Source organism: Bacteroidales bacterium (assembly GCA_035342335.1).
Taxonomy (GTDB): domain Bacteria; phylum Bacteroidota; class Bacteroidia; order Bacteroidales; family JAGONC01; genus JAGONC01.
This window is the reverse complement of record DAOQWY010000025.1, coordinates 1-44,858: the sequence shown is the minus strand read 5'-3', so window position 1 is coordinate 44,858 and position 44,858 is coordinate 1. Positions and strand designations below refer to the sequence as shown.

Below are 44,858 nucleotides of genomic sequence, written 5' to 3'. Positions count from 1 at the left end.
CGCTGGGCGTGTCGTTCGTCTGCGCCGTGCCGCTCACCGGCGTATCCTCATCCGTCGTATTTATATCATCCACCGCCACAGGCTGGTCATCCACCGGATCGATCGTGATGGTCACCGTCGCCTCATCGCAGTCACCGTCCACGTCACACACCTGGTAGGTGAACACATCCGTACCGTTGTAGTTAGGATCCGGCGTGTAGGTATAACTCCCGTCGGGGTTCATCGTCACCTCCCCGTGAAGAGCTCCCCCGTCTTCGCCTACCAGCGTCCAGACGTTCCCGCCATCACCGCTGGGCGTGTCGTTCGTCTGCGCCGTGCCGCTCACCGGCGTATCCTCATCCGTGGCATTGACATCATCGTTCGCTATCGGCCAATCATTAACCTCCACCGACTCTTCCAGATCATCGCCAACCGTCGTCGGGTCAGGTTGGTCGCTGGTGGCAGCAGTCGTCGTGTTGGTTATGGTGTTCCCTCCCTGCCCCACATTAACCGTCCCTTCAATGGTTAGCGTAGCACTGGCAGATAAGGCTAAGTTGCCAACAGTCCAAACACCGTTACCTGAATTATAGGTTCCTTGCGTTACAGTCCCATTATTTACCGTCGGAGTCAGACCATCTGGGATAAGATCAGTCAGGGTAACATTATTGGCCTGGGCAGGACCGTTGTTGGTTACAGTAATGGTAAAAGTGACAATGTCCCCTTCATTCGGAGTCGGATCTCCACTGGCCAGCGTTTTAAGGGTTACCAGATCCGCCTGTGATGTAATCTCCACACGGTAATCCTCCACTTCCCCTGTCGGCGCAAAGCCGGTGTACGTCAGGTTGGGCTTTGTTGACCAGCGGAAACGAGCAAAGGTGTAACCGGTAACGGCATCTGCAGGGACGCTGACATTAAACTGGATCGTACCCGTCGCGGGACTGCCATCGCCGGTACCGTTGTCCATTACATCTGCAGCAATGTGTTCGCCGTCATCCGCCCAGTTGTTATTCGCGTTCCAGTCGATCCAGGCACTTAATTTTCCACCGGCTCCGTTGACCACAACCGTTATGGTCTGCGTCTGGCCGGGAATTAAATACGTGGGAAAAGTCACGCCATCTTCATCATCGGGAATTGTTCCAAGACCGTCATCGCCATCAATACCACTGAAACCGGCATTGGCCGAAGGCTGACCGTCGGATTCCCCGTCAACGGTGGTGCCTATGCTGAAATTGGGCACGATCCCATGGTTGGCACCGTCGTTAATGAGTAGTGTAGGATAAATGATCGTTGCCAGATTGTCGGGCGCGTCCCCGAAATCACACTGCAACAGCTGAAACTGCCTGTTGCTGGCCTCGCTGATGCCACATTCGTTCTCAACCTGCACACTCAGCGTGTACAGCGTGTTGGGAGCCGCATCCGACCAGTCAATGGAAACAATATGATCGTTGGGAGGGGTACCCGGAGTGAGAACCGGGCCATCAGGAGATATGGACCAGTAATAGGCAATGGCTTCCGGATCCCGGTAGACCTCAACCGTGTAATTCGTTTCATAGACATAAACCGTGTCGGGAACGATCTCGGCCCCAAAGCCGTCACTGAACTCGGAGGTGGAAAAACAGGTGCCATCCACCAAGGTGGCGGTGGTGGTAATGTACGAGCCGAACGTGACTCCTTTCGGCAAAGAAACATCAAACAAAGCATTGCCGCTGCCATCTGTTGTCACGGTCGTTGTCCCCAGGTAGGTCTGTCCTTCGCCGTTGCCTGTCGGATCCAGCCCGGGATTGGAAAAGAATTCGATGACGATGTTGGAGTTGCTATTGGTGTTGATCGTCCCTGTAACGTTTGTATAACTCGAAATATTCGAAACAACCGTTGTCAGCACCGGGAAATTCTGGAATCCGTTCACACCGCTGTCCGGATCAACGAGATCATTTTCGGTCACCCCTCCCGGTTCATAATTTCCATAGGAATGGTCGTCCAGGTCAATGCCCAGCATGCCGTTGTTGAAGATGGAGTTGCCGGAGATCCTGTTGCAGATGCTGGTAGGATCCTCATCCCTTAAATTGATCCCGGCCCAGCCGTTGTTTACGATTACGTTACCTTCGCCGGGACTGGTCCCTCCGATGGTATTATAAGAAATAGCATCCCGGAGTGAAATGCCGCTGTGAACGTTTCCCAGGTTTTCGGTACCAGTGGCCCCCGTGCCAATAAAATTGCCGATGATGGTATTGTAAGTAAAATTGTCAACATCGGAGAAGATCCCACACCGGCCGAGATCTCCTGTTATGTCGGTTCCGTTGGCCGAGATGATGTTACGGGAACAGGCCGTGGTACCGCCGATCAGACAGTAATCGTTAAATTCGTATAGATAGATGCCATTGTCTCCGTTCCCCAAGGGGAGTGTTCCGCTTTTTTCGGTACCTATATAATTCCCTTGTATGGTGATATAATCAACTCCATCATCGATATATATACCATTGCCAAGGTTCCCGGAAATCACGTTGCGTTTGTCGGGTGAAGTCCCTCCAATGGTGATATGGGAAGAGTTGGTCTTAATTTCGATCCCTTCCCACTGGCCTCCTGCAGCAAGGGTGCCGGTAATATCCGTACCGATGTAGTTGCCCTCGATGCTTGAATTTGTGACCCCATAGGTGGCAATTCCTCCGTAAAACCAGTTGTTTATGACCAGGCCCCTGATCACGCAATTTTCAAGCAGGGGATTGATTCCCCCTCCGTTATCCAGGGTGAACCCCCGTTTCATCTCGGAACACTGGAGGCCGCTGATCTCAATTTTAAGCTGTGCATCCGTGTTGTCGGGCATGCAGGTGGTATTTGGCTGAGCGCCGGGCTGTGTGTACCCATCGATTACCACCGGGTCGGTAATAATGGGCAATCCTGAATAAGGCTGTATGCTCCAGTAATCCCTTGAAGCCACATACCCCGCATCGGAGGCGGGGATGTTAAAATGGATGTAATCCAGTCCCGGATGGGCGTTGGCGTCGAGGATCGCCTGCCGGAGTGAACCGGGTACCATATTGGATTCGTCGTCATAGCAGTTTGTGACGACATGAATATTTGCAGCTGCGCCAAACATATAATAATCGCTGAATTCAGAGGTGTTGTTGGACACATCGGTGGCAGTGGCCGTTACATACCAGCCATCCGGGATCAGCCCTGGAGCCGTGAAGTTGAAGGGACCTGCATTCCCGGAACCATCGGTGGTCACGGATGTGCTTCCCAGGTACACCTTACCCTGGCCGTAACTTTGATAGTCATCATCATTGAAATAGATATTCGGGCTCCAGTAAAAATCAATAGTGAAACTGGCACTGGGGGTGCTGTTTAGAGTAGCAGTTATATCCGTGTTGAGCCCAGAATGAGTGATCCCGGTAATGACCGGAAAGTTCTGAAGACGGTTAGCTCCGTTATCGGAATCATTGATGTCATTTTCCGACCTTCCTCCCCCCAATGAAATTCCCAGGCCCTGGTTGTCGAAAATGCTGTTGCCGGCTATAAGATTATTGTAACCATTGCCTGAATCATACCATAAATAAACACCATGATCCTGGTTTCCTGCAATGATGTTGCCATCGCCTACAGCTCTTCCGCCAATGGTGATATTGTTCGAGTAATCCAGGTCTATCCCGCCGTAGGCATTGCCCAAAACCGGGTTGCCAAGGATATCCGTTCCGATTTTATTACCACGGATCATGACATAATTACTTCCTAATAATACGATACCAAAACCGTCTGTCATTCCGGATATCAGGTTGTCCGGACCGATGGTCGAATTGGAAAGGTGATCAAAATAAAGTCCTTCTTTATCTGAAGGATATCCGGCCGGAATAAGTGAGCTCATGCCTGAGATATCCGTCCCCACTTTATTCCCGGTCATCGTAAGGCCGCTGCAGTATTCTCCATACATTTGCTGATACCGGTTTCCGCTGATCAGGTTATCGCTGATCGTCACCGTTGTGCAGGTATTCATCTGAATACCCTTGTCATTCACGGAGCCAAATCCTGCAAGCGTTCCCGTTCTGTCGGCTCCGATGATATTCCCCCTTATGCTGATACTGGTACAAGGTGTTGCTGACGGGACGTTGTCACCGTAATTGAATGTAATATTGTCACCGCAGTTGGCGATCACGTTTCGTTCCTGAAGAGTGGTTCCTCCAATCAGGACCTGGGACGTATTGTTAAGATCAATGGCGCGGTTGCAGGCAAAATCTTCATTACCGCCCTGTCCTGTACAATTCCACCCGATGATGTTCCCCTGGATGGTCAGGTTTTGGCATCCATTCAATGGCGTTCCGTCGTCATCTGCTAAGATAGCTTCCTGGTAGGTGCCGGCGATGACATTCCCGCTGCCGGTCCCTGCTCCGCCGATGAGGGTTGTACCGCAGGCTTCAAGATAAATTCCGTTTCCATAGTTTGTGCTGTTATCCGCCCATAATCCTGCAGCATTCAACCCGATATGACAGGTTTGAACCGTGTTGTTTTCAGAACCGACAAATGAGATGCAATATTGATTCATGCGGTTCACGGCTAAACCCCGGATTGTGCAACCATCGGACGTGATCCAAAAGCCGTCCTTGTTCCAGTCCATCGGATCCGATACATCCAAACCCCGTATCTCAATCTTGATCGTATGCGGCGTGCCGGCCATCAGGTTGCCGGCCGAAGCGCCCGGCTGCGTCAGTCCGTCAATAGTTACGGCATCGGTGATCTCCGGGAGATTATCTTCCAGGGTGATAATCCAGACACCACCAGTATAATTCGGATCTGAGCCCGGGATATTGAAAAAAATGTTATCGGCGCCTGCATTGCCGTTAGCATTCAGGATGGCCTGCCCGAGCGAGCCCGGACCGCTGTCGCTGGTCGTAGTGACTTGAAAGTCGTCAGCCATGGCCGGAAAGTACATTAAGATACCGCAGGTCATCAAACTTAGTAAAGCCTTTTTCATACGTTTCCTGATTTGTATGTTTAACTCACACCCTTTGCAAACAGCAGCCGGTTGTGAACATTTTCCAATCCTATTTTATATCGTTTGCTCATCCAGATGGATGATATTTTTTATTCGGGTTTGAACACCGGTTTAGGCAATATATTCTGTATCTCAATGGCCAGGCAGGCAGTTTTGCCGGGACAGCCTGCAAAGCTCACCTCCACGCAAACATTACCGCTGGTGCTCCCTGCATTCATGGTGATGGTCGTCGTACCCTGACCCACCGTGATCGTTGATCCCAGGGGCACGGTCCAGGTATAGCCAGTCGCTCCCGTCACTGGCGGAATTGAGAATGTGTAACCCTCATCAGCAGCACAATAGACCGTCTGTCCGGCCTCAATGGGGCCCGGTGTTCCCAGACCGGTCACCTGTGTGGTCGCCGTGCTTGTATTGTTAGCGGAATTCCCTTCGGCGGTAGTACTTGCAACTGTTGAGGTGTTGGACAGCGTTCCGTCAGGTGTGTCGCAGCTGACGGTTCCGCGGATCATGAAACTGAAGCTGCTGCCGGAAGCCAGCGAACCGTAGGAGTAAGATCCCTGCCATATATCCCAGCTGGTTCCTCCATCAAGGCTGATCTGCGGACTAAGCACAGATGCTGGAACAACATCAGCAACGGTAACTGACTGCGCCTGAGAAGGACCATAGTTGGTCACCGTTAAGGCATACGTCAATGCGCCTCCTGCAGTGACCGGATCCGGTAAGTCGGTCTTGACAATGGCCAGGTCAGCGCAGTCATCCACAGTGACATTGAAGGAGCACGTAACAGCATTACCTGCAGCATCAGTCACCTGGAACGTATTGATCGTGGTTCCCGGAAGGAATGTGCTGCCACTGGGCAGACCGGCGATCTGCTCTGTGGTGGCTCCGGGACAGTTGTCGGTACCTACGGGAGCCGTATAATTGACCACTGCACCGCATACACCCGGATCATTCGGAACATTCATATCAGCCGGACAGGTGATCGCAGGATCCTCATTGTCGTTTACGGTCACCGTAAAACTGCACGACGCTGCTTGTCCGCAGCCATCTGTAATGGTCCAGATGACGGTCGTCGTTCCTTTGCTAAAAACATATCCTGCCAGTGTACCGGTTCCGTTCAGGTTGTTGACCACACTCAAGATACCGCAATTGTCGGTAGCTGTTAACGGATTGAATTCCGTTCCGGACGCTGTATAGATGCAGGCTCCCGGATTTGTGCTGCGGACCTGGTCGGCCGGACAGGTGATCTGCGGAAATATACCGTCAATGATGACGATAGTCTGCGTGCCGGTGCTTGAATTCCCGCACTGATCCGTAACAGTAAAGGTTCTCAGGATGGTTCCGGTGCCGTTGCAGCCGGGCCCGGTTTGCCACTGATCGGAATAGGTCCAGTTCTGGTTGGTGCCCCCGCAATTGCCGACAATATTCGAAGGCTGACCGGTATTGGATGGATCTGTCGATTGCTCACAGGAAATGGTCACAGCAGGAGGTGCATCGAATGTGGCCGGCGTATCATCGTAAACCGTAATGACCTGCTGGCAGGTGGCTGCATTCCCGCAGGCATCGGTTGCCCGGTAGGTACGGGTAAGGGTGTACCGGTTAGCGCACGTCTGGTCGGAAATTTCATCAATCACCCAGTTCACGATCACCGTGCCTCCGCAATTATCGGTAGCCGTCACAGCGGAAGTATTGACATCAGGAATATCCCGGGTACATTCCACCGAAACATCAGAAGGACAGCTGATCGTTGGTGGGGTGTTATCATAAACTGTAATGACCTGCGTGCAGGAAGATGAATTAGTGCTGCCATCCGTGGCTGTCCAGATGCGATTGATGGTGTAATTGTTCTGACAACTGCCTGCCACCGTCTGGTCGGTATGGGAAATGGTTATCGCCCCGGCAGCCGTGCAGTTATCGGTGGCAGTGGCGGTACCCGTGCTGGTTGGGCTTGTTGAAGCTTCACAGCTCACTGAAATAGTTGCCGGACAGATTATGGAAGGCGGGGTCTGGTCAATAACAGGGATCGGCCCTGAGATTGAAGTGTTATTATCCAAATTGGGATCAGGTGTCGATGAGGTAACGTGGGCAGTGTTCGTTATCGGTTCACAATTGGTAACATCAACATTGGCCCTGACCTTGATCCCGGTAGTCATATTAAAGGCAAGATCACCCAATATAAAAGTATTATCGGCAGGCCAGTTGGTCCAGGTAGTCCCATTATCAGTGGAATACTGGACAGTATTTAAACCGGTTGGAAGTGCATCCGTTGAGATTACGGCTACCGCATTGCTTGGACCGAGATTCCTGATTTCTATATCCCAGGTTATGGTCCCGCCGGCAACCACGGGAGAGGTCGTAACGGTTTTTATTATCCTCAGATCGGCAGAAACAGTAACAGGAGTCGAAGTGCTGGATGAATTGTTACCGGGAACTGGATCGGGTACATCGTTGCTGTTCACACTGGCAGTATTCGGTACGTTCGTGGTGACCCCCGGCAGTACGGTTCCTCTGATTAAAATCGTCACCGAAGAACCGTGATTTAATGATGCTACGGGATAAGAGCCACTCCATACTATCCAGGTGGACCCACCATCGTCAGAGTATTCTGCATTTGAAATATATGAGGAATTGATGTTATCGGTGATGGTTACATTGGTCGCATCAAAGTTGTTGTCATTGTTTGTAGCCGTTATGGAATAGCTTATCTGGGTCCCGGCAGTGACAGAAGCAGGGTCGGTCTTAACAATGGACAGATCAGCTTCCTTGTTTAACGTCGTACTGACGGATGCTGTATTGTTATCAATATCCGGATCAGGTGTAGTGGATGAAACAGAGGCAGTATTTATCAGTGGTGAAACAGCCAGGTCGGTGACCATTCCCTGAAGTTGAAACGTATAAGTGGAATTGACTGTCAACGTTCCGATATTCAACGGGCTGGTCCAGGGGTTCCAGTTGGTACCGCCGTCCGTAGAGTATTCAGGATTAGAGATATAGATTGTATTTATAACATCGGCTACAGATACGGATAAGGCATCGCTGGGGCCGTTGTTGACAACTGTAATAGTATAATTTATTAAATGATTCTTTTTTACCGGGGAAGTGTTGCAGATTTTAGTGATCGCCATATCGGCTGAAGTTGTCACCGGCGAAGTGACCGTACTGGAATTATTGCTGGTGTTGTTATCGTTTGTCGAATTTACGGTTGCTGTATTGACTAAATTACCTGTTAAACTGCTTGGCACCGTTCCTTTTAAATAAATAACTGTAGTACCGCCGGCATTTAAAGTACCAATTATGTGTGGGCTGATCCATGGATTCCAAACCACATTGTCGGTTGAAAACTGCATGTTGCTCAGCGACGCATTCACATCGGCAACCTCGACATTCAGGGCAGTGCTCGGCCCCGCATTGGTCACTGTGATGGAATAATATACCATCTGCCCGGCAACAACCGGCGATGTTGTACAGGTTTTCACAATGGATACATCTGCATTCCCGGATTGAATGGTCTCACTGTCACTTGTTGTATAATCCTGGCCGTTGTACGAATAATTCGCAGTTGCGATGTTGTAAATGCTTCCGGCTGAAAGATCCGAAGTTAGTACAGTATAAGTTGTTGTAAATGTCTGGGATGCTCCCGGTGCAAGGGTCGCGATCGTCTCATTCATACCTGTTAATGGGTCCGTAACAGTTATACCATTCAGTGCAGCCGTGCCTGTATTGGTCACCACTATATGGTAAGTAATCACATCATCTGTCGCATTGTAGGTTGTAGCCGAAGTGTTACCATTCACTGAGTACAGTGTTTTAACGATCGTGAGACAAACATTCTCGATCGTCACTGAGGCTGTCACCGAACACAATTTTGCATCAGTGATCGTAACGGTATACGTTCCGGCTGCAAGGTTTGATGCGGTGGTCGTGCTTTGCACAGGGGTGGTATTCCAGGAATAGGAATAGGGCCCAAAACCGGCTGATTCATCGGGTGTTACCGCTACCGTTGCGGTTCCGTTATGGAGACCGCAGGATTCGTGAGTCGTATTCGCTGCAGTAATTTCTGCGGAAATCTGGGATATGTAAATTGTCAGCAGACCCTCGTCCGTTAAGCCAGCCGGATCCTCAACCAGATAGGTGATGGTCAATGTCCCGGTATAACCAGGAGTCGGGGTAAACGTAAAGGAACCATTGTAGGATGGATCCCAGGCGATGGTGCCCTGCTGGTCAGTTGGTCCGTTCAGGGGCAGGAATTCCAGCTCAGACAGGGTGTTGTCGCCGTCATAATCATTGCTGGCCACAGACCCCGTAACCACTGTACCCGAGCAGGTGATAAAATAATCATCAAGTGCAACCGGTGCCGAGCAGCTGGGCATGATGACCGTTCCGCTTCCATCGTCGGTGCACCCATTGGCATCGGTAACGGTTACTGAATAAGTGCCGGCATCCAGGCCCGTAATGTAGCTCGTAGTGGCACCTGTTGACCAAAGATAGGAATAGGGGCCTGTTCCGCCTGTTATCTCTGCATATGCTGAACCATCCGCAGCCAGGCAACTCCGGTCATAGGGGGTGACTGTAACGACAAGGGTGGGTGCTGAACTGACTGTGATATCGCTTAACGTCGCAGAACATCCATCCGCATCGGTCACTGTCACACTGTATGTTCCAGCAGCAAGTCCAGACGGATCCTGGTTGGTAAAACCGTTTGACCATACGTACGAGAAAGGTGATATTCCATTGACAACCGTGAGGTCTATTGATCCTGTATTGCCACCACATGCAGAAGCATCCACGGTCGTTGCATAAAGCTCTATCTCAGCAGAAGGTTCGGTGATCGTGACACTTCCGTTGACAGTGCAACCCTTGGTATCGGTTACAACGACTGAATAAGATCCTGCAATCAGGCCGGAGGCTGTTGGTAAGGTTGATCCATTGGACCATAAATAACTGAAGGGCAAGGTTCCGCCAGTGGGACTTGCCGTTGCGCTTCCATCATTGCCTCCCTTGCAGGTCACATCTTCATGTGAAAGGGTGAGTACAAGCAATGGAGGTTCACTGATGGTTATTCCTGAAAGAACGGCAGTGCAAAGATTGACATCCGTTACAGTGACGGAATAGGCGCCGGCAATCAGCCCCGTGATATCTTCAGTGGTAGCAGCATTCGACCATAAATACGTATAGGGAGCGACGCCACCGGTCACGGTAAGATCGATGCTGCCATCGGATCCGCCATAACACGAAATATTGGAATGGGTTTCTGACAGGGCAACAGCCGCAGGCTGGGTGATGGTATATGTGGCAGAAGCCGTGCAGTTAGATGCATCATATACCGTAACGTGGTAACTCCCGGCAAGGAGACCTGTCCTGTCCTCGAAATCATTTGTACCGGAAATGTCATCCCAGTCGTACGTGTAAACGCCTGTTCCTCCGCTTGCGGTAATATTTATCTCACCTGTGGATCCGCCATAGCATAAGATATTGGTAACTACCCCGGTTACGACAACACCTGAGGGTTCATTAACTGTGGCACTGGCCACTGCCGTACATCCCTTGCTGTCGGTCACGGTCACAGAATAAGTGCCCGCACCGACACCCGTAAGATCCGGTGAAGTGGCACCATTTGACCAGAGGTAGGTATACGATGGAGTCCCTCCACTGACTGATGAAGCAATGCTACCAGTGGCTGCTCCGTAACATGTAGCATCGGCGGCAGAAGCTGAAGCACTGAGCAACGGTGGCTCCGTAATCGTAAATGAAGCGGTCGCCTGGCAGCCATGACCATCCGTGACGATGATACTGTACGTACCTGCGGCCAGCCCCGTCAGATCCTGTGTGTTCATGCCATTCGACCAGGAATAGAAATACATCGGAGTCCCACCGGTTACAGTCAAATCAATGGCACCTCCGTTACTGCCATAACAGCTGACATATGTTGGTATACCAGAAACTGCAAGCGCATCCGGCTGTGTGATCTCAATATTCTCTATTTCAAGGATACAACCGTTATAATCGGTAATGATCACAGTGTAAAATCCTGCCGGAAGATTAGAAATATCTTTTGAGGTCGCAGAGAAGACTCCGGGCCCTGACCATGAATATATATAAGGATCGGTTCCGCCGGTTACATTTAAAATAATTTGTCCATCTGAAGCGCCATTACAGCTGACATGCGTAATGATTTGCGCTGCTGACAATCCGGCAACCGGCTGTGTGACCGTAATGGTCAGGTTTGCCGTACATCCCTTGTTATCCAGCACAGTCACAACATATGTTCCGGCATATAATCCGGTCAGGTGATTGGTATTGCTTCCAAAAGGACTTCCATCCTTTGTCCAGGAATAGCTGTAAGGAGATGTCCCTCCTGAAACCAGTGCGGTTATAGAAGCACCACCTCCACCATAACAGCTCACATTGGTATGGACCTCATCAATCACAAGGGAAGCCGGTTGTTGAATCGTAACCGATGCAGCCCCTTTGCAACCATTCTTATCCGTAACCACCACGCTGTACTCTCCTGCTGAAAGTCCTGCAATATCCTCTGTCGTGGCTCCGTTGGACCATAGATACGTATAAGGTGTCTGGGCTGGAGATTGTGTGACAGTAAGATCAATGGATCCATTCGAATCGCCGTAACAGGATAGATCATTGGTCGCCGGTGAGGCAACCGGCCCGTCCAGATCAAAAACAGAATAGGTTTCTTCAGTGGAGCACAGTGTGACGATATCTGTAACCAAAACAGTATAATTCCCGGCAGGGATGCTGGTCAGATCCTGGGTGGTGGCTCCATTGTTCCAGTCATAGGAATAACTTCCGGATCCACCTGACGGATTAAGATCGATCGAACCGATGGGTTGACCACAGGCAGCAGGACTGATCACCGTTCCAGTAAGAACAGGCGGAGCCCCAACGCTTACACTTACGTTTGCAGTGGCGGTGCAACCATCCTCATTCGTCACGGTAACCGTGTAAATGCCATTGTTGTTCAGGGCAGTTGCGTTAAAAATGATGGGATTTGCACTGGAAGAGGTAAATCCGCTGGGACCGGTCCAGTAATAACTGACACCACCACTGGCAAAAAGCTCCAGTGCACCCCCTTCGCATACAGGACTGGCTGAGGCTGTAGCTATAGCTTCATGAACATACACGTCCCTGCAAATCTGAGACGTCGTTCCGCAAATATTGTGTGCGACAACACACACCTGATAAGTTCCCGGTGTCACATCACTCCAGTTGATAACTATCGAAGGAGTGCCCTGCCCCGATACGATCACTGCTCCTGGGGGAACAGTCCAAATATAGGAATCATTTTCAGGATCAGGGTACACCGAAAATACACTGGCGGCATCTGAGCGGCATACATCGTACCCTATACAATCTACCGGAGTACTCAAAATGTGAGGACCGGAGACAATGGTACATCCGTTGGCATCTGTGACGGTGACGGAATAGGTTCCCGGCAGCAATCCGGTACGGTCCTCAGGATTGCTCGTTCCCGGCAGATCACTCCAATCGCAGGTATAGGGTGTTGTGCCACCGCTTACAACCAAGGTTATGCTTCCGTCAATGTAACATGTTGGTTGAATGACGGTTGGAATCAGCGAAAGAGAGGCAGCCGGTTCAGTTATGGTCACACTCAGGGTGACCGGGCCGCAATTGTTGAGATCTTTGGTATAAAGAGTATACGGACCTGCCGCCAATCCGGTAAAAGTACCTGAAGCATAATAATTAGTTCCGTTGATACTGTAAGAATAGGGCACAGTTCCGCCATTTCCGGCGATAGTGATGCTTCCGGTGCTCTGCCCGTTACAGCTCACATCTGTTTTGGCAACGAGTGAAATAGATAGTGCTGTCGGCTGGGTCACAGTAACAGTATTGGTGGTAACTGTACAGGGTCCGGGGTTTGGACTTGCGTCCCGGACAGTCACCGTGTAGGTGCCTGCACCTGCGGTAAAGGTATTGCCGGACTGGTAAGGACCACCGTTAAGGCTGTACTGAAGGGTTCCGGTACCGCCGCTGGCGGAAACGGTGAGGGTGGTGGTTCCGCCATTGCAGAGAACAGGATTGGGGCTGGCAGCCAGACTTGCCGTGATCGTGGGATAATTGGCAATTGTAAATGCAGTGGCTGGGCTGTAACAACTGTTAGTGGCATCCTCGAAAGCTGCATAATAGATACCGGCCGGCACAGCCGAAGGTGTGGCCACCTTGTTTCCTAAGGTGGCCGGTGTGGCCGTATGCCATGTAACATTCATACTGGCAGGTGTATTACAGGGATTATGCTGGGTTAAATTGTAGGTCGTCCCCTCACAGATCTGATAAAAGGTTGATATAGTATTCTGAGGACTGATGATCAGCACTGCGGTGTTGTTGGCTGTTTCAGGATCAGGTTGATTGCCGGTGATGGTGGCGATGTTTTTATAGTCATTACCGCACAATACTGTCGCATCAATGGTCAAAGTTGCACTTGCTCCATTGGCGAGGCTGCCAATGCTCCAGGTAACCGTCTGATTGCCGCTGTTATAGGAAGCTGTTCCCGTAGCAGTGCTATGGGAAACATACTGAAAACCGTTTGGTAAAACATCGCTGGCAGTAACACCTGTAGCCGCATCCGGTCCGTTGTTCGTTGCTGTAAGAGTGAATGTAACCGTTGAACCCAGAACAGGTGTAGTGGGAGTGGAAGACTTTGTGATTTGAATATCGCTTGCGGCTAAGGGTTTAATAGAAACCCCGCTCATTGACCAGTCATCTTTTATCAGTGTCCACGATAAGGATGTATTAGCGGAACCAGGCTTTGTACAACCAGCCCCTGTACATTCGGAAGCAGTATTAACGTTCCACCGTTGCGTTTGCCCTGTAGTATTGTTGACATTCTGATTTTGTACTGAAACCACGTTAAACACCAGCTCGCTGCTGGCTGAAGTGACATTAAGCGTTGCATTGGTGCTGTTCCCGACATTCGATGCATAGGTGCCCAAAGGAGTCGTCTGGTTGACTCCGGTAAAGGTCATGACTCCCACAACGGCTCCTTTGCCGACAGTCCCGCTGAAGGATACCACTACGCTGGCCGTTCCGGAGGCAGGAGCTATAAGCCTGTATATGGCCGTTTTTGCATTTCCGTTGGATGTCTGTGCACCAACTAATGTCAAGGCAGTTCCACCATAGGTTACACCCGTAACGGTACGGTCCCTGCTCGAAATCCCGACAAGCATTAACCTGTCGGATCCTGCTCCTGTTGTATGGCTGACCGTTATGGAGGATCCAGCGGTTGCAGAGCCAGAACTTGTGGCATCTACCGATACTTGAGACCACAGATTACCCGCAGTAGTGACCAGGAATAGCACTAAAAGCGAGATAAAGCCGAGTTTCCGGATAAAGGATAATGCTTTGATACGATCAATCCTGGTGGTCGGGTTGGGGTATGTATTCTTCATAACTGTACTTTTTACAGCGTGGTTTTTTGTGAAAATCTGCATGTCAATTATTAAACAATGGTGCTGTGCCGCCCGCCTGGCATGGCGTTATGCTGACAGTTGCACTGTTATTTCCCGGAGTATTGTCAACTACATCTCCTGTAATGGTGGCGGTATTACTATACGATCCGCTTGCATTGACCACTGCGTTGATAGTTAATGTAGCGGATGTGCTTGCATTCAGAGTGCCAATATCCCAGACCCCGGTTCCTCCAGTATAAGTTCCCGTGGCGGTCGAATGGGATACATACGTGTAACCTACAGGCAGCAAATCATTGACAGCTACATTCTGTGCAGTGCCAGGTCCGGTATTCGTTGCTGTCAAGGTGAACGTGATGGTTTGGCCAACATAAGGAGTCGGATTGTTAACCGTTTTAGTGATTTGGAGGTCGGCAATGGGAGTCGACTTAATGGAAACGGCACTCATCGACCAGTCTTCATTATTGGTTACTTCTCTTGTCCATGTCATAGTTACCGGTGATGAAGTTCCTGGTTTGGTACTACCTCCGCCTCGCATTTCATCACCACTGTTAATATACCATCGCTGTGTTTGTCCAATGCCTGGTCCTGTGAGGTTTCGGTTTCGGAAAGCCACCACATCATACATAAGTTCATTAGTACCTGACGCAATGTTTGTCAGAGTAGGATCACCTGAAGTACCCGAACTCGATGCATACGTATTTAACGGTGTATTTTGATCAACCCCTGTGAATGTCATGACACCAACAATTCCACCTTTATCAAAATTATTTGTTGTAGTGACAACGACATCAAATGTTCCATTGGGTGGATTAACCATAGAAAAAATATGGGTGCGGGCATTATTGGAACTTATTTGCTCACCTACCAAGGATAGAGGATCATCGTTATAAGTAACCGAAATAACACCATTTTCTCTGTCAGATACTCCAACAAGCATTAATCTGTCAGTACCGGAACCCGTAGTATGTGAAACAGTAATGGTCGTAACGTTCGTGCTGGCTGATCCACTACTGGTATTATCCACGGTCACCTGTGCAAACAGTGACTGAGTCGTAAGATGTAAAAACATTACGGTCAATGCTGGTGTGATAAAGTGCATAAACCCTGTTTTCAGGCGAGCAGTTTTGGTCAGATCGGTTATCTTTTGAGCCATTGTCTTCATAACTGGTGTTATTTCGTAGTGTTACCTATTCTTTGAGGGAGATATTAATGGTTGATGCCTGTCGGCGGTATCGGATTGGGATTCATGTAATTCAGACTTTCAGAAGTGGTGATGGAACATCCGCTGGCATCGGTGACAGTCACTGAATAGGCGCCTGCCTGTAATCCGGTGCGGTCTTCCGGATCGCTGGCGCCTGGAAGATCGCTCCAATCAATCGTATATGGAGCGGTGCCCCCAGTAACGGTAAGATCAATTGTGCCATCGGCATTCACCGGAGGATCGGCAGATGGAGGGCAGGTTGGGTGAGTTATAGTTAAATTCAGCACAAGTGCAGGTGGTTGAGTAATTTCTATGCTTAAAGTTGCTGTACAAAGCTTGTTGTCCGTTACAGTTACATTGTAGGTTCCTGCCGCAAGTCCATTGAGGTCTTCAGTGCTGGCACCGTAGGCAGGTGTGCCGGTTTTGGTCCAGCTATGGGTGTAAGGACCTGTACCTCCGCTTACGGTTAAGTCAATGGAGCCTGTCGATGCCCCGTAGCACAACACATTTACATGGGTTTCACCGAGGATCAGGGCAGTAGCCGGTTCGCTGACAAGGATGCTTTCATAGGTCTGTGTGCAGCTGTTCGCATCGGTCACGGTCACCGAATAGGTTCCCGGAGCAAGACCCGTGCGGTTCTGAGAAGAATTTCCATCATTCCAGAGAAAAGTATAGGGTGAAGTTCCTCCGGAAACAGACAGGTTGATGATTCCATTATTCTCACCATAACAGGTTACATTGGTAATGGTGGGAGTGATGACTATGGCTGCTGGCTGGGTGACTTCTGCCGATGTCGCAGCCGTACAGCCCTTGCTGTCGGTGACGGTCAGGTTATACGTACCCGCCGTCAGTCCACTTAGATTCTGGTTGGTGGAAGAAAATCCGGTAGGCGGAGAGATCCAGGCAAAGGTATATCCTGGGATACCACCTGACACCATGGTGTTGATGCCTCCGGTAGCCCCACCGTTACATGACACATTCACCGGCGTGGCATTGATAATGATCTGCGGGGATTCGGTGAGAGTGACGGTGAAAGTCGCGATGCACCCGTTAGTGGCTGTTGCAGTGACCGTATACGTACCGGCCGATAAATTGGAAATGACGCTCCCGCTTCCGCTACCGCTTCCTCCGCCGCTCTTCGTCCAGGAATAGCTGGAGATCGTTTCACCGCCGTTAGCGGTCATACTGATTGCACCACCGTTGGGAACACCATAACATGGATTCGTTATGGCACTGGATACCGAAAGATCACATTGAATTAATTGCGAATGGGTATCAAAAGTTACACGCCCGCATGCGTCTGTAACCGTTACGGAAATTTGGCAACTGATGGGGTTGGGAGCAGTGGGTGGTGTAAAATTGACTGTCTGGGAAGTGGAATTTGGTGTGAAAGTCCCTCCGCAGGAAGAAGTCCACTGAATTGTGATGGGAATGCTTATGGGAGTCTGATTGCCGTACCATGTAAAAGTACACTCGTAAGGTGTACCGGAATACAATGGATTAGGAAGAGGTTGGATTTCCGGGATGGCAATTTTTATGGTTGACGACAGGAATGAAAAATTGAAAAATGCCCTCATAGCTGCCACATTCGCAGGTCCTGTCCCGGAGATATTGTGCGAGGCCTCCAGCATGACATTGGCACGGTCGGATTCCCCCAGGCCGGGACCATACGCCAGGATGGCACCCACATGGGTTAAAGGAGTGTTCGGGTACTGATAGGCCTGAGGATGATTTGGATCATAAACCAGCACTTTTGTTGTAGGCCGCCATCCGCTGGATTGAGCACCGGGGAAAGCAGGAATGTAGATCTGTTCCGATCCATTCTGGGTGGCCGCATCAATGGATCCTTGGAACTGAGCGACCGGATCAGTAGCATAGGTGTTGTTAAACGTGTACGGTAATGTCCCGGCGCTGTGATCGCCCCATAAGATCAAAGCATTCCCCGGATCGGAATAGGGCCCCGAGCCCACCGCCGGTCCATTTTCTTCTGACAGGAAGTTGGTTTGCTGGGTTGGATCAATGGGATCCCCATCAATAATGATATTATCAAACATATCTTCAAGGGCACTCCCGGCATGACAGCCAAGCCAGATGGCACCTTTGCAGCTTTCATTCCAGTCATAAAGGTTCCTGTGCGTCGCCCAGGTGGGATCAGCATGTGGCATTACAAACAAATCATCACAACAATCCAATGCAGCGGGCAGATCCCATCCGGAACTCGAGGAACCACCATACGCTACGGGCGGAATGGAGGCATAATTAAAAAAGTTGACCGCAATCGAACCATTCTGTTTATCCATGGTCCACCGGGGAATGCTATACAATGTTTTAAAAATGGGAAAATTCAGGGTCAATGGGGAGGTTGTCGTAACTCCTACTACTTTATAAGAGCCTGAAGGATTCGTCCAGGTACTGATAAGCGCGTCTACAGAAGCAGTCCTGTACTGTGCCTCTACTATAAATGCCCCGCTTTTAAAATCCACACCATTGTAGGTAAAATCTGTGGCTTCTTTATCGGTTTTGGCTGGATTGATCACCCAATGCACGGGACATTTGAGTGATAACAATTGATATACAAGGCCATAGGGCTTGGTTCCATTGTAGACCGTTTGCGGTGTAACCCCCATGTTAATGATGAAAGAACCCGCTGGAATAGTGGTGGTCTGCGCATTAATTCCGGTGGACGTGCATAATCCTGTGAACAAACCAATGAAATGCAGGAGGGTAAAATATTTCTTCATAATTTCTATATTTCTCTGTTACATCTATTTATGAACCCGGTAGATATATATGTTATAATATGTCTTCTTTTATTATGAGGGACCGTACCTGCGCCACCCACTCCATACCGCGCTGGTCACTGCCGTCCATGAAGATCACTTCAGGCTTCATGGTGCACAGCTCCATGGCTGAAAGTAAACGGTGATACAATGGAGAATTGACGTGATTTTTCAGATCTTCCAGGGAACTCCATTCCTCATGAAGAAGGAACATCCCCGGATTATCCGGATGTTGCCATATATCGGAAAGAATACACCCTTTTGAGAAAAGTGTGGGACCGTTGATGGACCTCAGTACATCCAGTAAATCCTGGGAACGGCTCAATGAAGTCGTCAGGGTGTAACACGAAATGACCATGGGTGGTGAATGGGTGCGCCTTTACAGGCAATTTATATGCCAACGCTGCCTGATCATTTATAATGCACTCATTATGTTTATATTAGAAAGGCCCATGGACCCTAACATATCGACTTATATAAGACTAAAATGCGCAATATATTACACTATGTGCAACATTTTGCGCATACCAAAGGTGAATAGTAATTTGCGAATTTAGATTACGTTGGTGCCTGTTTTTTGATTTCGAATTTTATTTTTATTAAAATACTTATTATCTTTACCCCTGCCAAAATAAAAATTAAATCTAAAACAGCATGGATAAAATGAACTATATTCACAGAGACCTGGAAGCCCTCATCGAAAAATATCTTCATGTAAAAGAGATCATTGCGGTTGTTGGCATCAGGCAATGCGGCAAAACAACGCTGCTGAAATATATCGCCAATGAGCTGAAAAAGGGGGGTAAACAGGTGAATTTCATTTCGTTTGATGATGTTGGGATAATGCGAATGTTCGAAGATGACATCATTTCCTTTCAAAAGCTTCACGTGGTTCCTTATGAATACGTTTTCATTGATGAAATTCAATATTCCCGTGAAAGTGGAAAGAAGCTCAAATACCTTTATGATCATACCGATACAAAAATTCTGATTTCAGGATCATCCTCTGCTGAACTTTCAGTTGAGAGCCTGAAATTCCTTGCTGGACGTGTTTTTATTTTTACCTTATTTCCCTTCTCTTTTAGGGAATTTCTGAAAGCCCGGTCTGTTGGACTGGTCTCCTTGTATGACGAAGGCAACTACGGCACGGCACTCATTGATGAAATGAATGTGTATTTAAAGGAGTTTCTTCTTTATGGTGGATTTCCAAGAGTCGTGATGTCGAAAGACAATGAGGAGAAGCAGCTTGTGCTCAGAAATATATTCAGTACCTATATTTTACGTGAGATCCGTGAAATCTTCCAAATCAGTAACGAGTACAAATTGGTGAAACTGATAAAAGGGCTTTCTCTGCAGGTGGGTGGGATGATCAATTACCAGGAGTTGTGCCATATTTCAGAGACGAATATTCCCGAGCTTAAACGCTATTTGGATATACTTCAAAAGACCTTTATTCTGTCGCTCATCCGGCCCTATTATTCAAACCGGCGGACAGAACTTGTTAAAATCCCGAAAATTTATTTTATCGACCATGGCTTCAGAAATAGTTGCCTGGAAAATTTCTCAGAGTCCCTGACCATAACCGGCGTTCTTAACGAGCAATATGTATTTTCTGAATGTATTAAAAATGAACTCAGTGTCAAATACTGGCGTTCCAAATCCAGGGCAGAAGTTGATTTTGTGATTGAAAAAAATGGCCCGATCCCGGTTGAAGTAAAGACTCAGCTGTATGAGCAAAAAATTTCATTGTCATATCACAGTTTCATTGAGAAATATAATCCGGTAAAGGCCTACATGTTCTCCCAGACTTATGAAGGTCATGTTCAAAAAGGGAAAATGGTCATTTATTTTTTTCCATTATGTAAGGTGAATAAATTGTGGCGATAAACCATCAGTGATTCGTCCACTTCGAACAGTTCGTTGTTTGCATTTAGCCGTTTGCAGTTCATTCCGGCCGCCGGATTCCCAGCTTCTTCATCCGGAACCGCAGCGTGGCTTCATTCAGTCCCAGGATCTGTGCTGCACCGTCCTCTCCCCTTACCCGCCAGTGTGTTTGTTTCAAGACGGCCAGAATATGCAGGCGCTCAATTTCTTCCAGGGTACCCACTTTTACCTGATCGCTCAGATAGGTCGTGGGAAGTGCTATGTCAAGGGTGCGACTGGTGGTGATGATCATGGCGTGTTCAATCACATTTCGTAATTCCCTGACATTACCCGGCCAGGAATAACGGGTAAGCTTTTCCATCACTTTACGCGGAATCGTATCAATCCTTTTTCCCGTTAGCTCAACCAGCTCATTGACAAAAGTCCATACCAGCGGTGCAATATCATCCTGACGATCCCGTAACGGAGGAATTTGGATCGGAAACACATTTAAGCGGTAAAAAAGATCCTTGCGGAACGTTCCTTCATCCAGGGCCTTCTGCAGATCCTTGTTTGTGGCAGCAATGATACGGACGTTCGTTTTGTGCGTCTCCGGGCTTCCAATCCTTTCAAACTCACCAAACTGAAGAATACGTAAAAGTTTTACCTGAAGCTCAAGCGGCATTTCACCGATCTCATCCAGGAAAATGGTCGAGTGATTGGCCAGCTCAAAGCGCCCGATCTGCCTGGTAAGCGCGCCAGTATAGGCTCCTTTTTCCCTTCCGAATAGCTCACTTTCGATCAGTGAAGCAGGCAGAGCGGCGCAGTTGACGGTGATCATCAGCTTCTTGCTACGCCTGCTTTGCTGGTGGATCGTTCGGGCGATCAGTTCCTTGCCGGTCCCGGTTTCCCCGGTGATCAGTACGGCCGAATCTGTTGCAGCCACCTTTTGAGCCAGTTCCATCACCCGTTTCATTCCTTCGCTGTTGGCAACGACACCCGGCGTGGATATCCTGGGCCGGATCAGATCTTTCAGATAGAGGTTCTCCGATTCAAGCTTTTGTTCTAACTTTTTAACCTCCTCCAAGGCATTTTCCAAATTCTGTTTCGCCGTAATGTGTTCGGAAATGTCATGTACACTGAAACGATAGCCCAGATCTTTCCCCTCTTCATCAATTACAGGATTATCAATTTGCTCCAACCAGCAGGTCTTACCCTGTCTGTTTATAATCCTGTACCGGCACGAAATGGATTCATGTGACTGATTCCTCTTCAACCTGTGTTCTTTAAAAACCAGCCTGTCCTCCGGATGGATGATCTCTTCAATGAAGTTAACATTTTTCGTAAAATCATCCTGAGAATAACCGGTCAATCGTTCACAGGAGGGGGAAATATAAAGTAATTCTCTACCAGGTATTATCCAACCCTCAATATCATACGTATAATCCAGGGCAGTGGCGAATTTTTTATTAAGCAAAGAAATTTCTTCGTTTGATCGAACAAGCTCCTGATAAAGATTCTTCTCTTCGGTGATATCATGACCCACTACCTGCAATTCGACCAGAACACCATTCTTACTAAAAATTCCCGTACTGCTCCAATTAATCCACCGGATGACACCATCATGACGGGTGTTTTGCAACTCGATCGAAGCTGATGGATTTTCTGGTGTCAACGCTTCCATGACCGTCTTGACCTGTAAAGCAATTTCCTGAGGGAGGAAGGCAATCCATTTCATCCCGATTAAATCATTGACTCCCACCCCGACAAACCGTGCAAATGACTCATTTACAAAAGTGATGGTGCTGTCGATGTCATGCCTGACGATCAACTCGGTCTGGCTGTCCAGGATAGCCTGGTACCTGGTTTGCGTTATCTGATGTGCTTTCTCCAGCTGTTTTCTGCCGGAAATGTCCGTCGTTATTGCCCTCCATCCATAATAACGTCCATGAACGTCCTTCAATGGATGCCAGCTCGTTTCAATCCACTTAACAATCCCATCCCTGGCAATGATCCGAATTTCATAACTCACCTTAACATCCCTGTTCCGGATGGCCCTTTCAACCTCCTCTGCCCAGACAGCACGATCCTGAGGATGAATGATTTTCTCCATTAAATCAGGATTCTCCAAAATTTCGTTGTTCGTGTAGCCGGTCAACTGAAAGCTGGTCCCTGAAATATAGTATATCTGCCCTTCCGGATTGATCCAGGTCTCGACTGCCTCGGACGTACCAACGATCGTTTCAAAAAGCAATGGCAGGTCCTCCGCATTTCCGCGGGATTCCATTAATTTGAGCAATTCCTGAAAGCCTTTCCTTGTTGTCATGCCTGCTTCCGGATTCCCATGTTTTACATGGTGAAAATCACGGAATTAAAAACCTTAGGTAAGAAATGGGTGTTTATTCAGGCAACGAATATAGATATCTTTAATTAATTAACCAAACCGGCTGCGAAAAATATTACGCAAATGGATATCAGATGAACGATTAACCGATATCTGATATCTGATTTAAATCGAATATCAAATCCTACATCGTATATCGGTTAATCGTTCATCTGATATCAAAAACCTCGCGCTGAGCGCGAGGTTTCTGGTGATCCCGGAGGGACTCGAACCCCCAACTTTCAGAACCGGAATCTGACGTTCTGTCCAATTGAACTACGGGACCTAGGGGAAAGAGATTCTATGGGGCAAAAATAAACATTTTTTTGAAAGGAGAGAGGAGAATGGAGAGAGGAGAGAGGAGAAATACCTTCAAAATTATCTCTCATCTCTCATTTCTCCTCTCTCCTCTCTCCTTTCAGAGCCAGGTTCCGCTTGGCAGTCTTTATGCTGACGACAAATATGGAAATGAGCTCATTACATTCTCTTATCGCCGTAATAAGCGGACCGGAATTATTTAAAAGGTGTGATTTTTGAATAATACAAAGGTTCATCTCCGTTTCCCGTAGCTCCTTCAGGATGATGCTCATTTTAAAGATAAAATCTTTCCTGGAAGATGCTTCCAATGCTTCCCCATAATTCAAAGCTACCGAAGTGCCTGACCGTTCTATCTGACCGGCCAGATTTCTGCCATGTACGGTTCGATTCAAATGACGTGAAAGCTCAATCAGCAAGACAGCAAAATTGATGAGTCTTTCCTTCATGATAATTTAATTTACTTCATCCTGTTAATCCCCAAAACATTTCATTTGTTACCCTGAATTTCATAAATTTTAAAATTATTTCTCCTCTCTCCTCTCTCCTTTCTCCTCTCTCCTCTCAAAAAAAGTCTATTTTTGCACCTGCAATTGATTTATTCATTAAACGTTTAAAAATGTCAACAAGAATATCAGATACTGTTCTCCCCGGCGTGGCCACCGGCAGCGCCGTGCAGGAGATCTTCCGCGCCGCAAAAACGCATCAGTTCGCTCTCCCTGCCGTGAACGTCGTTGGCTCCAATTCCGTCAATGCGGTTCTGGAAGCTGCTAAAACCGTCAGCTCCCCGGTCATCATCCAGTTCTCCAACGGAGGAGGGGAATTTTACGCCGGCAAGGGACTCTCCAACGACGGGCAGCGCGCTGCGGTCATCGGCACGGTCTCCGGCGCCCGCCATATCCACACGGTCGCAGCCCTGTACGGCATTCCCGTGATCGCCCACACCGACCACGCAGCCAAAAAACTGCTGCCCTGGATCGACGGACTGCTTACGGCCGGTGAGGAATTCTTCAAAAAGAACGGCTACCCGCTGTTCAGCTCCCATATGCTCGACCTGTCGGAAGAACCGCTGCACGAAAACATCGAAATATCCAAACGCTACCTGGAACGGATGAGCAAAATGGGCATGACCCTGGAGATCGAGCTGGGCGTCACCGGCGGTGAAGAGGATGGTGTTGACAATACGGGTGTCGACAGCTCACGCCTCTACACACAGCCCGAGCACGTGGCTTATGCCTATGAAGAACTTTTGAAGGTCAGCGACCGGTTCACCATCGCTGCCTCCTTCGGCAATGTCCACGGTGTTTACAAACCCGGCAACGTGAAACTCGAACCCATCATCCTGCATAATTCGCAGGTGTATATCCAGAAGAAATTCAACACCGGGCCCAATCCGGTGAACTTCGTGTTCCACGGCGGATCAGGCTCGGAGCCCGAAAAGATCAAAGAAGCCATCAGCTACGGCGTGATCAAGATGAACATCGACACCGATACCCAGTGGGCATTCTGGGCAGGCGTCAAGCAGTATTACGAAACCAACCGGGGCTACCTGCAGGGACAGATCGGCAATCCCGAAGGCGACGACAAGCCGAACAAGAAATATTACGATCCGCGCAAATGGCTGCGCGACGGCGAAAAAGCCATGGTAGCGCGACTGAAGCAGGCGTTCACTGAGTTAAATTGTATCGCGCGCTACTGAAATATGAAAGGAGAAAGGAGAGAGGAGAGAGGAGAAATGAGAAATAATTATTATTGTATCTCTCCTCTCTCCTCTCTCCTCTCTCCTTTCATTGCTACAGGCTCCGCATATACTCGATCGAGTGGATGCTCAGCACCGGAATGGGCGAATGATTGACCATCTGCTGCGCATACGGGCCAAGCCAGAGGTTTTTTGTGGTCGTTTCCTGCTCGGTCATGATGGAGATCAGGTTTGCATCCGCCTTCAGAGCATATTCAATGGTGGCATCCGTTATGTTGCCTTCCAGCTCCAGAGGATCAACCTTAAAGCGTACCTCATTCTCTTTCAAATATTTGGAAACCTGTTCTGCGTATTTTTTGATCTGCAGACGAACGGCCGAAATCTGGGTGGAGTAAAGCGGCAGGACAATGATCTGGGCATCGAAGTACTTGGCAAGCAAGGCAGTGGTGGCAACCTTTTGCCTTGTTTCCGGCGTGCTGTCGAGGGGCAGGATGATGCGGGTCAGGTCGCGTTTGATGTTGACGCCTCCACGGATCGTGATCACCGGACATTTTGCTGATGAAACGATCTTCTGTGCATTGCTGCCGATCCAGAACTCTTCAAAACCTGATGAACCGTGCGTCCCGACAATGATCATAAATGCCTTTTCTTCATCGGCAATTTTGACAATCTCGCGGTAAACCTTCCCGTCCCTGATCACATAGCTGATCGTTCCATTGGGAAGCTGTGGCTGATATTGCCTGATCATCTCCTCAAATGTCTGCCTCGCATCAACAATGGCTGCCTCAGGATCTTTCAGGGCCACCGACCGCTCCTGGTAGGCCTTGTTGACCCAGACCATCTTCAGGTCCGAATCTGACTTGCGGGCTATCGAAAGAGCATGCTCCAATGCGTTGATTGAACAATCCGAAAAATCAACCGCAACAATAATCACCTTTTGTTTCATGGCTGGGGTGTATTAATCATTTAAAGATTCAGGTGCTAATATATGAAAATATTTAGGGTTTTGCAAATGGAATTTCTTTAAATTAACCAATAGCCGGTAGCCAATACCCGGTTGTTGATTTTGGATTTTGTGATTTGTTTGGAATTTGGCGCCTGGAACTTGGGATTTATCCGGTATTGTAGCTAATCAATCTTCGGTAAATTGATCTCATCGCGGATCAGGAAAGCGTTTGGAAAATCGGGCTTGATGCGCTTTAAAAAGCCTTCCGCCTCCATCCTGGTGCGAAAATCGCCTGCACGGACACGATAGTAAGGTTCCTTGAATGAAACATAAACAGCGATGGTCGAATCCGGTGTCTTGCTCAGAAACTCATCCCTGACACGATAGGCGTTGCCGTGGGAATGATTGCCGGCATCAAAAAAGATCTGGATGCGATATCCATCCAATGTTTGATTATACCGGTTAAGGGTAATGTGTTTTTCCAGCAGTTGGTTCACCCGGTTGTCCTGTACAATTTCCAGGTGCCCTTCCTTTGCTGGTTTCTGCTGAGCCATCACTCGCTGAACGGCAGGTCCAAGTAATATGCCGCCAATAAAGAAGATCACAAAACAGTTTCTCATACCTGGAACAACGTTATTTTGAGCGGATTATTTCAGCGGGGTTGATCGTAAGCACAGGAACAGGCGAATTATTCACCATGTGCTGTGCATACTGACCCAGCAATAAGTTTGAAAGACTCGTCTCCTGATCTGTTACAATGGCAATCAGTTCAGCGTTCGTGCGTTCGGCATACTCCAGCGTTGAAAGGCTTACATTCTCAGCGACGGTGGAGTCCTGAGTGAAAGGGATCTTTTCCCCAGCGAACTTTTTCTGGATTTCAGCCACACAATGATCCACTTTTTGATTCAATGCCTTCAGCGGGGTTGAATACAATGAGAAAATATGAACCGTCGCACCAAAGATCTTTGCGATCAAGGCGGTGAAAGCTACTTTCTGACAGGAATTCTTGGTTTCATCAATGGGCAGTACGATATTCCGGATACCCTGTGAAAAGTCGAACTGGGGCCTGATGGTTATCACGGGGCAGGGAGAGTTGGCGACGATGCGGTAAGCATTGCTGCCAATCAGATACTCATCAAAACCGCTCACACCGTGGGTACCGGTCACGATCAGCGTTGCTTCCACCTGACGGGCCACCTGCTCGATTTCATAGTACACTTTTCCCTTCCGGAGCCGGAACGACAACTCGCCTTCCTTTAAGATCTCCCTGTATTCCTCCAGAATTTCCTCGAGGTTTTTTCTGGCCTCTTCCCTTACGTCGAATGCAGATTCCTGAAAGATGGAATCACCGGAAATCAGGTTGTCAACCCAGACCACGATGACATTGGATTTTAGTTTGTTGGCCAGAAAAATGGCATATTTCAAAGCATGCAGGGAGGTCTTTGAAAAGTCAAGAGCGACAACAATTGGATTCATGCGTGAGAACATTTGGTGCTAAATTAAAAATTAATCCGAATTTGAGATAAAATATCGGAGAAAATAATAGGGTCAGTTATGGTCATTCATGGTCATTCATGGTCATTCATGGTCATTCGTGGTTATTCGTGGTTATTCGTGGTTGTTTGTGGTTGATTGGGTATTATTGATGATATTTGTGGTAAATATGATTCCAGTGAAAATGGACAACTGAAAATTGAGTCCACTCCGAAAAGTAATAATTTTGGACTGAAGTCCACTAACTGGTTGGTTATCAATTACCCCGGCCTTAAGGATGGGGTAAGTCAAAGCACTGGTTTATAGGGCTTTAGCCCTAAATTAAGGCTCAATGATTCCTTTTCGGAGTAGACTCAAAATTGACAATTGACAAACATGAACGAGAACCTCGATGCATCGGGCAAGCAGATGACGCAGGCCGAAAGGGAGATGGAGCGGGAGCTGCGGCCACCCGACTTTGACAGCTTTGCAGGTCAGGCGAACGTGGTGGATAACCTCAGGGTCTTCGTAGCAGCTGCCCGGCAGCGGGGGGATGCGCTGGATCACGTCCTTTTGCATGGACCGCCCGGATTGGGAAAGACGACCCTGGCCTATATCATCGCCAATGAGATGGGGGTACACGTCAGGATATCTTCCGGTCCGGTGATCGATAAGCCAGGTGACCTGGCCGGTCTGCTGACCAACATGGAAGTCAATGATGTGTTGTTCATCGACGAGATCCACCGGCTGAGTCCTGTGGTGGAAGAATACCTCTATTCTGCCATGGAGGATTACCGCATCGACATCATGATCGACACCGGGCCCAGTGCCCGCAGTATCCAGCTGAAACTGAATCCATTCACACTGATCGGAGCCACCACGCGGTCAGGCCTGCTCACCGCGCCCCTGAGATCCCGTTTCGGGATCAACTCAAGGCTGTCCTATTACGACGTTGCCACCCTGGAACACATCGTGCTCCGCTCGTCCACGATCCTGAACACCAAAATCACCCCGGAGGCTGCCGCGGAAATCGCACGCCGGAGCCGGGGAACCCCCAGGATCGCCAACCTGCTGCTGCGCCGAATCAGGGACTTTGCACAGATCAAAAGCGACGGAACCATCGACATTGAAATCACCCGTTATGCACTCCAGGCTCTGAATGTGGATAAGAACGGCCTGGATGAAATGGATAACAAGATCCTTTCAGCGATCATTCATAAGTTCAAGGGGGGACCCGTGGGCATATCCACCATTTCAACCGCTGTGGGGGAGGAAGCCGAAACCCTGGAAGAAGTGTACGAACCGTTCCTGATCCAGGAAGGATACCTGATGCGTACCCCCAGGGGCAGGCAAGTCACGGAAAAGGCACTGAATCACCTCGGAATATTACCGGAAAGTGGTCAGCAACAACTGTTTTAACGGTATGAACCGTGATCTGACCTACAAGATCAAGCAATGTGCCACCAGGCTCGGTTTTTTCGCCTGCGGCATATCCAGGGCGGAACGGTTAGAGATGGAGGGTAAAAAATTGAAAGATTGGCTTGCCCTGGGTTTCCACGGTGAACTCCGTTACCTGTCACGGAATCCTGATAACAGAAGCGATCCCCGTCATATACTCCTCAATGCCCGTTCCGTCATCTCGGTTCTTTACAACTACTATCCTGAAAATCCCCTGCCCGTACAGGACAACTTTCATATTGCGCGGTATGCATACGGTAAGGATTATCACGTGCTGATCAGGCAGAAACTGAACGACCTGATCGGGATGCTGAAACAGGAATGCGGCGAGGCAAATGCTGTTGGATTTGTCGATGCGTCGCCTGTCATGGAAAAAGCCCTCGCTCAGAGGGCCGGACTGGGATGGACCGGCAAGAACACGCTGCTGATCCATCCGCAAATGGGATCGTTCTTTTTCATCGGCGACATCATTACCGACGCAGAACTCGTATACGACACCCCTCTGCCTGACGGGTGCGGGTCGTGCCGGAAATGCCTCGATGCATGCCCCACCGGGGCGCTGATCGCCCCCCACGTGCTGGATGTGCGCCGCTGCATTGCCTACCTGACCATTTCCTTCAAAGGCGACCTGCCGGAAGATCTGCGTTCCTGCTTTCAGGATCGCATCTATGGCTGCGATGCCTGCCAGGAGGCGTGCCCCTGCAACCGGTTCGCCTTTCCCCATAACGATCCGGACCTGTTGCCCATGCCAAAACTGAAAACAATGAACCGGGATCGCTGGAAAAACCTGACGGAGGAGAAATTCCGGGAACTCTTTGAAAATTCAGCGGTAAAACGGACGACCTATGCCAGGTTAAAGAGGAATATCGATTTTGTCGGCGACATGACTTAATGGATAGGCAGACCTGCCTTTATGTTCCAGAGCGAAAGCCATCGTGTTCCTGAACTGACTCCCTCCATTCGATGATCTGGGAAACGACAGATGGATTTTTAATCTTATGCAGATTACTTTTGGAAATGAAGAAACGTATAGTACAAAGAAAAACTAAGCACCTCGTTGAAATCTCCCAGGAAAAAGGGCCATATATTGATCGTCTCCCATTCCCTGACAGGAAGGATGGAGTTGGAATACCTGGCTGCAACACGGAAGTTCTCATTCAGGTGATAATGCAAACCAATGCCCATGCTGAAATAATCAAAAGGCTCAAAAGGATCATTTTCAATCGCATTACCGTTTAATTCCTCATGGGATTTTATCAGCCACCCAATGGATGGCCCCGCTTCCAGGGTGAATCGGTTAACGTCGTAGTGATATAGAACGTGCAGTTCGAGATAGTGAAGCCGCAGTTTATAATCATCAGCCTGATCGATGTCGATCCGGTCCCTGTTACCCTTTTGAATGTAGTCCATTTCCAGTTGAAAAGATGAGCGTTCGGACACATACCTGTTGGTAAAAATTCCTGCACAGAATCCCAACCGGTTGGGCCATGTCTCACGCTCACTGGCAATGGTGAATCCAGCGTGGATGCCGCCGTTGAATTCCTGCGCCTGAAGGATGACGGTCAGGGATAGAATAAACAGTGCAAAAAAGAAAGATCGTTTCATACCGGCAAAGATAAGAATTATGGATACACTTCCGTCTTCAATCCCAAGACTTCCACCAGCGAAGCGATCCTGTACAATTCTTCTTCAGGCACCTTTTTAATAGTGATCGCGTACCCGGATGGTTTCATCCATTCTATCCGGAAAGCCAGGATGGATCTTAGGCTAAACAAATTCCAAATTTCGCACATTTTTAATTATCAACAATAACCTACCGTACTGCCCCCCCACAGGATTCCAACTTTGTGCCTTTGTGCCTTAGTGCCTTACCAATAATTTCCCCCGACCTGACCTGCGCTCCGCAAAGTTTTATACTTTTGGCAGCAACAAAGTCATATGCCGGGAAATCTTAAAGAAATAAGGGAACCCATTCAGGCGCACCTGATTGCATTTGAAAAGAAATTCAGGGCTTCCATGAAAAGTCAGGTTGCCTTGCTGAATATCATCACGCAGTACATTCTGCGGCACAAAGGCAAGCAAATGCGGCCGATGTTTGTTTTCCTGTCCGCAGGGATCTGTGGTGGCATCACCGAATCCACTTACAGGGCCGCATCTTTGATTGAGCTTTTGCATACTGCCACCCTGGTGCACGACGATGTGGTGGATGAATCCAATTACCGAAGGGGATTTTTATCGATCAATGCGTTATGGCGTAATAAAATTGCCGTGCTGGTCGGAGACTACCTTTTGTCGAAAGGGCTGCTGGTGGCGCTGGAGAATGATGAGGTCGGATTGCTGAAGCTCGTCTCGGATGCTACGCGGGAGATGAGCGAAGGGGAACTTCTGCAGATTGAAAAGGCTCGCCGGCTGGATGTGACCGAAGAGATCTACTTTGAGATCATCCGGAAGAAAACAGCCTCTCTGATCGCGGCCTGCTGTGCCACGGGAGCAGCTTCCACGCATTCCGATCCGCTTTACATTCGGAAGATGCACAGCTTCGGTGAGAATGTAGGCATCGCCTTTCAAATAAAAGATGATTTGTTTGACTATGAGCCCAATAACCTGGTTGGCAAGCCCAATGGTCTGGATATCAAAGAAAAGAAACTGACGCTCCCGATGATCCGGTTACTGAGTGACTCCGACCGGCGAAAGAAAAAAAGGTTCATCCACATCATCAAGCGGCGTAACCAGGATCCTGAAAAGATTGCCGCTCTGATGCAGGAAGTCCATTCCGGTGACGGCATCCTGTACGCCAGGGAAAAAATGAACGAATACCAGGAAAACGCCTTCCGTATCCTTCACGAATTCCCCGACTCCCCCTACCGCCAGGCCATGGAAAAACTGGTCAGGTTCACCACCGAAAGAAACAAATAGACCCGCATGGCTCTTTCCTTACGGATTCCGGATGAACAATAAAACATCGTTCTGCAAGTTATAGGGATAAACAGAGAAGAACATGCATTTTTTAATGATCCTGTTAGGATTGCTGGGCGATGCATCCGGAGGAACCCTTCCGCTCCCCACGCCGGCCGAATACCGGCTGTACGGAATGATCAATGAATACCGGACCGAATTGGAGTTGCCTCCCGTACCGCTCTCCTTCAGCCTCTGCATCGTTGCCCGGACACATGCCAGGGATCTGGCTGAGAACCTTCCCTACGATGAGCGGTGCAATCTCCACAGCTGGTCAGCCAACGGACCGTGGAGCGCCTGCTGCTATGAAAAGGATCACGAACAGGCCCCTTGCATGTGGGAAAAACCCTCCGAACTGACCCCTTACAAAGGCAGGGGTTACGAAATTGCCTACTGGAATGACTTCTGGTACGAAAATCCTGACGACATTGTGGTGGATGCGCTCAACGCCTGGAAAAAAAGCAACGGGCACCTTTCGGTGATGATCAATACGGATAGGTGGCGGGAGCTGGAGTGGAAGGCCATGGGAGTGAGCGTATATAAAGGGTACGTGCTGGTATGGTTCGGGGAGGAAGAGGAGCAGTAGACGGTAGCCAGTAGCCAGTAAACGGTCAACAGGTGGCGGGAGATGGGGGACGGGAATGGAATTTGAAGTTTAGGATTATTTGGAATTTGGAATGTTGGGATTTGGGATTTATCTTTGTGCTATGGACCAGTATCCCGTAAAGATCCTTTTGGCCTTTGGCGAAACCCTCAGCGGCAACGACAAAATTTTCCAGTGGCTTCTCAAGAATGGCTATCCGGAACTGGCGGCCCTGTCGCGGGCCATCACCGGAAGTGAAGAGGCATTTGGCTGGCTGATGAAGAACGGATATCCCCATTTTGCGGCGCTCGACCACGCCATTGATAATAAAGCCCAGGCCAGGGAATGGCTTGTAAAAAATGATTACAAGATCCTTGTCCTCTTTGCGGATGCGTGCAACGAGCATCCCGAAGCAGTGAAATGGCTACGCGATCATGATCTGACCATTTTTTTACTGCTGGCACAGAAGATCATTGCTTACCGTAACAACCAGACGTTCGATTACCACAAGCTGCACTTCTGAACCTGAGTCAGGGGAAGATCATTCACATTTGGAGTACCCGCAGGCAGTGCAGATCTTGCATCCCTCTTTGTAAAGCAGGCTGTTTTCCTCACCGCATTCCGGACAGCGGCTGCTTTTGACGTCCATGGTGCCATCGGGGATGAATTTTTTCAGGGCCCTCACCACACCGTTCTTCCAGGTATTGATCGAGTCACTTTCCAGTCCCAGGTTGGCGATAAGATCCACGACATAGGGCAGGGGCATTCCGTGCCGAAGAATGCCGGAAATCAGCTTGGCATAGTTCCAGTATTCCTTGTTGAACTGCCGCGAAAGACCTTCCAGCGTTACGTTGAAACCATCCCTGTCCTTGAATTGCAGGTCGTACCGCGCATTTTTGTTCTTATCGCTTTTCACCCGGTAGATCCAGCCTTTGGTGACCCAGCTGGGCAGGAAGAAGCCTTCGGCTTTGCCGGTGAATATTTCGTAGGGGCGTCCCTTGTAAAGACCAACCACGGCCACCCATTTCTCATAATCATTCGTGAACCTGACCACTTCTGCTTCCAGCCGGTCGGGGCGTGGTGGGGCTTTGGTTTCAGGAAAATCATCCCCATCATCTTTCTCTTTTTCATTTTTAACGAGCACACCCTCCCTGGAGCCTTCCCTGTAGATGGTCATGCCTTTGCAACCGCTTTCCCACGCGGTGGTGTATATGTCACTCACCAGTTCCTCGGTCGTGTCGGCAGGTACATTGACGGTGACGCTGATGGAATGGTCCACCCACTTCTGAATGGCCCCCTGCATCCGTACCTTGCTCACCCAGTCAATATCATTGGCGGTAGCCCTGTAATAGGGTGATTTTTGAATGATCTCGTTCAGTTCGCTTTCGCTGAGTGTTTCCACCTCCCCGGGATCGTATCCTTTCTTCTCCAGCCAGGTGTTGAAGTTATGATGAAATACGTGGTATTCCTCCCAGGAGTCGCCAGTCCCGTCAACGAAATCCACGCGCACATTCCTGTCATTTGGGTTCACTTTTCTTCTGCGCTTGTAACTGATCATATACACCGGTTCAATGCCGGAGGTGGTCTGGGTGCAGATACTGACACTGCCCGTAGGGGCAATGGTCAGCATGGAGATGTTGCGGCGCCCGTATTTCTCCATTTCTTCGTAGAGGCGCGGAGCTGCCTGTTTAAGACGCAGAATGAACGGATTGTTCTTTTCCCGTTCGTTATCGAAAATGGGAAATGCTCCCCGCTGGCGGGCCAGGTCAACAGAGGAGCTGTACACTTCCAGGGCGAGGAGTTTATGCACCTCCACCGAGAAGCTGATCGCCGTATCGGAGCCATAGCGGGTGCCAAGCGCAGCCAGCATGTCACCTTCAGCCGTAATGCCGATACCCGTGCGCCGGCCCTGTATGCTTTTTTTACGGATGTTTTCCCACAGCCGGCGCTCAGTGAGTTTTACCTCTTCGTCTTCCGGATCTGCATGGATCTTTTCCAGGATCTTGTCGATCTTTTCGATTTCCAGGTCAATGATATCATCCATGATCCGCTGGGCATACCTTGCATGGCGGGAAAAAAGTTCGGAATTGAAGCTGGCTTCATCGGTGAAAGGATTGTCCACATAGCTGTACAGGTTCATGGCCAGCAGGCGGCAACTGTCGTACGGGCATAAGGGGATCTCCCCGCAGGGATTCGTGGAAACCGTATGGAACCCAAAATCGGCATAGCAGTCGGGAATGGCTTCCCGGGTCACCGTATCCCAGAACAAAACACCCGGTTCAGCTGACTTCCAGGCATTGTGAATGATCTTTTTCCAGAGCTTTCGGGCGTTGATCTCCTTTGTTACCAAGGGCTGGTCCGAATTGACCGGAAACTGCTGTACGTAAGGCGTATCATTGATCACCGCGCGCATGAACTCATCGTCGATCTTGACAGAAATGTTCGCACCTGTGATCTTCCCCTGTTCAAGCTTTGCATCGATAAAATGTTCGGAATCAGGATGTTTAATGGAAATGGACAACATCAGTGCCCCCCTGCGGCCATCCTGAGCCACCTCGCGTGTGGAATTGGAATACCGTTCCATGAACGGAACGATGCCTGTGGAAGTCAATGCACAGTTTTTAACTGAACTCCCGGTGGGACGGATATGCGAAAGGTCATGCCCCACCCCGCCCCGGCGCTTCATCAGCTGCACCTGCTCCTGGTCAACTTTGAGGATGCCTCCGTAGGAATCAGCATTACCCTGATTCCCTATCACAAAGCAATTGGATAACGACGAAACCTGGAAATCATTTCCAATACCGGCCATTGGACTGCCCTGCGGAATGATGTACCTGAAATCCTTGAATAAAAAATAAATTTCCTCCATGGATAAGGGGTCCGGATACTTCTTTTCAATCCTGGCAATCTCCCTGGCAAGCCTCCGGTGCATGTCATCCGGGGTGAGCTCGTACAGGTTGCCGTGACTGTCTTTAAGTGCATACTTGTTGATCCAGACATTGGCAGCGAGGGTATCCCCCTTGAAATAGGCTGTAGTTCTCTCCAGCACGACATCAGAAGGGTAAACCTGAAGCCCCGGATCAGGTTGGGATAAGGATTCTCCCTCTCCTGGAGCTGAATCGGGTTCATTGATGTCCTGTGGTTCAGGTCGCGTCCTTTTGGCCAGCATGTCCCTGTAAAAATCCGACTGTACGTTCTTTTCAATGTTGGCGAATAAATCCTGCTCCATGAAGGGTGTAATATTAGAATATGAACAAAACAGGGAAAACTACTATACTCCTGTGTTTGAATTACTTAAGTCGATTAAACAAGCCGTTTTTCCGAGCTACCAAATTACAATAGCACCACTGGTATTGCAAAATCTTTTATTAACAATACCGGCAGCACCCATACTAACATGTTGACTTAAACACTTCTATCCTTTAACAACTTGTTTGTATCGTGGATTGGCCGGGATAAGTCCCGATTTTCACCAATGATCCGGTCACCTCCATCCGCACTGCACAACCTCAGGCAGGATAAATGGTAGATGAAAATGGGAACTGATGGGATAGACAAGATGTACTTTTATTATTGGATGTAAAGTAATTATTCGTGATTTTACAAACAGGCCACTCATCACTGTAAAACATTTACAGGACCATCAGAAATCCAGACAGAGGGAGAAATAAAATCTGGATGGCAGTATTTCCCAGTCCTCCACACCCCAGGCGATATCGCCTCGGAGGAAGTATCCAAAGATACGGCTGCGCAGTCCGAACCCGAAACCGCCAACAATGGGCTCTTTCTGCAACTCAACCGTCACCAGCAGGGGTGGTTTCCGGATGATACGGGTGAACAGGGAGTTTTCCATGGAGTACGGATTCAGTCCGGTCCACGCTGTCCCGATATCTCCAAAACCGACGATCTGGAAATTGTTCAGGAAGTCGGATTTCAGCGGGCGGTTGGCGAAATAACGAAACAGCGGGAAACGAATCTCACTGTTGATCACCGCAAAGGAATTCCCGTTGCGGATATTCTGGTCGAAACCCCGCAGGTTGGTCGCCAGCGTCTGGTAGATATAATTCTGAGCGTAGTCAATGGGCGTGCTCTGGTCAAACTTCGGAGAGACCCAGTTGTCGACCCCCCCGAGGTAATAGATCAGCTTGTTGTCGCCGAAAGAGGTGCTTGCGGCAAAACGGTTCGCCCAGATGAGCGTGCGGTGTATCTTCAGATAATGGCGGACATCCACACCCACGATCACCAGGTTATCGGACAGCCGGTCCAGTTGCTTGTAATACTCGGCGAAGATTTTAAACCGGGTTCCGGTATACAGGTTCAGTCCCAGATCCCGCGTGTCATCATAGATCAATTCCCCTTTCAGGACACCGGAATTGATCGTTTCATCAGGTTGCTCCAGGTTGATCATATCCGTCGAAAGGTAAACGGCACGGTCATTCCGGATCGTAGCCGTACCCGCGATGCAGACGACCGGATTGAATGGCCACCGCAACACATAATGAAGTTCGTGAGCGTAATGCTTGATGATGGAAAAGTATCCCGATTCCTCGAATACTTTCCGGTGAAAAATGATCTCCTTGTCGAGCCGTTTCCTCAGGTTGGAGAAATTCAGCAGATATTCGTTATTCTGCAGGTCCACCGAAAGTCGCACGCCGCCGGTAATGCGATAGTCTTCCAGGAGATCCGTGACCCCAATGTTAAAAAATGCATTGAATCCCGGTGTCTGGAAAATGGGCTGCCCGCCTCCGGTAAAGGCCTGGTAGGTGTAATTCAGGTACGAAAAATCGATCTGGCTGACCAGCTCATTGATCGAGAACTGAACATCGTAATTCCGCTGCTTGGGAGGCTTGAACGCCTCTTTGGCCTGTGCAGTCTCCAGGGCAAGGGAGGTCATCAGCATCGTATCGGCCTCCTGGATCTTGACAAAGGATTGTTTGTCGAACTGGTAATTGTTGATGTCGATCCGATCTGCAGGTTGAAGGGCAGGAAGTTCTTCGCTGTAGACATTAAAAAACCGCTTTCTTTTCGTAATGCCTCCGCTTCCATCCTGTTTGCGGGTCTCCTTTTCTTTCGAGAAAGCCGACTGGACCTTTTCAGCGTAGGGAGTGTTCCTGAGCTCCGAGGGGCTGACCTGATCCAGTGCAGGCAGATCGCTGACATACATCGAATACTTCCTGTCCTTATAAATGATCTCTCCGTACTGACGGGCCTGCGGATTGATATCCTGTTCCAGGATGTTCCGCTGATAGTTGGTCACGGGGAAGTACTCTGTGAAATAACGGTAATGGGTTGTGGTGTCGACGTAGGTGATGGCACTGTCGAGCCGGGCGAAATAGCGGTTAACGATGCCGTTCTGATCACTTAAAAAGCTGAACGTTCCTTTGTCCCATTCTTCCGGGCTGGTTTCGTCAGCTGTTGGCGTCTGAGTGACCCGCTTGAGAAAATTGCTTCTGGTTTCATGATCATAAAGGAAAAGGTCCAGCTTGGTCTGGACCGATTCCAGGTCGAATTCCTCAATTTTGCTGAAACGAAGAGTGTCACTGGTGCGGTTGCTGCTGAAAATGATCCTCTTGGTACCGTCGATAAAACGCGGGTGGAGGTCGGTGTAGTAATCGTTGGTCAGCTGCTCGTACGAGCTGGAAGACAGGTTGTAGGTGAACAGGTCACACTGACCTTTCTGGATGGCCGACAGCAGAAGCAGGCGTCCATCGGGTGAGTAGGTAAAGTCGAGGATCTTGTCGAAATTGACGATCTCCTGCCTGATACGGCTGCGGTCCTCAAAATCATACAGGTACAGGAAGACACTGCCCCTGGTCTCGGTGATCATGGCCAGGATCCGGCCTGTGGGATGCCAGGCCATGATCGGGTATGAATAGTCCACCTTCTCGTCAAGCCGGTATCCCGTTCTGAAAATTCTCTTTTTGTCCCTGGAGATCAGATCATAGACAAACACCTTGTTTTTGCCCATCTCGTTGGCGGTAAATGCTGCGCTCCGGCCCGTTGGATTGAGTTCTATTTTACCATACACGCGTTCATCTTTGGGTTTTTTGATCACCAGCCCATCCTCCGGCAGAGAACGGTTGTCATCTTCATTGCTGTATTTTTGGTGATAATAGTCGAAACATTCCTTCATCAGGTCCTTATAAGAAATTCCCAGAACATACAAAAATCCGCTTTCGACATTCCGGCTGATCTTCGACATGTATAAGATGTTCGACAGCACGGATTTGCCGTATTTCTCCGCAACGAAATTCCAGATTGCGTGTCCGGCGTAAAGTGCATCCGTTCCGGTGAGCTGGTTGAATTTCCTGAAGCGCCCCGAAAGGATGCCATCCCTTACAAAATTGTCTATTTCCGGGCTCCAGGGTTCGGAAATATAGGAAATCGCACCATTGACATACCACTCGGGGAGCGACATCAGGGTGGTGTTTTTGATCTGCGTCCCTACGCTGCCCCCGTACAACGTCTGCTCAATGATGATCCTGGCAATGCCGGCCCGGATCTGACGGATAAAATGGTTCAAATCCCCGCTGAAATAAAGGAAAACCTTGTGCCCGATGATATGGGTGATGCCCCCTGTGTTGTAGTGCAGTTGACCCATCAGCCCGATATTGGTCTGCTTGAGGTCGGAAAGGTTATTGTAGATGATGAACTGAATTTTGGAGTCAAGGGAAGTCTCAAGATCAGACTCGATCTCCGACAGATGCTCTGTGACATATTTTGAAACAAATACAGCCAATTCCCGGCCGTTAAGGTAAAAATAGGTATCGAAACGCTCATATTGGAAGTAGGTCCATAAAAACTCACCGTACTGTACCCTGCTTTTACCAAAAGTCATCTGTGACCCGTTGTAAAACTGGGCCGTTACGTTACCCGACAGGCTCAGTAACACCAAGCTGACCGCCAGCCAGAATACTTTTCCGGATAGTGCTTTTGAATTCCCTGAACTCACTTGTTTTTAAACGTAAAAAGTTACGCTAAATTAATGTATTTTGTCCTTATGCCTTATCCCTTACCCCTTTTACCTTTAAAATAAATAACTTTGCCAGCGTGAAAAATATTGCGGTTCAGAATGATTAATATCAAAAAACTGGTCTTCAATCCCTTTCAGGTGAACACCTACCTTCTGTCGGATGCAACCAGGCAATGTGTCCTCATTGACGCAGCCTGCTACGGTGCCGGAGAAAATAAAATACTCGAAGAACAGATCAGCAGGGAAGGGCTCACACCGGTCAGGCTTGTCTACACCCATTGCCATTCAGATCATATCCTGGGTAACGCATTCGTCACTACACGATACAACCTGGAACCCGAAGTGCATCAGGCCGGAAAACTTTTCTGGGAAATGGCGAAGGAGTTCAGTTCCATTTTCGGGCTGGATTATGAGGGCGTGATGAAACCAACCAGGTTCCTGGAAGAAGGAGACGAGGTCAGGTTTGGTCATTCTTCGCTCCGGGTGCTCTACACCCCCGGACATGCTGACGGAAGCATCTGTTTGCTGAGTGAGCAGGAAAAATTCGTGATCGTGGGCGATGTGCTGTTCAGCGGGAGCATAGGCCGTGCCGACCTTCCAACCGGTAATTTCAGGGTGCTGAAAGAAAGCATTGTTCAAAAGCTTTACACCCTGCCGGACGACACGGTCGTTTACCCGGGGCACGGCCCCGAAACGACCATCGGGTATGAAAGAATGAACAATCCCTTTGTGAACGAGTGTTAAGAGGAGATCTCCTTCAGGATGGCATCCACATTGAGTTCGTTCATGCACCGGAAGTGTTTAAGCGGGCAGGAGGAATACCCAAGCTTGCTGCATGGCCTGCATTTCAAACCTTTCACTTCGTGGATGGACGACAGGTGCCGATCGCTTTCGGGCAGATAAGGGTACATGCCGAATGCGGGGACGGTGTTCCCCCAGATGGAAATGATCCGTTTGCTGAATGCTGCTGCAATGTGCATCAAACCCGTATCGTGCGTTATGACCAGATCGGCCCGGGCCACCAGTGAAGCTGACTGATTGATGTTCAGCCGTCCACACGCGTTAAAGATCCGGGATCCCGCTACCACGGCAATGGCTTCTCCCCTGCCCTGATCCTCAGGTCCGCCAAGCAGAACCACAGGGCGGCCGATCCTTTGGCACAACTGCACGATCTTTTCCGCGGGCAGGACTTTCGTCTGATGCCTGGCACCGATGATGAACGCCACATAGCCCGTCCGGTGGGCGGCCGGCAGGGCTTCAGCTGGCACTACATCGGCATCGGGAATGAAATGATCCAGCCCCAGTCCATCGTTCACGATCCCTAACCTGGCTGCCGCCCTGAAATAACGGTCGACCACGTGCAGACCGGGCAGAAGGTTCACCTTGAAGCGGACCAGTACCCATTTTTGAAAATTCTTCTTCGGGAACGTTCCCGAAGGCCTGAGCAGGCTGAGCTTTGTGACCAGTGACCGCAGATTGTGGTGCAGGTCGACGATGAAATCATACTTTTCTCTCCTGAGAAGTGGGATCACCTCGCGGAGGTTGTCCTTTATCGTAAAAATCCTGTCAATGTTGGGATTCCCGACCAGCAATGGCCGATATGTTTCCTTGGTCAGATAGTGTATCTCCGCATTCTTTATCTGTTCGCGTATGCAGCGCACCACGGGGGAGGTGAGGACAATGTCCCCGATCGAGCTGAAACGGATGATGAGGATCTTGGGCATAGAGATACTTTGGGGGGTAAAATTAAGCATTTGTTGGTAGACATAGTTATTCATTGTCATTCATTATCATTATGACTATGAATCACGCGAGGCGCCTTCGGTGCCGAGCAAATGACCACGAATGACCATGAATCACGCGAGGCGCCTTCGGTGCCGAGCAAATGACCACGAATGACTATTTCCGTATCTTTGCTGCCACTTATGACTTTCATCGACACCCATACCCATCTTTACCTGGATGCCTTTGACCACGACAGGGACCAGGTCATTCAATCAGCCCTGGAAAAGCAGGTCAGTCTCCTGTTGCTGCCCAACATTGACAGTGGGTCGATCGACAGCCTGCACCGGTTGTGCAGCCGGTATCCCGGAATTTGCCTGCCGATGATGGGCCTGCATCCTACCTCGGTGAATGATTCATACGAAGAAGAGATGCAACGGATCTCAACCTGTTTTGAACACCAGTCCTATGTGGCGGTCGGTGAAACTGGGATGGATCTGTACTGGGACAGGACCTATGAGCGGGAACAGGAGCTGGTGTTCCGTGAACAGATCAGCCTGGCCCTGGCGCATCACCTTCCTGTGGTGATCCATTCCCGCAATTCGATCGACCGCATCGTGGAAATCCTGAAAGATTACCAGGGAAGCGGAATATCAGGTGTCTTTCATTGCTTCAGCGGATCGTTGCTCCAGGCACGGCAGATCATTGAGATGGGTTTTTATCTTGGCATCGGCGGCGTGCTCACCTTTCAGAAATCATCCCTGGCCAGTGTGGTCAGCCAGGTGAGCATTGAACATATCCTGCTGGAAACCGATTCCCCTTTTCTTGCACCCGTGCCTTACAGGGGAAAAAGAAATGAAAGTGCATACCTTCCCCTGATTGCCGAAAAACTGGCAGAAGTGAAGGGAACGACGGCGGAACATGTGGCAGAAGTCACAACAGCCAATGCCAGAATGCTTTTTGGCCTGGATCAGAATGTTGAACCTTAAATGTTTTTCTCATGGTTTTTTCCCGATCCGTTTTACTCATCAATACCGGAGGCACCATCGGGATGGTGAAGGATCCGGACACGGGCGCACTGAAGCCCGTGGATTTTGTTCAGCTGTACGAACAGATCCCCGTGTTGAAAAAAGTTCCGGTGGCCATTGATTCCTACACGTTCGACCCCCTGATCGATTCCTCGAACATGAATCCCGGCAACTGGATCCGGGTCGCCGAAGTGATCGAGGCGAATTATGAGAAATACGACGGGTTTGTGATCCTCCACGGCAGTGATACGATGGCCTATTCGGCTTCCGGATTGAGTTTTATCCTGGAGAACCTCAACAAACCGGTCATCCTGACCGGATCGCAACTGCCCCTGGGTGAGGTCCGGACCGATGGACGGGAGAACCTGATCACTTCCATCGAAATTGCTTCAGCATATGAAGATGAAACGGCCATCGTGCCCGAAGTGGCCATTTATTTTGAAAATCAGCTGTTGAGGGGCAACCGGACCCACAAGTACAACGCAGAGAATTTCAATGCATTCCATTCCTTCAACTACCCCGCTCTTGCTACTGCAGGGCTGCATATCCGGTACCATTCCAATTATATCCAGAAACCCAACTTCAAGGCGCTGAAGGTTCACAAGAAACTGGACACCAGCCTGGTCATCCTGAAATTATTTCCCGGCATTTACCGTCAGGCTGTTGATGCCATCCTGCACATTGAGGATCTGAAGGCCGTGGTCCTGGAAACGTTCGGGACAGGCAACGCCCCGACGGATGAGTGGCTCCTGTCAGGGTTGAAGGAAGCCATTGACCGGGGGATCGTCATTATGAATGTCACGCAGTGCAACGGAGGATCCGTCATCATGGGAAAGTACCACACGAGTGTCGGCCTCAGCCGTGCCGGGGTGATCAGCGGGTACGACATAACCACTGAATCGGCGGTGGCCAAACTGATGTACCTGCTGGGCGAAGATATGTCGCGCGAGGAGCTGATGATCCTGCTCCATACGCCGCTTCGCGGTGAAATGACCGTTGGAGACGGGGATAAAAGAATGTGATCGTAAAAAAACAGATTTTTAGATACAAATTTTTATTTATTTTAATTTTTTGTATTTTAGCACCCCAATAAACGGAGAAGGGAGGGCAGCCTTTTCCCGGATGAAAAGGAGAGGTGGCCGAGTGGTCTAAGGCGCACGCCTGGAGAGCGTGTATCCCTCAAAAGGGGATCAAGGGTTCGAATCCCTTTCTCTCCGCAAAACAAGAAACTACTTAAATTTTTGACCATATTGAAAATAATCATTACAAAAATTAAACTCTGGCTATGAAAAAACTAGTTGTATTTTTAACCATTGTCGGTTTGTTAACCCTTGGTTTTTCCTATGTGATGCAGGCGCAGACCACCACACCCGCCCAGACGGAAACCACACTTCAGGCACAACCAGCAGCATCCTCCACCTGGCACCAGGCCTTGAAGGAAAAGTTTATCGAAGGGGGACCGGGATTCATGTCTTTCATCCTCCTGTGTCTTGTCGTGGGGCTTGCCATCTGTTTTGAAAGGGTCATCTATCTGAATTTATCCACCACCAATACGCGGAAACTTCTGAACAGGATTGAAACAACCCTTGCCACAAAGGGAATCGAGGGGGCCAAGGAAGTTTGTAAAACAACCCGCGGACCCGTGGCCAGCATTTTTTTCCAGGGTCTCGACAAGGTGGATGAAGGAATGGACATTGTTGAGAAATCCATCGTTTCCTACGGGAGTGTGCTGGCAGGACGCCTGGAAAAAGGAATGTCGTGGATATCCCTTTTCATTGCCATCGCTCCCATGCTTGGATTCCTCGGGACGGTCATCGGGATGGTCACGGCTTTTGACAACATCGAAGCTGCCGGTGATATTTCACCCACCATCGTTGCAGGGGGTATCAAGGTCGCCCTGATCACCACGGTTTTTGGTCTTATCGTAGCGATCATCCTTCAGGTCTTCTATAATTACTTCCTTTCCAAGATCGACAGCCTGGTAGATGATATGGAAGACAGTTCCATCACCTTTGTCGACATTCTGACCAAGCATCAACTTTCAAAAAAGTAAACGACCATGGATAAAAAAATAATTAAGATCGCATCCTATCTTTCGATTGCAATTCTTATTATAGGCGCTGTTTTTACCCTGCTCATTGCTTTCTATGGTAAAAATTTCGACATCAATCCGGGATTGAAAAACCAACTGCTGAATCCATACTTTACCATTACACTTATTGTTCTGCTCCTTACTGCCCTTGCTGCCATTCTGTTTCCTTTTTTCATGCTGATAAAAAATCCCAAACAGCTCCTTAAGATTCTTGCGGTGATTGCCGGCGTTGTCGTCATAGCATTGATTGCCTACGCAGTCTCCAGAAATGTGTTTTCGGCCGAAGAGCTTCAGAAGTTAAATACCACTGCACAGGTGTCCAAAACCGTGGGGGCAGGATTGATCTTCACCTATATCATTGTCGGTATCACTTTTGTCGCTTTGATTGTGACCAGCCTGTTAAATATGTTCAGAAAATAAAACCACCATACAATGGCACGAAAAAGTCGCCCCAGACCTGATATCAATGCAAGCTCCACAGCTGATATTGCATTTCTGCTTCTTTGTTTCTTCCTGCTGGCATCCAACATGGACAGTGATTCGGGGATTTTCAGAAGATTGCCCCCACCCATTGATCCAACGGTAACACCGCCCGAGATCAAAGAACGCAACATATTCACCATCCTGGTCAATAAAAACGACAGGCTACTGGTGGAAGGAAGGGAAGGGAATATCAACACCCTGAAGGACGAGGCGAAGGAATTCCTGTCAAATCCCGGTGACCTTCCCAACCTGCCCGAAAAAAAAATGGAATTCATACCCGCTCTCGGAGATTTTGCGATTTCCAAAGGAGTGATTTCCCTCAAAAATGACCGGGGGACATCTTATGAGGCGTACATCAAAGTACAGAATGAGCTGACCAAAGCCATCAATGAACTCAGGGATGAGCTTGCCAAAGAAAGGTTTGGCATTGCCTTTGCCAATCTCAAAGACACCGCATACATCAACGCTGTTCAGAAAGCTGTTCCTGTGGCCATTTCC

General features: G+C 49.2%; 28 protein-coding genes and 2 tRNA genes. 14 read left to right on the top strand and 16 right to left on the bottom strand.

The features are described from left to right. The 5 genes from PKI34_11320 to PKI34_11300 all read right to left on the bottom strand — a co-directional run. Window positions 1–4,942, bottom strand: a 4,942-nt coding sequence (locus tag PKI34_11320) for an Ig-like domain-containing protein (GenBank protein HNS18399.1), incomplete at its 3' end; no start/stop codon positions are given. Between the two features lie 110 nt (window positions 4,943–5,052). Further along, window positions 5,053–14,385 (bottom strand): HYR domain-containing protein, encoded by a 9,333-nt coding sequence (locus tag PKI34_11315; protein HNS18398.1) that lies wholly within the window; start codon window positions 14,383–14,385, stop codon window positions 5,053–5,055. A gap of 43 nt (window positions 14,386–14,428) precedes the next feature. Then, the gene (locus PKI34_11310) at window positions 14,429–15,568 is read right to left on the bottom strand and encodes a DUF11 domain-containing protein (protein HNS18397.1); all 1,140 of its coding nucleotides are present in this window, start codon (window positions 15,566–15,568) and stop codon (window positions 14,429–14,431) included. Between the two features lie 44 nt (window positions 15,569–15,612). Continuing rightward, on the bottom strand, window positions 15,613–18,348 hold the full coding sequence (locus PKI34_11305) for a SprB repeat-containing protein (protein ID HNS18396.1): 2,736 nt from the start codon (window positions 18,346–18,348) through the stop codon (window positions 15,613–15,615). Between the two features lie 52 nt (window positions 18,349–18,400). Then, entirely contained in the window at window positions 18,401–18,745 is a 345-nt protein-coding gene (locus PKI34_11300; GenBank protein HNS18395.1) for an antibiotic biosynthesis monooxygenase, read from the bottom strand. A 296-nt stretch (window positions 18,746–19,041) separates the two neighbouring features. Between PKI34_11300 and PKI34_11295 the strand changes: the two genes are divergently transcribed. Then, on the top strand, window positions 19,042–20,274 hold the full coding sequence (locus tag PKI34_11295) for an ATP-binding protein (GenBank protein HNS18394.1): 1,233 nt from the start codon (window positions 19,042–19,044) through the stop codon (window positions 20,272–20,274). Window positions 20,275–20,332: 58 nt separating this feature from the next. Here the strand turns inward: PKI34_11295 and PKI34_11290 are convergent, their stop codons facing one another. The 3 genes from PKI34_11290 to PKI34_11280 all read right to left on the bottom strand — a co-directional run bounded on the left by PKI34_11290 (window position 20,333) and on the right by PKI34_11280 (window position 23,397). Further along, window positions 20,333–22,576: a sigma 54-interacting transcriptional regulator gene (locus PKI34_11290; protein HNS18393.1), complete on the bottom strand. Its 2,244-nt coding sequence runs from the start codon at window positions 22,574–22,576 to the stop codon at window positions 20,333–20,335. 266 nt (window positions 22,577–22,842) lie between these two features. Continuing rightward, window positions 22,843–22,919: transfer RNA gene (locus PKI34_11285), tRNA-Arg, on the bottom strand. A 106-nt stretch (window positions 22,920–23,025) separates the two neighbouring features. Further along, window positions 23,026–23,397: a four helix bundle protein gene (locus PKI34_11280; protein HNS18392.1), complete on the bottom strand. Its 372-nt coding sequence runs from the start codon at window positions 23,395–23,397 to the stop codon at window positions 23,026–23,028. A 170-nt stretch (window positions 23,398–23,567) separates the two neighbouring features. On the opposite strand from PKI34_11280, the gene fbaA reads away from it, so the two are divergent. After that, window positions 23,568–24,647 (top strand): class II fructose-bisphosphate aldolase, encoded by a 1,080-nt coding sequence (fbaA, locus tag PKI34_11275; protein ID HNS18391.1) that lies wholly within the window; start codon window positions 23,568–23,570, stop codon window positions 24,645–24,647. Window positions 24,648–24,741: 94 nt separating this feature from the next. On the opposite strand, the gene PKI34_11270 is transcribed toward fbaA, so the two are convergent. The 3 genes from PKI34_11270 to PKI34_11260 all read right to left on the bottom strand — a co-directional run bounded on the left by PKI34_11270 (window position 24,742) and on the right by PKI34_11260 (window position 27,069). Beyond that, window positions 24,742–25,593, bottom strand: a complete 852-nt coding sequence (locus tag PKI34_11270) for a universal stress protein (protein ID HNS18390.1) — start codon at window positions 25,591–25,593, stop codon at window positions 24,742–24,744. A gap of 182 nt (window positions 25,594–25,775) precedes the next feature. Next, window positions 25,776–26,213 (bottom strand): SPOR domain-containing protein, encoded by a 438-nt coding sequence (locus PKI34_11265; GenBank protein ID HNS18389.1) that lies wholly within the window; start codon window positions 26,211–26,213, stop codon window positions 25,776–25,778. 13 nt (window positions 26,214–26,226) lie between these two features. Beyond that, a complete protein-coding gene (locus PKI34_11260) occupies window positions 26,227–27,069 on the bottom strand; it encodes a universal stress protein (protein ID HNS18388.1) in 843 nt (280 codons plus the stop codon). 393 nt (window positions 27,070–27,462) lie between these two features. On the opposite strand from PKI34_11260, the gene ruvB reads away from it, so the two are divergent. Further along, window positions 27,463–28,485 (top strand): Holliday junction branch migration DNA helicase RuvB, encoded by a 1,023-nt coding sequence (gene ruvB / locus PKI34_11255; GenBank protein HNS18387.1) that lies wholly within the window; start codon window positions 27,463–27,465, stop codon window positions 28,483–28,485. Window positions 28,486–28,489: 4 nt separating this feature from the next. Next, window positions 28,490–29,416, top strand: a complete 927-nt coding sequence (queG, locus tag PKI34_11250; protein HNS18386.1) for a tRNA epoxyqueuosine(34) reductase QueG — start codon at window positions 28,490–28,492, stop codon at window positions 29,414–29,416. Window positions 29,417–29,529: 113 nt separating this feature from the next. Here the strand turns inward: queG and PKI34_11245 are convergent, their stop codons facing one another. Both PKI34_11245 and PKI34_11240 read right to left on the bottom strand, forming a co-directional pair. Further along, a complete protein-coding gene (locus tag PKI34_11245) occupies window positions 29,530–30,129 on the bottom strand; it encodes a porin family protein (protein ID HNS18385.1) in 600 nt (199 codons plus the stop codon). A 17-nt stretch (window positions 30,130–30,146) separates the two neighbouring features. After that, window positions 30,147–30,317, bottom strand: a complete 171-nt coding sequence (locus PKI34_11240; protein ID HNS18384.1) for a hypothetical protein — start codon at window positions 30,315–30,317, stop codon at window positions 30,147–30,149. A 145-nt stretch (window positions 30,318–30,462) separates the two neighbouring features. On the opposite strand from PKI34_11240, the gene PKI34_11235 reads away from it, so the two are divergent. The 3 genes from PKI34_11235 (at window position 30,463) to PKI34_11225 (ending at window position 32,585) form a co-directional block, all read left to right on the top strand. Further along, complete coding sequence (locus PKI34_11235; protein ID HNS18383.1) at window positions 30,463–31,440, top strand: polyprenyl synthetase family protein; 978 nt, start codon at window positions 30,463–30,465, stop codon at window positions 31,438–31,440. Window positions 31,441–31,522: 82 nt separating this feature from the next. Beyond that, entirely contained in the window at window positions 31,523–32,065 is a 543-nt protein-coding gene (locus PKI34_11230; protein HNS18382.1) for a CAP domain-containing protein, read from the top strand. Between the two features lie 121 nt (window positions 32,066–32,186). Further along, window positions 32,187–32,585 (top strand): hypothetical protein, encoded by a 399-nt coding sequence (locus PKI34_11225; GenBank protein HNS18381.1) that lies wholly within the window; start codon window positions 32,187–32,189, stop codon window positions 32,583–32,585. A gap of 18 nt (window positions 32,586–32,603) precedes the next feature. Here PKI34_11225 and PKI34_11220 read toward each other — a convergent pair whose 3' ends face one another. Next, entirely contained in the window at window positions 32,604–35,291 is a 2,688-nt protein-coding gene (locus PKI34_11220; GenBank protein HNS18380.1) for an adenosylcobalamin-dependent ribonucleoside-diphosphate reductase, read from the bottom strand. A 414-nt stretch (window positions 35,292–35,705) separates the two neighbouring features. Further along, window positions 35,706–39,014: a hypothetical protein gene (locus PKI34_11215; GenBank protein ID HNS18379.1), complete on the bottom strand. Its 3,309-nt coding sequence runs from the start codon at window positions 39,012–39,014 to the stop codon at window positions 35,706–35,708. 120 nt (window positions 39,015–39,134) lie between these two features. On the opposite strand from PKI34_11215, the gene PKI34_11210 reads away from it, so the two are divergent. Further along, a complete protein-coding gene (locus PKI34_11210) occupies window positions 39,135–39,779 on the top strand; it encodes an MBL fold metallo-hydrolase (protein HNS18378.1) in 645 nt (214 codons plus the stop codon). Here the strand turns inward: PKI34_11210 and PKI34_11205 are convergent. Further along, window positions 39,776–40,759 (bottom strand): glycosyltransferase family 9 protein, encoded by a 984-nt coding sequence (locus PKI34_11205; protein HNS18377.1) that lies wholly within the window; start codon window positions 40,757–40,759, stop codon window positions 39,776–39,778. The genes PKI34_11210 and PKI34_11205 overlap by 4 nt on opposite strands. Window positions 40,760–40,930: 171 nt before the next feature. Here PKI34_11205 and PKI34_11200 point away from each other — a divergent pair, with 171 nt between their 5' ends. The 6 genes from PKI34_11200 to PKI34_11175 form a co-directional block, all read left to right on the top strand. Further along, on the top strand, window positions 40,931–41,746 hold the full coding sequence (locus tag PKI34_11200) for a TatD family hydrolase (protein HNS18376.1): 816 nt from the start codon (window positions 40,931–40,933) through the stop codon (window positions 41,744–41,746). A gap of 11 nt (window positions 41,747–41,757) precedes the next feature. After that, complete coding sequence (locus PKI34_11195; GenBank protein ID HNS18375.1) at window positions 41,758–42,807, top strand: type I asparaginase; 1,050 nt, start codon at window positions 41,758–41,760, stop codon at window positions 42,805–42,807. Between the two features lie 107 nt (window positions 42,808–42,914). Beyond that, a tRNA-Ser gene (locus PKI34_11190) sits at window positions 42,915–43,002 on the top strand. Between the two features lie 68 nt (window positions 43,003–43,070). Beyond that, window positions 43,071–43,838, top strand: a complete 768-nt coding sequence (locus tag PKI34_11185; protein HNS18374.1) for a MotA/TolQ/ExbB proton channel family protein — start codon at window positions 43,071–43,073, stop codon at window positions 43,836–43,838. Between the two features lie 6 nt (window positions 43,839–43,844). Continuing rightward, window positions 43,845–44,297: a hypothetical protein gene (locus PKI34_11180; GenBank protein HNS18373.1), complete on the top strand. Its 453-nt coding sequence runs from the start codon at window positions 43,845–43,847 to the stop codon at window positions 44,295–44,297. Between the two features lie 12 nt (window positions 44,298–44,309). Then, the coding region (locus PKI34_11175; GenBank protein ID HNS18372.1) for a biopolymer transporter ExbD at window positions 44,310–44,858 on the top strand (549 nt) is incomplete at its 3' end.

Bases quoted from the DNA above. Each gene is read 5' to 3' on its own strand.
- PKI34_11315 (HNS18398.1), bottom strand. From the start codon at position 14,385: ATGAAGAATACATACCCCAACCCGACCACCAGGATTGATCGTATCAAA.
- PKI34_11310 (HNS18397.1), bottom strand. From the start codon at position 15,568: ATGAAGACAATGGCTCAAAAGATAACCGATCTGACCAAAACTGCTCGC.
- PKI34_11305 (HNS18396.1), bottom strand. From the start codon at position 18,348: ATGAAGAAATATTTTACCCTCCTGCATTTCATTGGTTTGTTCACAGGA.
- PKI34_11300 (HNS18395.1), bottom strand. From the start codon at position 18,745: ATGGTCATTTCGTGTTACACCCTGACGACTTCATTGAGCCGTTCCCAG.
- PKI34_11295 (HNS18394.1), top strand. From the start codon at position 19,042: ATGGATAAAATGAACTATATTCACAGAGACCTGGAAGCCCTCATCGAA.
- PKI34_11290 (HNS18393.1), bottom strand. From the start codon at position 22,576: ATGACAACAAGGAAAGGCTTTCAGGAATTGCTCAAATTAATGGAATCC.
- PKI34_11280 (HNS18392.1), bottom strand. From the start codon at position 23,397: ATGAAGGAAAGACTCATCAATTTTGCTGTCTTGCTGATTGAGCTTTCA.
- fbaA (HNS18391.1), top strand. From the start codon at position 23,568: ATGTCAACAAGAATATCAGATACTGTTCTCCCCGGCGTGGCCACCGGC.
- PKI34_11270 (HNS18390.1), bottom strand. From the start codon at position 25,593: ATGAAACAAAAGGTGATTATTGTTGCGGTTGATTTTTCGGATTGTTCA.
- PKI34_11265 (HNS18389.1), bottom strand. From the start codon at position 26,213: ATGAGAAACTGTTTTGTGATCTTCTTTATTGGCGGCATATTACTTGGA.
- PKI34_11260 (HNS18388.1), bottom strand. From the start codon at position 27,069: ATGAATCCAATTGTTGTCGCTCTTGACTTTTCAAAGACCTCCCTGCAT.
- ruvB (HNS18387.1), top strand. From the start codon at position 27,463: ATGAACGAGAACCTCGATGCATCGGGCAAGCAGATGACGCAGGCCGAA.
- queG (HNS18386.1), top strand. From the start codon at position 28,490: ATGAACCGTGATCTGACCTACAAGATCAAGCAATGTGCCACCAGGCTC.
- PKI34_11245 (HNS18385.1), bottom strand. From the start codon at position 30,129: ATGAAACGATCTTTCTTTTTTGCACTGTTTATTCTATCCCTGACCGTC.
- PKI34_11240 (HNS18384.1), bottom strand. From the start codon at position 30,317: ATGTGCGAAATTTGGAATTTGTTTAGCCTAAGATCCATCCTGGCTTTC.
- PKI34_11235 (HNS18383.1), top strand. From the start codon at position 30,463: ATGCCGGGAAATCTTAAAGAAATAAGGGAACCCATTCAGGCGCACCTG.
- PKI34_11230 (HNS18382.1), top strand. From the start codon at position 31,523: ATGCATTTTTTAATGATCCTGTTAGGATTGCTGGGCGATGCATCCGGA.
- PKI34_11225 (HNS18381.1), top strand. From the start codon at position 32,187: ATGGACCAGTATCCCGTAAAGATCCTTTTGGCCTTTGGCGAAACCCTC.
- PKI34_11220 (HNS18380.1), bottom strand. From the start codon at position 35,291: ATGGAGCAGGATTTATTCGCCAACATTGAAAAGAACGTACAGTCGGAT.
- PKI34_11210 (HNS18378.1), top strand. From the start codon at position 39,135: ATGATTAATATCAAAAAACTGGTCTTCAATCCCTTTCAGGTGAACACC.
- PKI34_11205 (HNS18377.1), bottom strand. From the start codon at position 40,759: ATGCCCAAGATCCTCATCATCCGTTTCAGCTCGATCGGGGACATTGTC.
- PKI34_11200 (HNS18376.1), top strand. From the start codon at position 40,931: ATGACTATTTCCGTATCTTTGCTGCCACTTATGACTTTCATCGACACC.
- PKI34_11195 (HNS18375.1), top strand. From the start codon at position 41,758: ATGGTTTTTTCCCGATCCGTTTTACTCATCAATACCGGAGGCACCATC.
- PKI34_11185 (HNS18374.1), top strand. From the start codon at position 43,071: ATGAAAAAACTAGTTGTATTTTTAACCATTGTCGGTTTGTTAACCCTT.
- PKI34_11180 (HNS18373.1), top strand. From the start codon at position 43,845: ATGGATAAAAAAATAATTAAGATCGCATCCTATCTTTCGATTGCAATT.